Below are 55,896 nucleotides of genomic sequence, written 5' to 3'. Positions count from 1 at the left end.
CGGGTGGAAGTGGTCGGAGATCGCGAGATGCGTGAAACCGGCCTGCTCGGCCAGCTTCGCCTGTTCGATCAGTTCGGATGGGCCGAACTCCTCGCATGACAGGAAGTAGCCGAATGACGTCATGACGTGCCTCGCAATCAGCGCGATGCTCTTCTTCCAGGAAAAGCGGCTTACCGTGATTCGGCAGAAGAAACGCGCAGCAGGTCCTTCCCTGAGGTACTGCGGGAAGCCCGGCCAGGCGATCCCCTGGTACGGCATGCCGGACCGGCACGATCACATGAGCGGACGGAAGAGCGGTGCTGGCTGTGTCGCTGGGGCGATTGATGAGCGACTTTGCGCGGGCAGCGGTTGATCCGGCCGACATCCCCGGTATGACGCCCGTGGGCGCGCAGGCTACCGGTCCACGCCTCCCATCACCGGGTCGATCCCGGCCACCGCGACGATCACGTCGCCGACCTGGCCGCCCTCGCACATCGCCGCCATCGACTGCAGGTTGGTGAAGCTGGGGTCACGGAAGTGGACCCGGTAGGGGCGTGTCCCGCCGTCGCTGACCACGTGCACGCCGAGCTCGCCCCTGGGTGCCTCGACCGCCGCGTAGGCCTGCCCGGCCGGGACCCGGAAGCCCTCGGTGACCAGCTTGAAGTGGTGGATCAGGGCCTCCATCGACTCACCCATGATGGTGCGGATGTGGTCGAGCGAGTTGCCCAGCCCGTCCGGGCCGACGGCCAGTTGTGCGGGCCAGGCGATCTTCTTGTCGGCCACCATGACCGGGCCGGGGCGGAGCCGGTCCAGGCACTGCTCGACGATCCGCAGCGACTGGCGCATCTCGGCCAGCCGGATCAGGAAGCGGCCGTAGGAGTCGGCGGAGTCGGCCACCGCAACGTCGAAGTCGTACGTCTCGTAGCCGCAGTACGGGTCGGACTTGCGCAGGTCGTGCGGCAGGCCGGTGGCCCGCAGGATCGGGCCGGTGGCGCCGAGGGCCAGACAGCCCGGCAGGTCCAGATGGCCGACGGCCATCAACCTGGCCTTGAACACCGGATTGTCGGCGGCCAGCTTGTCGTATTCGTGCATCCGTCCGCGCAGCGTCGCCACGCCCGCGCGGATCTGCTCCAGCGCGCCGGGCGGGAGGTCCTGGGCGAGCCCGCCGGGGCGGACGTAGGCGTGGTTCATCCGCAGCCCGGTGACCAGCTCGAAGACGTCCAGGACGACCTCGCGGTCGCGGAAACCGTAGACCATCAGAGTCGTCGACCCGAGCTCCATGCCGCCGGCCGCCAGGGCGACCAGGTGCGAGGAGATCCGGTTGAGCTCCATCATCAGGACCCGGATGACGGTGGCCCGCTCCGGGATCTGATCGGTGATGTCGAGCAGCTTCTCCACTGCGAGGCAGTAGGCGGTCTCGTTGAACAGGGGGGTCAGGTAGTCCATCCGCGTCACGAAGGTGGTGCCCTGGACCCAGTTGCGGAACTCCATGTTCTTCTCGATACCGGTGTGCAGGTACCCGATGCCGCAGCGGGCCTGCTTCACCGTCTCGCCGTCGATCTCCAGGATCAGCCGCAGCACACCGTGGGTGGAGGGGTGCTGGGGCCCCATGTTGACGATGATCCGCTCGTCGTCGGCCCTGGAGACAGCCTCGACCACCTCGCCCCAGTCGCCGCCGGTGATGGTGGTGGCCCGGCCCTCGGTGGTGTCCCCGGCGCCTGCCTGCCCATGCTCGGTACTGCTCATCAGCTGTATGGCCTCGGCTTGTCGGAAGGTGCCGGGGAGTACCGGGGAGTACCGGGATTCGGGCGCCCTTGAAGGTCGACGGGATGCCGTGGTGCAGATTGCGCCGCCGCCTGTTCTCATTCTCGCTGCTCAGTGGGCGCGTGGCACTCGGGCGGCGAGCCGGGGCGGTGGATGCCGGCCGCGAGGCCGTCGTCGAGCGACCACGTCACCGGAGGAGATCACGGCCATGGTCCCGGACGTCGAGTTCGCCATCGGGATCGAGGCGGCGCTCGACGGCGCGGGCGCGGCGGTCGTGCTGCGACTGGCCCAGATCCGCGACACCGACTGGCAGGCCATGACGCGCCTGAGGGGAGACCGCCCCGCCTGGTCGTCGACACCCAGAGCTGCCTGGCCCGGATGCCGTGACCGCGTCCCGTACCTGCTACCGCTCGAACCACCACCGCGATGACTCAACACGGCAGACGGTGACCAGACTGGCAGAGGAAGGCGCGCTGACGGTGCCCCCGAGACGCGAGGATTCGAACGCTGATACCGGGCTTGCGGGCGCGCCTTGCCGACCTATCGTGGAAGGGCGGCTGCGCGCGTGGGAGGAGCATCAAGGTGGGTCCGGCACGGCGAACACCGGCAGACCGGGGTGCCTCCACCGGGGCCCGACCGCATGAGCTGTGACCAAGGATGCGACGTCATAGCTCAGCTGTGCCAGACACATTCGGGAGCAGATTGCCGAATGAGGCCGGCGATGGTGGGCTGTGCCGGATTTGCCGGGTCTTCGACGGCGCGGTGGCCGAGGCCATCGGGGACTCCGGTGCCGCCAGGCGGGCGAGTCGATGGCCTGGCCAGGAACGCGACCGCAACTGCGCGGCAGCAGATGACCATTGCGGAACCGAACTCGTGGCCCACACAGGGAATAGAGGGAACCATGGAACTCGCCTTCCTCGGGCAGCTTCTCGATCGTTCCGGTCCGTGGGCCTCCGTCTACCTGGACACCTCGCGGGCCACCGAGGATGCGGCGAAGCGACAGGAGCTGTTCCGTCGTGCGATCCAGGACCAGCTGCGCGGGCAGGGAGCGGACGGGCCCACCCGAGCCGCCGTGGAGGAGAAACTGGCTGCCGAGCCGGTCTCCGGTGCACCCCCGGGGAGGGCGCTGTTCGCCACCGCCGGTGAGGTCGTGCTCGACCTCCCGCTCGGCCACGCACCCGCGGCACCCGAGACCACCTGGTCCGGCCTGCCGCATCTCGCCCCACTGCTCACCCTGCGCGGCGATGACGCTGCCTGCCTGGTGGCCCGCATCGACCGCACCGGTGCGGACCTGGAACTGCGCGACGGCGGAGCGGCGGTACCGCTGGGCACGGCCGAGGGTCGGCAGTGGCAGGGGCGAGGGCACCGGTCGATTCCAGCCGACCGCTACGAGTGGCACTACCGGCATCGCGTCCAGAACACCTGGGAGCAGACGGCGCAGATCATCGCCGACGAACTCGCCCGTTGCTGGCCCGAGAGCGGCGCCCGCCTGCTGGTCCTCGCCGGCGACGCCCGGGATCGGCATGCCGTGTACCGCAGGCTGCCGGACGACCTGCGCTCCGCGGCCATCGAGGTCGAGGCAGGCCGCCGGGCGACCGGCGCCATCCCGGAGCCGCTCGACGATCGGATCACCGAAGCGCGGGAAGCTCGCGGACACCAGCACCTGGACCAGGTGCTCGATCTGTTTCGCACTGGTCGCGGAGGCCCCGGCGAGCATGGGCCCGGCGGCGCGGAGACCGGTCCCGGTCCCGCAGTCGAGGCACCCGGACACCGTCCAGCTTCCGTTCGAAGATCCACGTCGTCGAAGTCGCGCCGGTCGCTGAGGGTGGCGAGGATCGGTGTGCCGGGTGCATCCGCCGCGGGGCGCAGCAGAACGTGCTGCGCGCTCGGGAGACGGTCGAGCGCGCGGGTCATGCCCGTTCGCCGTCGGTGTCGTGGGCTTCGGCCGCGACCTGGCGGAGGGTATGGCCGGTACGGGCCGAGCGGGCGCGCCGGGGGTCGGGTGTGCCGGCGTCGTCGGCGCGTTCGTCGGCGTGCTTGACCAGCAGCCAGGCCTCCCGGTCGCTGCCGCTGTCGGTGCGGAAGCGGGTCAGCGAGTAGCCGCCGTGGAGTTTGCGGCCGTCAAGCCAGAACGAGGCGTGCCCGCGATCGAGGGCCCGGGTGAGCGGGATCTCGTGGCCGGCGCGGTCGGTGGACAGGTTGCGGTAGGTGCCCTCGTCCCAGACGATCACGGTGCCCGCGCCGTACTCGCCCTCGGGGATGACTCCTTCGAAGGTCCGGTAGTCGAGCGGGTGGTCCTCGGTCGGTGTGGCGAAGCGCTTGTCGTGCGGGTCGGTGGACGGTCCCTTCGGGACGGCCCAGGACTTCAGCACGCCGTCCGTCTCCAGGCGGAAGTCGAAGTGCATGCTGGTCGCGTCGTGGATCTGCACGACGAAGACCGGGGCGTCGGCGGATTCGTCGGCCCGACTGCCCGAGCTCGGTGGTCCTGGAGAAGTGGCGGCGGCGGTGGTAGTCCGCGAGCGCGTCCTTGGCGGGCATCTCGTTCTCCCTGCCTCGGCTGCTTTTCGGGGGCTGATCGTCCCACGTGAGTCCGGGTACCCGGCCCGCCTCACCTCACTCGGTCAGCGGGGACACCAGTGGCAGCGGATCGGCGGTGGAGTCGAGGAGGTCGTCGAGAGATTGCCTCGGCCTCCCGCAGCACGCGGTCCTGGGTGGTGGCGGCGAAGGCGTACTGGTCGCCGAGGAGGGCGTCGATGACGGCGCCCGCGCTCCACCACTGGAGCGGCAGGCCGGCGAACTCCACCTGGCTCTGGTCACGTTGCAGGTGGCGGCTGTGGGCGAACGCGAGGGTGGGGCCGCGACAGGTCTCGCGGCGGACGATGGCGTCGAGGTTGTCGGCCATCATCGAATCGCGCAGGCTCATGAGCGCGCCGAGCCGGGTGGGCGCGGTGTCGGCCAGGCCGGCGTGGTAGCGCAGGAGCCCGACGGCGGTTCGGGCGTACAGGCCGGCGCGCCAGAAGTCGTCGGGGGAGGTGGCGACCGTCAGGTGGGGGGCGTGCGAGGTGAGCAGCGCGCGCAGGTCGTCGGCGATCTGCCGGAGTTCCTTGGCCTCGGGGGTGCGGCCGACGGACCGGGTGGGCTCCATGAGAGCGGCCGGGTCGGTCCAGCGCACGTCGGGGCCGAGCAACTCGTCGAGGGTCTCGCGGCTGCAGGCCGGGTCGAGGTGGGCGGCGAGGTAGTCGTGCAGCGCGGTCAGGGCCACGCGGGGACCGCAGGCGCCGGTCATCTCCAGGGGGCCGTCGATGCCGTAGAACCGGAGCCGGTCGAGCGGGGGGTGCTGCTCGTTGCGGGCGCGCATCCAGCGCAGGAGCTCGCGGTTGGCGGGTGAGGCGCCCAAGCCGTGGCTGAGGCCGCGGGCGAGCGCGTCGTCGAGGGTCCCGGTGCCGCCGGCGACGTACGCGTCGGCCGCCAGGGCCGAGAGGCAGTCGCTCTCGAGGGCGATCGAGCGGTAGCCCCCGCACGGCTACCGCGTCTACGCCCCGCGCCATGCGGCGGCGTTGCGGACGTTCCTGGCGTTGATCCCCGCGCACGGCTACACGACGGCGGGGGCGATCATGCGGAGAGGGTCTGATGGACCGCTTCCGCCGGCACCAGCGCGCTGCCTTCGACCAGATCACCGCCGACTGGACCGAGCGCGACCGCCTGGAGTTCGCCCGCCTGATGCTGAAGTACGTCGACTCCCAGGACGCCCTCCGGCGGCGCTGGGCCGGTGCCCGTCGGCGGGTGCTGGGCCTCACCATGCCGGCGCATCCGCGCTGACTGCCCCCGTCGCGTTGGCCGGGCCACGTGGCGCGGAGAAGCGGATCGCGGAGAGCCGCAGCTGACGCCTCGGTCGCCCTCGGCGTGCGCGATGTGCCGAGCACACCGAGGGAAGACACGATGTGCCCAGCACGCCGAGGGGAAGAAAGCGGGCAGGACGGCGGTGAGCTGTCGGCGCGCCCCCAGTCGCGGGCATGCCTGGACTTGGTCCCCCGGCGACCGAATGCGTCCGGAACAGTGCCGGACGGTTCCTTCGGCCCGTCGTCAAACCGGCGGGGGAGTGGTCGCGGTGAGGCGGGCTGTCTGGGTTTGTTGGACCTGGCGGGCTGTCTGGAGGAAGTCCAGAATGACGGCCAACTGGTCCTCGTCGTAGCGGCTGAGGGCCTGTGCTCCGGCCTGGCCGACGGGTCGGAAGACCTCCGCTTCGACTGTCCGGGCCGCGTCTGTGGCGGTGACGAGCACTCGGCGCCGGTTGTCGTCGTCGCGGGTGCGGGAGACGTAACCGGCCTGCGAGAGACGGTCGATCGCCGTGGTGGTCGCCGCGGGGCTGAGTTTGACGGCGGTGCTGATCTCGCCGGCCGACAGGGGTCCGCTGCCCAGTACCACGCCCAGGCATCGCAGGTCGGTGCGGTTGAGTCCGAGGCGGGTGGCGACGGCTTCGTCGAAGGTGTCGAAGCTTTGCTGGAGCAGCCGTAGCTGCGCCGCGATGTCATACACGGCGGAATCTTTCGACATTCGAATCTTCCTGTTATCGTAAGGTTCGATGATCGAAGCAATGCTACCTGTGGAGGCATCCGTGCCCACCCAGCCGAGCACCGACGACGACCGTCAGATCCGGCAGCTCTTCGAGCAGTTCATGAAGGCCTGGACCGCAGGCGACGCCCAGGCCTTCGGCGCCTGCTTCACCGAGGACTCCGACTACGTGTCCTACGACGGCACCCGCGCCGTCGGCCGAGCCCAGCACCAGGACAACCACGACCGGCTGTTCCGCGGCGTGCTGGCCGGCTCGGCCCTGGTCGGCGAACTGGAGTCGATCCGCCACATCGCCCCGGGCGTCGCGATCATCCACGGCACCGCGTCGGTCCTCATGCCCTGGCGCTCCTGCCTGCCCGAGCGCCGTCTGTCACGGCAGAGCGTCGTCGTAGTCCACACCGACCAGGGATGGAGGATCACCGCAATCCACAACGGCCGAGTACGGCCGATCACCGTGCCCGACCCCGACGCCCTGCCCTCCCGAATATCCCGGCTCATGACCCGTACCGCCCGCCGCCTCGGCATCGGCCACCACGGTGCGACCGCCGACGCCTGACTCGAGCACACGCCGGCACCCCCGCCCGCCGCAACCCCCGCGGTCCGGCGGGCACTGACGGGCCGGCAAGGGGCCGGCCATCGCAGCCCCGGACAGCGGCTGACCGACCGCCTCCGCTCACCCGGTCAGCCGGGACACCAGTTCCGGCAGACCGGCGACGGAGTCGAGGAGGTGGTCGGGAGATCCCTCGGCCTCCCGCAGCGTGCGCTCCTGGTACTTGCCGGTCTTCACCAGGACGCCGGTGATCCCGCAGTGCTGTGCTGCGAGCACGTCGGACTCGAGGTCGTCGCCCACCATCAGCGTCCGGCCCGCCTCGGCGCCCACCCGGGCCAGGGCCCCGGCGAAGAACGCCTCGGCGGGCTTGCCGATGACGTCGGCCCGCCGGCCCGAGGCCTGTTCCAGGCTGACCAGGAACGCCCCGCCGTCGAGCTGCAGGCCGCGGTCGGTGCGCCAGTACAGGTTGCGGTGCATGGCCACCAGGTGGGCGCCTCGCTGCAGGTGGCCGAAGGCGCTGTTGAGAGCCCGGTAGTCGAACTCCGGGCCTGCGCCGCCGACCAGGACCACGTCCACCTCTCCGTCCTCGACCAGCGTCGCCCCCGCCAGGTCCTCCCGGACGTCGCCGCTGTTGAGCAGCAGACAGCGAGCGCCCGGGTGGTGTTCCGCCAGGTAAGCCGCGGTGACGGCAGGTGCGGTGAGGATGTCGTCGAGTGCGACCGGGAAGCCGGCCTCGGCGAGGGTCGTCGCCACCGCGGCCCTGGTGCGGGAGGTCGTGTTGGTGAGCAGCAGGAAGGGCAGGCCCTGTTCGCGCAGCTTTTCCACCGTTTCCACGGCACCGGGAAGCGGCTTCCAGGACACCGTGAGCACCCCGTCGATGTCGATCAGGACCGCGTCGACCGCTGTTCCTCGCATGGACCCGACCCTAGTTCCGCCCCGGTGAACCGGCCAGGGGCAAGGGCCGGCCGAGGTGGATCAGCTCTGGCCCTGCGACGCGATGGTGAACTCGTCGGCGTCGGCGTCGGCGTCGGCGACGGTGCCGGGCGTACGACGGGCCGCCGTCCATGCAGCCCGGCCTCACGCGGGTTCGAGGACGATCCAGACCTGCCCGGGGTGGAACGGCATCGGCCGCCCCGCGTAGCTGAATCCCGTGTCGCCGGCGGCGTCGGGCCGTGACCAGGTGCCCCGGTACGCCGTGCCGTCACGCAGGAACACCGCCTCGCCGCTGCCGACCGTGGGGGCGAAGGGCAGCAGCTCGCCGAAGGAGTCGACCAGGCCCCGGGGCGAGGTGGTCTCGGCGACCTTCTGCACCACGATCGTCGGCGCGCCCAGCTGCCCGCCGTCCGTCGACATGGCCGGCCTGCCGTCCAGTGCCACGAGGTACCTGCCCTCCGCGGCGGACCAGGTGAAGGTGAACGACGCCGCGGGCATCCGCGCGGCGAACGAGCCGGTCGGGGTGCCGCCCGCCGGCGCGTCGCCGAAGCGGAACCCGACATCGCGGGCCACCGCCGCGTCCGGGAAGTGGCGCAGGATCCCGGACGGCACCACGTACTGGTTGAACGGCGCCACGTTCCACTGCCCACGGAAGAACGAACTGTCCTGCTGGGATTCCGGCACCTGGGGACTCCGGCACCTGGGAAGACGAATCCCGGACCGGCCCGGTTCCCTACGGCCGTGACAGGACGAGGGCCAACGCGGTGAGCACCCCGGAGAGGGCTCCGGCGGCGATCCGCCACACCAGGCGGGCCAGTCCGTACCAGGCCCGCGCAGCGCCACCCGTCACCCGGTACCAGGCGATGCCGAAGGGCAGGGCGATGAAGAACCACGACGGCGGTGCCAGCTCGCCGGGCCGTTGCGAGCCCTCGCGCGCCCACCGGCGGCACCGCTCGGCACCCCGGCCGGTCCAGCCGTCGCAGCGGTCGGCGCGCTCGGCCCACCGGGCCGAGGTGTCCAGGAGCCCGGCCCGCCAGTCGTCGCGTCGCCGGACGATCGCGGCCCCGGCCCGGCCTCGGCGGGGCATCGCGCCGCTCACCGCCCCTCCAGCCGCGCCGCCAGCCGCTCCGGGAGGACGTCCCGGTTTGCCCGGGTCAGCTGGATCAGTTCGACGTCGATGCGGCGCTTGAGGACGTCGGTGAAAGGGCCGTGCTGGGCATGCACGGTGGCGACCACGTCTACATCGGCCCCGAAGACGGCCCGGACGGCATCCCGGAACGGGGGGTACGCCAGTTCCATCCGCCCGAGCTCGTCGATGAGCACGAGCGTGCCAGGCCCCGCGGGCGTGGTGAATGAGGGCAGCGCCAGCCGTTCCATCACTCCGAGATCGACACCGTACCGCCCGACCTGCGGAGGTCCCGGCAGGCCGACATGGGCGAGCACGCCTCGCCGGCCCGTCAGCGTCTCCAGCGCGAACCCGACCCGGGTGCCGCCGTCGCGGATCTCTTCCGTGGTGAAGCCGACGGCCTCCCGGGTGCGCAGCAGCGCCGCCAGCCGGCGGATCGCGGTCGTCTTCCCGCTGCCGGGGCGCCCCTCCAGCAGAATTCTCGTGGGCATCACGTGCTCGGATCGGTCATCGGCGCTCGGGCCCTGCTACCAGCCTCTCACCGGGGTGAGCGGCCGCGCCACCCGCTCCTGGCGCCGGGTGAGGTGGCGGACCGGCCCGGCCCGGGAGGCCGACGCCCTGCGCCTCACCACCGACCCGGCCGCGCCCAACCCGCGGCCCGGACCGCAGCCCCTGGGGTGGTGCCTCCGCAGCGGTGAGCCACTGGCTGCCGCGAGGTGGCTCCGGTTTGCGGGTGCCGCGGACCGGGAGCACCTCAAAGGATCTTCTCAACCATGCGTTTTCACACGTCAGTTACGCCCGTGGTCCCGGAGGGTGCGGCGTGCGGCGCCCAGGACGAGCAGGACCCAGAGGGCGCCGACGCCGGCCACGACGTAGACACCGCCGACGAAGGGGAGGTCCTCGTCCGTCGCGGCCGGCGGCGCCCAGCCCTCCGGGTCGACGAGGACGGTGACGGTGGTGCCGACGTCGGCCGACGCCGAGCAGCCCGAGCCGTCGTACGAGGCGTGCGGAAGCGGCCTGCCGTCGGCCCGGCGGATACCGCACGCCCAGCTCACCCGGCCGCTCCTGTCCTTCTGGTGGTGGGCCGAGGTGATCACCGCCTCGGTCTCCACCCCACGGTGGGTGATCAGCTCCGCACGGAGGCTGGCCATCGGTGTGACGAGCAGGAGGACGCCCAGCAGGACGCCGGGCCAGAGCACCCAGCCGCTGGTTCGTACCACCATCAGCCCGCCGAGCGCCACGATGAGCACCAGGACGGCGAGGATCACGCGTAGTCGGGGTTGGTGGCGATCGCCAGCAGCCCCACCATCAGCACCGGGGCGAGCACCCCGGCCAGGAGCGCTGCCCTGCGGACGGTACGTGGCGACGGCCGGCGGTCGTTCCCGGTGCACTTCCTCCCGGAGCCCTTCCCTCCGGCGGGCCTCGGGGGCCGAACCACCCCCTCGGCCAGCGGTCTCTTCTGCTTCTTCGTCCGGCTCCGCGCTATGCCGCCCCCGTCCGGTTGTTGACTGCTCGCGCGCCTGACGGCTCGCGCTGCCACAGTGTGACGCAGCCCCCGGAAGCCGGGAAGCCGGGAAGCCGGGCTGCCGGTTCGGCTGCCCGGGGCTGCTGACGCCGGGGCGACATGACGGTCCGATACCTCGTGGACCGGGCGAGCGGGACGAACGGCCGATACCGGGAGATACGCGGTGGGACGGTCCGCCCGGGTTTGGTGCGGCGGCAGCAAGCTGGGCCGCGGGTACCGCCGCGACCGCGGTGCCCCGGCTCTGCCGGAAGCCTTGTGCCGTCCGATGGTGGTCCTCATACTTCCCGTCAGCGCCTGTCAGGGCAGATCACCCACCGTCGTTCCCATGGGCGCCGGCGGGTGTCCGCGCACGGCCTGACCGCGCCTCACGGCCCCAACCCTCAGGGGCCTCTCACTCCCAGGAGGAGATCAGTGAGGATCAAGCGCACCAACTCCCGCAGCGGCAACGTCAGACGCACCCGTCTGCTCGCCGTGGCCGTCGGCCTGCTGTCCGCCACCGCGGTCGCCGCGCCGAGCGCCGTCGCCGCACCCACCCCGTCCTTCGGCCCGGCCCGGCTGGCCGCGGTGAGTGACGCCGTGCTGAACACCGACGTCGACGGCATCGCCTGGTACACCGACGCGGCCGCCGGACGCGTCGTCGTGACGGCGGACAGCACCGTCTCCCCGGCCGCCCTCGCCCGGCTCCGGCACGCCGCGGGCGCCGACGCGGCCGCCCTGCGGATCCAGCACATCGCCGGCGTGCTCACCCCGCTGCTCGCCGCGGGCGACGCCATCTACGGCGGCGGGTACCGCTGCTCGCTCGGCTTCAACGTCGTGAGCGGCAACACCTACTACTTCCTCACCGCCGGCCACTGCGGCAACGTCGCCAAGACCTGGTACACGAACTCGGCCCAGAGCACGCTCGTCGGTGTAGCCGTCAACTCCAGCTTTCCGGGCAACGACTACGCCCTGGTCCGGTACGACAACGGCGCGCTGAGCCACACCGGCGGGTTCTCCTCCGCACCCGACGCCTACGTCGGCGAGCCGGTCAAGCGCACCGGGTCGACCAGCGGCACCCACGGCGGTACGGTCACCGGGCTCAACGCCACCGTGCGCTACTCCGGCGGCGGCACCGTCCGCGGCATGATCCAGACCAACGTCTGTGCCGAGCCCGGAGATTCGGGCGGCCCGCTGTACGACGGCAGCAAGGCGCTCGGCATCACCTCCGGCGGCAGCGGCGACTGCCGTACCGGTGGGACGACCTTCTTCCAGCCGGTGAACGAGGCGCTCGCCGCGTACCACGTGAGCGTCTACTGATCCGGACCTGCTTCGGGGACCGGCCGGTGGTCCGGCCGGTCCCTGCGGAGTGCCAGGCCAACACCCGGACGGTGTCACGGAGTTCACCTGGCAGGAAGCAGGAAGCAGGAAGCAGGAAGCAGGAAGCAGGAAGCAGGAAGCGGGCCTCCCGGCGCCATGTCAGCGCTGGATGCGGAACATGCCTCGGCCGTGGGTGACGCAGATGAGGGTTTCCTTGCCGCTCTCCTTCATCCAGAACAGGTCGTCGACCGAGCAGTTGGTGGGGCCCTCGTTGGTGGGCGACCAGGTGGCGCCGGCGTCCTCGCTGGCGAACAGGCCGACCTCGGTGCCGCTGTGAGGAAGGTTTCGTGCACGGGGTGGACGGCGAGGGCCGGATCGGGGCGGCGGGTAGGGCGGTGGCGAGGTTGCGCCAGGTGGTGCCGGCGTCTTCGGTGACCCAGAGGTTGCCGCGTTCGAAGCCGCCGCACTGGGTGGCACCGTAGTTGTTGACCAGCTCCGTCCAGCCGCGGACGAACGGCGGTCCCGGCTCGCTGCCGGTCAGGGCCAGGTTGCCCTTGAACACGCCGCCGTCGTTGCCGACGAAGATCGTACGGTTCCCGTCGCCGTCGTAGTCGGGGTGCGAGACGATGGCGTGGTGGTCGGCGTGCGGCACGTTGAGCTCCCAGGTGCTGATCTCGGCGAGCTCGTCGCCGCCGTCCCTGCTGCGCCACAGCTTGACGCCGCCGGTGACCAGCAGGTTCTCGTCGGTCGGGTCGCCGGCCCAGATGGCGTTGCTGTACCAGTCCTGATTGCGGGGTACCGATGCGCAGGGCCACCACGAAGCGGTCCAGCACGGCGACAGGCCGAAGCTCCCGTCCCCCGCGCCAGAGCACGGCGCCGTCCGCCGGCCGGAGGGCGATCATCCCGCCCTGGCCGTCGTGCACCACCACCAGGCGGCCGTGCTCGTCGGCCGCCCCGCGGGGGAGTTCCACCATCCGACCCCCAATCACCTGCGCGGGCCCGGCGGCCGGGTCGGGCGGTCAGCCGGCGGCCGGGCGGAGGGATGTCCACCCCGGCCTATTCGGTGCGCAGCGTCCGGGGTCTGCGCCACTCGCTGCGGGCCAGCAACGAGAAGGCGGCGGTGGCACAGAACGCGATGGCGACGATGATCCATTCGAGCGCGCCGCTGTGCTGGTCGGGGTCGATGCCGAAGACGGACTCGATCCAGGCGGGCCAGACCAGCGTGATCACGAGGACACTCACCACGGCCAGGAGCGCCTCGATGCGGCCCCGTAGCCGGATTCTGCTGTTCATGTCCGCACCCTTTACGCGGTGTACGGCTTTGTGTCGTTTTGTCGTCGTGTTTTCAGTAGGCGCCGTGCCGGGCCACCTGTCAAGGTTCACCCTGGGTGACGGTTACTCAAGGTAATGGAGTCTGAGGTCCGCTCGGGCGGAGCAACGGCGTCCACGGACCACGACCGAGTCGGCGTTCACTCTCCGTCAGCGCAGGGCCGGGACGCCGGTACCGGACCAGGCCCCGGCCGGCGCGGAGCGGCGGGCCGGCGGGCCACCGGTGGCAGGCCGAGCCGGTGGGCGCCCGCGATGGCCAGGCCGGCGGTGAAGGCGAGCACATGGCCGACGGCGGACACCTCGCCGTCCCCGAGCCCGGACAGCAGGTCGGGGGCGGCCACCGCCAGCATCACCAGCCACGCCGCCCGCGACCACACCGGACGGGCCCGCCCGATCGCCACCGCCAGTGCGGCCACCACGACGTAGGACGGGCCGGTGTCCAGTACGTGCGCCTCGGCGGCCGGCAGCGAGCCGTGCTCGATGCGCCACCACACCAGCGCCTCCGTCAGCCCGGTCGCGGTCACGCGGGCGAGCGCCAGCGCCGCCACCGCGCAACGGGCGCCGAGCACCGACACCACCGCGAACACGGACAGCGCGAAGGCCGGCCACACCCACACTGTGTTCTGCGGCACGAACGCGGACACCGCCAGCGACTCGACCGGGTGGCCCGACGGCCGGGGGCGCAGATTGTCGAGGTTGGTCGACGGCCACTCCCGCAGCGCCAGCACCCGCTCGGGCGGCAGCAGCCGCAGGGCCGGCCACATCGCGGCGAGCACGGCCACGTACCAGAACGCCGGGTTGCGCACCAGGCCCCGCAGCGGGGGGCACGTCGGACGCGTGCCGGCCACTACCTGGCGCGCCGCAGCCGCGGGCCGCCGGCGAGTGCCGCGCCCGCGGCGACCGCCACGACACCGGCGGCCATCAGCCCGTGCCGGGAGCGCCAGGACAGCACCGACCACCGCGAGTTCGCGGACAGCAGCGACCCGAGACTCAGCCACGACCCGGCGGACAGCACGGACAGCGCCGAACCGGCCGAGCCGATCGACAGCACGCTGCCGACCGATCCCACCGAGAGCACCGAACCGACCGAGCCGATCGACAGCACCGAGGCCACCGAACCCAGCGAGAGGACGGAGTCCTTGGACCACCGGGCCCACGCGGGCGAGGCCGACGACGAGGAGGACAACGAGGGCGCTGTGGACACCGAGGCCGACAGGGCCGATGACGAGGAATCAGTACGCTCCGACACCCGCTGATCGTATGCCGCCGCTTCCGCCCCCGTCAGCCGCGCCCCGTCCCTGGCGGAGTCCTGCCAGTTCAGGTCAGGGCGAGGAGGCTGACGGCGGCGGCGGTGCCCAGGCCGACGAGCCGGCCGCGGTGGATGCGTTCGGCGAGGACGCTGCGGGCGAGCAGGACGGTGCCGGCCGGGTAGAGGGCGGTGATGACGGCGACGACGGGACCGAAACCTGCCACCTGATCACGACGGTCCACCTGCCGCCCGTCCTGACGGTCCGATAGCGCCGGCGGACGGACCCACCGGCAGGGACCCGTGCAATCCCGCCGGTCAGCCAGGTGATCGGCAAACAGGAGCGCCGGATCGGTGCCGCGCTCTTCGAACGGGCCAGCCGCAGCGTCACCCCCTGACCCCGGTCGGGAAGCAGCTCCACGCGACCTGCAGCCGGTCCACCGCGGAATCGGCAGAGCCTGGCCACCACCAGCAGGCCGATCAGCCCGACTCGACCGCCAAGCGAAGTTTGGAAAGAGCGCGGAAACGCACCCTTCAACCGCCGCATCTTCGGTCGCCTCTGGCCGGATCAGGCCGGACCGACGCGGGTTCCCGTCTGACGCCGGTGGGACATGCCCAACCGTCGCTGCCGGCCCACAGCGTCGCGATGCGCTCCACCCACCAGCACCGCATCCGCTTTGCCGTAGGCCCTTGGACGAGGACTCGCGCGAACAGGATGATTTCGAACGAACCGGCACCGGCCAGGACGGCGTGGAGGTGCAGGTCCGACCCGCACAGCCCGGTGGTGGTGACATCGATGACGACGCGGGTCGGGCGGCGCCGTCGGTCGCAACGGGCGAGCGAACCCGGTGTCGGATGGTTGGGAGCCGCCGGGAGGGACAGACGCCTGCGCATGGCACATCCCTTCAGACGCAGGAACGGAGACGGAGACGGAAGGCGTGGCGATGCCGCCGGACCCGGTCGGCGGGCCACCCGACCGGGCCGCGGTGCTGACCTGTCTTCCCCGCCCTATTCGTTCTGGCGTCGCTTCCTCGCGTCGTCGGCAGGTCGGCGACCGACACCGTGCAGCAGCATCGAAGGCGGCCTGCCGACGGCGCGGAGGAACCGTACGGCCGGCCCCGTTCCACTCGCACCCGGTTCGATGGCGGGAAGCCCTGATCCGACGCAGTGACGTGCCGCCCGGCGGCACGGTGTGGAGGAGAACGTGATGATCAAAATCCTGTACAAGCCGTTCGGCCTGCTCGTCGGCGCTCTCGGCGGAGTTCTGGCGGGGGCCCTCTTCAAGCAGGCCTGGAAGCTGGTCGGGGGCGAGGACGACGCGCCCAGTCCCACGGACGAGGACCGGAGTTGGCGCGGGGTGCTGACCGCGGCCGCGCTGCAGGGCATGGTCTTCGCGCTCGTGAAGGCGGCGGTCGACCGCGGAGGAGCCATGGGCATCCGACGGCTGACCGGAACCTGGCCCGACTGAGAGGAGGCCCCCGACGCACCGGCCGGCCGGACCGGCGCCGGTCGCGCCACCGTACGAGACACGCGCACCCCGAACCGACAGGAGCTTCCCATGGCAGACGAGGATCCGCAGCACAAGGAACGGCACGACGGCGACCACAACGACCGGGCCGCTGCCGCCGAAACCGGGCCGCCCGCCGACCGCTCGTACGGCGACAACGCCTCCGACCACGCCGACCCGGCGGACGGGCCCGACCCGCGCCGCCCCGACAGCGGTCCGGTGCGGCAGGGCTACGACGCCACCGCGGAGAGCGCGGCCGCCACAGCCGACCCGCGCACCTCCTAGGTTTCCAGCCCCCTGTGACGTCGGGCGGCGAGCATGCGCGGTGCCCGCCGCCGCACCGCCGGCTCTCACCGTCGGCTGCCGGTGCGGAACCGCCAGATGACGCCCTCGCGCGCCAGGTCGTCCGGCAGACAGCTGCGCACCACAACGGTGTGAACGGGCGAGCGAGCGCCCACCAGGTGAATCGCATCTGTCGAAGCCCGATGGCATGCTCGGATGATTGCACCTCGTGTACGGAGGGAGTCCGTTGATGCTTGTGCCGTACGCGCGCGAGCGGCGTCCGAGCGGGTCGCGGTGAGGGGCTGGGTGATCGGGGCCGTCGGCGAACCGGGCGAGTGGCAGCGGTTGCTGGTGGTGCTCGTCGATGGTCGGCGGCTGGTGACCGGAGCACTTTCCGAGCAGGAACGGGCAGAGCTACAGGCGCCGGTGGACGGCCGGTGTCGGGAGCCGCATCCGGGCGCGCGGTCGGTGGTGCGCTGGTTGCATCCGGTGCTGGCCGTCGTGGTCGACCTGGAGGCCGGGCAGGTGCGCCGGATCGCGTTGCCCGCGGACGGTGAATGAGCGATCCGCCGAGGGACAGCCTGTGATTGCGTTCCGCCGTGCCGCCGCGGCGCGAGAGCGCCGGTCAGAGCGGGGCGGCGGAGCTGCCGAAGCGGCGGGAGGACGTGCCCGTGGCGGGAGCGACTCCGGAGAAGGGGCGCTCCTGCCACCGGCACCAGCGGGCGCCGTCGGAACAAGCGGGCGCCGTCGGAACAAGCGGGGCCGCTCGGTGTGAGGGGTGCGGTAATCGGGGCAGGCGCGGAGTCATGGTGAGAATCGGATACACGATGATGACCGAGCAGCGCGGGCCGCGTGACCTGGTCGCGGACGTCGTCCGTGCCGAGCAGGCGGGCTTCGACTTCTCGGTGATCTCGGACCACTCCTTCCTTCCCCTGGCTGGACGAGCAGGGTCATGCGCCCTACGCGTGGGCGGTGTTTGGCGCCGCCGCGCAGGCCACCTCCCGGATCCCCCTCATGACCTACGTGACCTGCCCGACGTTCCGCTACCACCCCGTGGTGGTAGCGCAGAAGGCCGCCACGCTGCAGTTGCTGTCCGAGGGCCGTTTCCGGCTCGGTCTGGGCAGCGGCGAGAACCTCAACGAGCATGTGATCGGCCAGGGCTGGCCCGCGGTGCCGGTGCGGCAGGCGATGCTCGACGAGGCGGTCCAGATCATCCGGGCACTGTTCGACGGCGGATACGTCACGCGGCGGGGCCGGTACTTCGACGTCGACGGCGCGCGGCTCTGGGACCTGCCCGACCGGCCGCCGCCGATCGGGGTGGCGGTGTCCGGGCCCGGCTCCTGCGAGCTTGCCGGCCGGCTGGCCGACCTGGTGATCGCCGTCGAACCGGACCCGGCGCTGATCACCAGGCTCGCCGAGCACGGCGGGGCAGGGAAACCGGCGGTGGGCCAACTGCCGGTGTGCTGGGACACCGACCGGACCGCCGCCGTACGACGGGCCCACGAGCAGTTCCGCTGGTTCGGTGGCGGCTGGAAGGTCAACGCCGAACTGCCCGGGACGGCGGGTTTCGCCGCCGCGAGCCGCTTCGTCCGCCCCGATGACGTCGCCGGGGCAATCCCGTGTGGCGACCGGGTCGAGGACTTCGTCGAGGCGGTACGGCCGTTCGTCGACTCCGGGTTCGGGGAGGTCGCCCTCGTCCAGGTCGGCGGCGACAGCCAGCCCGCCTACCTCGACTGGGCCGCGGACGCCCTGCTGCCGGCGCTGCGCGCGGCGTTCTGAACCTGGTCGGGCCCGGTCGCGCCGGGCTCCGGTCCTCAGGCCCGCGCCCGGCAGGGTGGTTCACCCGATTGCCCGGCGTCCAGCGGCTGGGGCCTGTCGCTTCGCCGTCCGGATGTCCCGGCCCGGCGGCGGGTGGCGGCGGGCCGTCGTAGGTTGCGGGCATGACCAGTGACGAGACGACGATCCCAACCGTGGGGGTTCGCCCGCTGGACGAGGTGTTCGACGCGATCGAGTCCGCCAGCCGGCGCCCGCAGCCCTGGACCGGGTTCGATCACGGGGTCCTGGGGACCTACCGGTGGGCCGCCGGAGCCCAGGTCGCGGCTCCGGTCACGGCCGCCGCCGCGCTCGGGGCCACCGGGCCGTGTCGGGCGCAGCTGCTGGCCGAGTGCCAAGCCGCCGCGGTCCGCCTGCGCGGCGCCCTGGACCAGCGAGCGGACGCCGGGTACGCCCTCGGTGCCTACCAGGCGTTGGCCTGGCTGTGCGGCCACCACGAGGACCGCCCCTGACCGGCGCCTGCGACGACCAGCGCCTGCGACGACCGGCGCCTCCGACGACCAGCGCCTGCGACGACCAGCGCCCGTCCTGACCGACACCCCGCAGGAGGCCGACCCGTGTCCAGGCCGAACACCTGGCTCCGGCGAAGGAGCCGGCGCTCTCGCCCCGGCCTGCCGGCAGACCTGGCATCCGACGATGCGGAGAGCACCGGCCGGCGCTTCCCCCTCTACGGGTCCTGCCTCGGATTCGCCGCCGTCTTCACCGATTTCATTGCCCCGCCCCATGACGAGGAAGTGTTGCCCTGCCACGCGTCCGGGCGGGCCGCTACGAGCACCGCCCGTGGGCGGGGGAGGTTTCGTTGACGAAGAACGACGGCGCACCGGGCCGGGACGAGACGCCCCAGGAACGGGCCGACCGGCTCTGGAACGAGATGCTCCAGGAAGTGCGCGTGTGCCAGACCGGCGCGCAGATCCTCTTCGGCTTCCTCATCGGCGTGGCCTTCACCCCGCGCTTCGCCGCCCTGCCCGACTTCGACAAGAACCTCTACGTCGCCACCGTCGTCCTCGGCGCCGTCGCCACCGGCGCCCTGATCGCACCCGTGGCCTTCCACCGCTTCCTCGCCGGCCACGGGATGAAACCCGAACTCATCCACGTCGCCGGCCGCCTCATCGCCACCGGACTCACCACACTGGCCCTGACCATCGCCGCCGCCCTGCTGCTCCTGCTGCGCACCGCGACCGGCAGCCCGGCCGCCGCGTGGGCGCTGAGCGGCGCCGTTCTGCTGTGGTTCACCACCACGTGGCTTGTCCTGCCCCAGGTCGTTCTGCGGCGCACAGCCGCCCGCCAGGCGGCCATGAGCGAGCACGGCGACGCTGGCGGCGGCGACCGGTCCCCGCGATGATGATCGCCTGCACTGCACATTCCGCCCCCGGATCCGAGCCCGGCCACGCCTGTCGAGTCTTCCCGTCCAGGCACGCCGCCGCCGCGTGTATCGCGGGTCCGGGTGGTCGGCTCACCCGGCTGGCGGACAGCGCGGGCTCGCCCGCGAGCGGGTCTGCCCGGGCCGCGGGTCCCCGTCTCGGGGTCCCGCCCGGCCGGCGGTATCAGGCCAGCCCGGCGCCCTCCACGTTCAGCCGCTCTGCGAGCCGGCCCCGGTGCAGGGCGGCGACGGGTTCGAGGAGGTCGGGGTGGCGCAGCAGGGCGGCGGCCTCGGTGTCGCGGGTGCCGGGGTCGGTGAGGCGTCGCAGGGCTCCGGCCCCGGTGTGCTGCTCGGTCTCGGCGAGCGCCTGGTGGGCGTGCGCGGCGAGGGCGGGATCGGCGAGCAGGCAGGCGGCCCAGCTGACGACGGTTTCGTCCACCCAGGTCCGCCAGGCGGTGTCGTCAGGGTGGGGGTCGTTGCCGGTGAGCCAGTCGAGTCGGTCGGCGCCGCCGGGGCCGAGCAGGTCGAGGAGCTGGACGTCCATGGCGGTGGGGTAGCGGAGAGCGGCTGCGAGGGCAGCTGCCTGCCGGGCCTGCGTCTCGGCGAGCGCCCGGCTGAAGGCACCAGCGGGCGCGGGGTAGGCGTTCAGGAGCCAGCGGGTGGAGGCGGCTATGACGGGTGTCAGGTCGGGCACGGCGATCGGTCCCTCGGGAAGGTGCTCGCCTGTGTCCGGTGTTCGGTGGTGCGAGCCGTCAGGTGCGGAGCCGCGCTGCCCCGCTCGTGGCCGACCAGTGTAGGCGGCTTCCCGCTGGCGGGGGCATGACCCGCATCACGTCTGCCCGATCGGGCGCTGGGGTCCGACCGACCGTGCGCGGCCCGGCCCCCAGCGCCCGAAGTCGCCGACTGACGGCGGGGGTGGTTCAGGACTTGCCGCGGCCGGTGACGAAGTCGCGGGCCCGGTCGACCAGGCCGACACCGGGGGCGAGCAGTTTGCTGGCCATCGGGCTGTCGGGTGCGGCGGGGTGCGGACGGGTCGGTGCCATGGACTTGGCCCGGCGGATCTTGTCGCCGAGGTCGTCCAGCTGCCCCGGGGTACAGTCCCGGCGCAGCATCGGGAACAGGTTGTTCTCCTCGTCCTGGACATGGGCGGCGACCTCGTCCATGAGCTGCTGCAGCAGCGGGCTCATCTGCGGGTCGTCCGTCCTCGTGTTCTCCAGCTTTTTGAGGATCTCCTCGACCCGGCCGTGGTCGGCGATCTCCTTGTCCGCGAGCCGGTCGCCGCCCTGGATGTGCTCGCGCACCGCCGGGTAGAGGTACTGCTCCTCGGCGACGGAGTGCCGCACCAGCTCGATCGTGACCTCGTCGACCGCATCCCGCAGCTGCTGGCCGCCGCCGGTCATCGCCTGGATCCGGGCGAACATCTCCTCCACCTCCCGGTGGTCGGCCATCAGTTCCTCGATCACGCTTCCGCCGTGCCCCATGACACGCCTGCCTCTCGCTGCTTCCGTTCGGGCCGGGGCTCTCCCGGCCACCTGGCAGTCCTTCCCCGGCCAGGCGCGCGGGGTGAGCGCCGGCGAAGGTACCTCACCCGATCGGAGGCCGATCGCCGTCGCGGTCACGGCCTCGGGGACCCGCGGCCGGAAAGAGGCCCGCTGCACGTGGATCTGAACGGGCGTGCCCACGAGTCGGCCCTTGCGTTCGGGGTAGACGATGCGTCGAACCAGGAGAAGGAGGAGCCATGCCTGCCGGTTCGAGCAAGAAGCGTGAACGCCAGTACGAGCACATCAAGGACAGCGCCCGGGAGCGCGGCGAGAGCGAGAAGCGGGCCAAGGAGATCGCGCCCGCACGGTGAACAAGGAACGGGCCCGGCACGGCGAGTCGACGACCGCCAGCCGCTCCTCCACCCACGACACCTCCTCCTCCCGGCGCGGCGGCCGGCGCTCGCACTCCGGCTCCGAGGGGCCGACGAAGGAACAGCTGTACAACGAGGCCAAGAAGCGCAACATCCACGGCCGCTCGAAGATGAACAAGAAGGAACTCGCCGACGCCCTCGGCCACTGACCACCAGGCCCTGGCCCACGGCGGCCGGCATCACGTGGCGCCACCGAGTGGACAGGTCTGTCGTACCCCGGCAGGGAGACGGGAGGAACCACCACCATGGACCGGACCACCGACCCCTGGGGTGCCAGGACCCCCTACGCGCCCGGCACCGTTTGGCCGTCCCGCGTCGACCTACAGCTGGCCGCCGGCCTGAGCGAGGCCGACGTGCAGCGGTGGGTGCCCTCCGCGTCGCTGCTGCACTCCAACGGCGACGCGATGGACGTCGCGGTCCGCGACGGCCGGATCGTCGGCGTCCGCGGGCGGGCCGGCGACCGCGTCAACCACGGCCGCCTCGACATCAAGGACCTGTTCGGCTGGCAGGCCAACGCCTCGCCCGACCGGCTCACCGTGCCGCTGGTCCGCCAGGGCGGCCAACTGGTGGAAACGGACTGGGACACGGCCCTGGATGCCGTCGCCGAGCGGTGCCGGTCCGTCCTGGAGGAGTACGGACCGGGCGCGGTCGGCTTCTACACCTCGGGGCAGCTGTTCCTGGAGGAGTACTACACGCTGACCGTCCTGGCCCGGGCGGGGATCGGTACCAACCACCTGGACGGCAACACCCGCCTGTGCACCGCCACCGCGGGCGAGGCCCTCAAGGAGTCCTTCGGCTGCGACGGCCAGCCCGGCTCCTACCAGGACATCGACCATGCCCAGGTGATCGCCCTGTGGGGCCACAACGTCGCCGAGTGCCAGCCGGTGCTGTGGATGCGCATCCTCGACCGGCTCCACGGCGCCGACCCGCCGGCCCTGTTCGTCCTCGACCCCCGCCCGACGCCCACCGCCCGGGAGGCCACGATCCACCTGGCGCCGCGCCCGGGCACCAACCTCGCCCTGCTCAACGCCCTCCTGAACGAGATCATCACCACCGGCCGCGTCGACCACGCCTTCGTCGCCGCGAACACCGTCGGCTTCGACAGGCTGGCCGAGCGCGTCTCCTCCCGCACCCCGGAGTGGGCCGCCCAGATCTGTGACATCCCGGCGGCCGAGATCCGCCGCACCGCCGAGCTGATCGCCGACACCGACCGGCTCGTGTCCACCGTGCTCCAGGGCGTCTACCAATCGCACCAGGCCACTGCCGGCGCGGTGCAGATCAACAACCTGCACCTGCTGCGCGGGCAGCTCGGGCGCCCCGGCGCCGGCGTCCTTCAGATGAACGGCCAGCCCACCGCCCAGAACACTCGCGAGTGCGGCGCCAACGGCGACCTGCCGGGCTTTCGCAACTGGGCGAATCCGCGCCACGTCGCCGAACTCGCCGACCTGTGGAACATCGACCCCGCCGCGCTGGACCACGGCGGCCCACCCACCCACGCGCTGGAGATCTTCCGCCTCGCCGAAACCGGCGCCCTGAAGTTCCTGTGGATCAGCGCCACCAACCCGGCCGTCTCCCTGCCCGACCTCGCCCGCATCCGCGAAACCCTCGCCCGACCCGGCCTGTTCACCGTCGTGCAGGACATCTTCCCCACCGAGACCACCGCGTTCGCCGACGTCGTCCTGCCGGCCGCGACCTGGGGCGAGAAGACGGGCACCTTCACCAACGCCGACCGCACCGTCCACCTCTCCGAACAGGCCGTCGACCCGCCCGGCCAGGCCAGGGCCGACCTCGACATCTTCCTCGACTTCGCCCGCCGCATGGACCTGCGCGACCGCACCGGCCGCCCGCTGATCACCTGGCACGACGCCCCGTCCGCGTTCGCCGCCTGGCAGCGGTGCAGCAAGGGCCGCCCGTGCGACTACACCGGCCTCAGCTACCAGCTGCTGCGCGAGCACGGCGGCACCCAGTGGCCGGCCACGCCCGCCCTCCCGTTCGGCACCCAGCGGCTGTATGCAGACGGCCGCTTCTGGGCCCACCCGGACACCTGCGAGACCTACGGCCGGGACCTCAACACCGGCGAGCCCGCGACCGAAGCCGAGTACCGCGCCCTCAACCCGCACGGCAAAGCCGTCCTGCGGCCTGCCGACTACCAGCCGCCACCCGATTCCCCCGACGGCGAGTACCCGCTGTGGCTGACCTCCGGCCGCACCATCTACCACTTCCACACCCGCACCAAGACCGGCCGTGTCCCCGAACTCCAGCACGCCGCCCCAGAGGTGTGGGTCGAATGCTCCCCGGCCGACGCCCACCGCCACGGCCTCACCGACGGGGACATGGCCGCCGTCACGACGGCCCGCGGCACCGTCACCGCCCGCGTCCGGATCACCGGCATCCGCGAGGGCCTGCTCTTCCTGCCGTTCCACTACGGCTACTGGGACCACGGCCCCGACCACGCCGGCAGCCCGCCACGGCACGACCGTGCCGCGAACGAACTCATCCCCACCCGACTCGACCCCGCCTCCAACCAGCCCGTCTTCAAGACCGCCACCGCCCGCCTGGCACCCCTCGGACAGCTCGGACAGCTCGACTGACCCCGCCCCGCCTCACCTGCTCGGCTCCCCGCTGGGCCAGGGTGACCTACCTGCACCCGCATGACGCCGCGTGCGCGGTCCGGGGACCCCGCTGCCGAGGCTGCCGCAGGGCGGCGTGAGGCCCGCGCCCTCGACGCCGGGATATCGCCCTCAATGCCGAGCGTCCGTCGGTGGCACGTGGCGGCGGGGGCGGCATGGCTTCCCGCCGGCACCCCTGCGTGAAGGTGATACTTCCCGGAGCAGCGGGCGGCATCGCCCCGAAGCGGTTTCACCGCGGCGTCAGCGGTTAGCCGAGTGGATCGACGGGCGCATGGCGCAGCTGATGCGCGAGGAGCACGCCTACCTGGACTCGCTGGAGAGCCTGCCCGAGGGCGACAGCTGGCTGCTGGTCCAGTTCACCGGCGACACCAAGGAGGAGGCGGACGCGCAGGCGTACGAGCTGCTGCGGGCGCTGGGTCGCGACGAGGACGACCCGAGGGTGGCGCTCTCCGACGATCCGGCGCGCGAGCGGGAGATGCTCAAGGCCCGCGAGGCGGGCCTCGGCGTGACCGCTCGGCCGCCGGACGGCTCCGAGACGTGGGAGGGCTGGGAGGACTCCGCGGTCGCCCCCGGGAAGCTGGGGGCCTACCTGCGCGACCTGGAGCGGCTCTTCGCCCGGTACGGCTACCAACAGGCCTCCCTGTACGGGCACTTCGGACAGGGCTGCGTGCACACCCGGATCCCGTTCGAGCTGCGCGAGGGCCAGGGCATCGAGGCGTTCCGGGCCTTCCTGTTCGACGCGGCCGACCTCGTGACCTCCTACGGCGGGTCACTGTCGGGTGAGCACCGTGACGGGCAGGCCCGCGGCGAACCGCTGCCCCGCATGTTCACCCCCGCCCTCATGGAGGCGATGGGCGAGGTCAAGGCCCTGTTCGACCCCGGCAACCGGATGAACCCCGGAAAGGTCATCCACCCCCACCGAGTGGATGCCGACCTGCGCCTGGGCGCCGACTGGCGGCCCGCAGTGCGCGAGACCCACTTCGCGTATGCCGAGGACAGCAACGACTTCGGCCGGGCGGTGCTGCGCTGCGTCGGGATCGGCAACTGCCGCACGCAGCAGGGCGGTGTGATGTGCCCCTCCTACCGCGCCACCGGTGAGGAGGAGCACTCCACCCGCGGCCGGGCGCGGCTGCTGTTCGAGATGCTCGGCGGTCACGACGACTCCCCGGTCACCGGCGGCTGGCGCTCGACCGAGGTCCTCGACGCACTCGACCTGTGCCTGGCCTGCACCGGACAGCTCGCCACCGCCCGCCGCGTCCCGGACGACCATGGTCCTCGTCGACGCCCACGGCGGCGGCCGGACGGGCCTCGGCTACACCTACGGTGACCCGGCCACGGCCCAGGTGGTCACCGGCCTGCTCCGCGACACAGTCATTGGCCGGCCGGTCTTCGACGTGCCCGCCGCGAACGAAGCGATGAGCCGCGCGGTGCGCAACGCCGGCCGGCCCGGCCTGATCGCCGGCGCCATCTCCGCGATCGACATCGCCCTGTGGGACCTCAAGGCCCGCGTACTCGGCCTGCCGCTGGCCGACCTGCTCGGCCGAGCCGGCACCCAGGTGCCCGTCTACGGCAGCGGCGGCTTCACCACCTACGAACACCACCGGCTCGCAGGGCAGCTCGAAGGCTGGGCCGACGAGGGCATCACCCGATTCAAGATCAAGATTGGCGAGCGGTGGGGTACCCGCGAGCGACGCGACCTGGAACGCACCGAACAGGCACGTGCCCTGGTGGGCGACGACGCCGAACTGTACGTCGATGCGAACGGCGCCTACGCCCGCAAGCAGGCAGTACGGATCGGGCGCACGCTGGCCGGCCTGGGGGTGAGCTGGTTCGAAGAGCCCGTCTCCTCCGACGACCTCACCGGCCTCGCCCACATCCGCGACGCCGTCACCGCCGACGTCGCCGCCGGCGAGTACGGCTACGACCTGCCCTACTTCGCCCGCATGATCCCGGCCGTCGACTGCTTGCAGGCCGACGCCACCCGATGCGGCGGCATCACCATCTGGCTACGCGCCGCCGCCCTCGCCCAGGCCCACGGCCTGCAGCTGTCCGGGCACTGCGCCCCGCACGCCCACGCCCACGCCGCCGCGGCCGTGCCGAACCTGCGCCACCTGGAGTGGTTCCACGACCACACCCGCATCGAGAACCTCCTCTTCGACGGCGCCCTCGACCCGGCCGGTGGTCGCCTGCACCCGGGACGGGACGGCGAGCCCGGCCTCGGCCTCGCCATCCGGGACGACGTGGCGGAGCAGTTCTGTGTCCGCGACTGAGGCCACCCGGCTGCGGCCTCGCGGTCTCCGGCCCCCGGCCCCCGGGCGGGGCGTTTTCCGGACGGCCGGGCACCCGGATGTCTATGCTCGGTGCGTTCGGGGTGGCTCGGTGGCCGCTCCTGGAAGCCGGGGCGGGGTTCGCGATGGATCGTCTGCTGGTCGAGTTCGGTGCCGCGGGGCGGGTGACGGTTCGGGAATGGCCGTCAGGAGAGCTCTACCCCACGGAGGTTGCACCGGCGGCTCCCTTGGCGTGGCCACTGGACGACCACGACCTGGAGGAGCTGCGCTGGTATCTGGAGCAGTACCTGAGCACGCCCTTCGGGGTCTACAGCGACCGCGGGGGCGAGGTCGAGGCCCGGCTGCCGCAGTGGGGGGCCCGCATCTTCGAGGCGGTGTTCGGGGCCGGTCCGGCCCGTGACGCCTACATCCGGGCCCGGGCCCGGGGCGGGCCCCTCGAAATCGTGATCCTCTCCGCCACGGCCGAACCCCTGGGTCTGCCTTGGGAACTGATGACCGACCCCGCGAGGCCCACGCCGATCGCCCTGGACCAGGTGGCGGTCTCCCGGGGCCTCCCCACGGCTCAGTTGAGGGAGGTGTCCAGGGTCACCGGTTCCCGCCTGAGGGTCCTGATGGTGATCTCCCGGCCGGACGGGCCGGAGGACGTGGGCTACCGGATGATCGCCCGGCCGCTGCTCCACCGTCTGGGGGCCATCAGTGGCGAGGTCGACCTGGTCGTGCTGCGGCCGCCCACCCTTGATCGTCTTGAGGAGGTCCTGGCCGCGGCCAGGGCGGCTGGCGAGCCGTTTCAGATCGTGCACTTCGACGGCCACGGCGTCTTCGGCCATGCCCCGCAGCCGGGTGGCCGCTTCGACCCGCAGACCTACGGCGGCCCGGGCCCGCAGGGGATGCTCGCCTTCGAACGGCCCACGGGCGGCCTGGATCTGGTGCCCGCCGAGCAGGTGGCCCGTGTGCTCGCGCAGGCGCAGGTGCCGATCGTGGTGCTGAACGCGTGCCAGTCCGCGGTGGTCGGCTCCCGAGTGGAGGCTGCGGTCGCCACGCGGCTCCTCCAGGAGGGCACTGCGGCTGTCGTCGCGATGGCCTACAGCGTCTATGCGGTCGCAGCCGCCGAGTTCATGGCGGCCTTCTACGAGCGTCTGCTGTCGGGTGACCGCATCACGGAGGCCGTGGCGGCGGGACGCAGGCGGCTGGCGAACGCTGACGAAAGGCCCTCGCCGAAGGGGCCGTTGCCACTGGCCGACTGGATGGTTCCCGTCCTCTACGCCCGCGGTGAGGCCCGCTTCCCCTGGCTGCACGCCCGGTCGGGGTCCGCCGCGTCCTCCGACCGGAGCCCCGTGCGGGACGGGCCCGGCGGGCGCGAGGACGCGAACGACACCCCGGACGAGGACCTGACCGCCAATGGCGAGTTCGTCGGACGTGACGCCCTGTTCCACACCCTGGAGTCCGCCGCCAGGCTGCAACGCGTCGTGGTCCTGCACGGGCCGGCCGGCACCGGGAAGACCGAACTCGCGAAGGCGTTCGGACGCTGGTACCGCGATACCGGTGCCGTCGACGATCCGTCGTGGGTGATCTGGCACTCCTTCGAACCCGGCGTCGCCACCTTCGGCCTGGACGGGGTGATCAATGCCATCGGGCAGCGCTTGCCCGACGAGGACTTCCTGCAACTGGACCGCGCCGCACGGCGGGCACGGGTCGAAGCCGCCCTGCGGACCCGGCGGATGCTCCTGGTCTGGGACAACTTCGAGGCCGCGCACTCGATGCCCGACCCCGCCCGGGAGACCCCGCCGTTGTCCGGGGCCGAGCGTGAGGAGCTGCGAGCGTTCCTCTCCCGCGTCGCCGCCGGCGGCCGCAGCGCCGTCCTCCTCACCAGTCGCACCGAGGAGGACTGGCTGGGGAACGTGCGGCGGGTCGCCGTACCGGGCCTGGACCCTGAGGAAGCACACGAGTACGCCGACCAGCTCCTCGCGCCCTACCCCCACGCGCGGCGGCGCCGGGAGGGACGGTCCTTCGGGGAGCTCATGCGCCGGCTGGACGGACACCCGCTCAGCCTCCGCCTGATCCTCCCTCACCTGGACACCAGGACACCGCAGGACCTGCTCGGTGCCCTTCAGGGCGCCACGCCCCTGCCGGGGTCGTACGACGGCGATCGGACCGCTTCCCTGACCGCGAGCATCGCCTACTCTCTCGGTCACCTTCTCCTCGCCGACCAGCGTGCGCTCAACGTGATCACGCTCTTCCGAGGGGTTGCGGACAGCAACCTGCTGGCGACGTTCTCGCGGACACCCCGGTGTCCGGAACCCTTCCGCGGGCGCACTGCCGAGGACTGGAACGACCTGCTGGCGCGTGCCGCTCGAGTGGGGCTCCTCACCGCGCTCGGCACGGGCCTGTACCGCATCCACCCCGCCTTGCCGGCCCACCTTTCCGCCTTGTCGCACCCAGGGGATCCGGGCATCCCGGTCGAGTCCGGGGCCGCCGATCCCGCGTTCCTCGAGGCGTGCGGGATCTTCGGCGACTGGGTCATGCAGCAGCTGGAGGGCGGAGATGTCGACCTCGCCCTGGACCTGCTCCGTCACAACCGGCTGACGCTGAGCGCCGCCCTCGGCCGCTCCCTCGACCAAGGCTTCTGGGAGGAGGCCCAGTTCGTGGCCCAGCCGTTGAACGAGTACTGGAAGCTCCAAGGGCTGTCCGTGGAACGGCAGGCGTGGGCGGATCGCGTCCGCCTGGCCGTTGAAAGCACCGACGGCGACCCGCCCGCCGCGGGCACGCCCGCCCGGGCGCTGTGGCTGTTCATGGCCGGTTCCCAAGCCCAGCACCACACCGAGGCCCGCCGGCTCGACGAGGCCGAACACGCCTTCCGTGACATCCTGGACGCCGTGGGCCCACAGGACACCGGCCTTCAGGACTCCCGGTACGCGGACGCTCAGCACCAGTTGGGTACAGTCGCCCTGCTCAAGGGGCGGCTGGACGAGGCTGAGGAGCGCTACGCCGAGGCCCTTACGGTCCAGTTGCGCGTCGGCGACCAGCACGGGGCGGCCAACACCCATCACCAGCTCGGCATGGTCGCCGAGCATCGGGCCCGGCTGGACGAGGCCGAGCAGCACTACACCGCGGCCCTCACCCTCAACACGAGCCTCGGCAATCTGCGGGGCACCGCGACCAACCACGGGCAGCTCGGCACGGTCGCCAGGCAGCGGGGCCGCTTGGACGACGCCGAGCGGCACTACCGGCAGACGTTCGACCTCAGCCTCCGGCTCGGCGATCAGCCCGCGGTCGCCGGCGCCGTCCACCAACTTGGCATGGTCGCCTTCGAGCGCGGGCTGCTGGGCGAAGCGGAGGACTGGTACCGGAAGGCTCTGACCATCGCGGAGCGACTTGAGGACCAGGGCGGCACGGCGACCGCGTACCACCAGCTCGGTTTGGTCGCGGAGCAGCGCGGCCGGCTGGACGACGCCGAGAAGTGGTACAGGGGGGCGGCCAGGGCCAACGAGGCACTCGGCGACCGGGCACGCGTCGCGAGCACGTATCACCAGCTCGGGAAGGTCACTGGGCTGCTGGGGCGACTCGATGATGCCGAGGCGTGGTGCCGGAAGTCCCTCGACATCACCCAGGACCTGGGCGACCTGCCCCGGATGGCGGTCACGTACCACCTGCTGGGGCTCCTCGCCTGGAATCGGCGGAGCCTCGGTGAGTCCCTGACGTGGACGGTCCGGTGCGTGGCGATGTCCGATAAGTGCACCCACCCGGCCGTCGGGCGGGGTCTGGAACACCTGGCGCGGCTGACCCGGGCCCTGAGCCTCGCAGAGCTCGAAGAGACCTGGCGATCCGTCACCGGGGAGGCGCTGCCGCCGGCAGTGCGCCAACACGTCCTGGCCGTCGAGCCACCACCGACAGATACGGAGTGACCATGGATGACACCGCGAGCAGGGGGGCACGAGCCGCCGCGTCGCGCCTGGCGGACCACCGCCCCGGTCTACCGGACCACGTGGAGGCGGCGCTGCATCACACCGTCGCCGGCCGCACCGGCCAGTACGGGGACCCCGTCGCTCTCGCCTCCCTCGTCGTGAGCGTCGCCGCCCTCGCGTGGGGCGTGTACAACGACCTGAAGACCCGTACGCCCGCGCCCCGGGCCGAGGTGGTGCAACGACACGTCCGAGTCCGCCTGAGCCAGACCGACCAACCCGCCCCGGGCCTCAGCGGCACCGAACTGGAGCAGGTCATACACATCACGGTCACCGAGGTCCTGAACGCCGCGTCCGTCTCTTCGGCGGAGGACGACCAACCGTCGCACCAGGAGGGTGAGCAGGGCTGACGATCCCGCCAGGGGCGCGGAGCAGGGCCGGGTGGGACGGCGGCGTTGGAACTCTGCGTGGAAGCGTCATACCGGCTCAGCAGGTCGGCCGTGTGGCGGGGTGCATCCTCCATGGGACGCACCGCAACGGTCGTCGTACCTGGAGTCACACGCCGCGTGTCAACCGCGTCCATCGGCCGGATCGGACTGTGCACAGACGATGCCGAGTTCCCTTCGATCGGCCACTGTTCGGCTTGGTCGGCCGGCTGGTCGGGGCAGCGATGGGGGCCGTTCGGCCCTGCTTCCGGGCGGCGGCGAGAGGGTCGTGGGAGTTGGCCTGCAGGGCGAGCGAGGGAGTTCGACCGGATGGCCCCGGGCGATGGGCGGAGGCTCCGTGCCGGGCGTTTGTCGACGGTCGGGCCGAGAGGCTGGAAGGTCTGTGAGACCGGAAGGCGACCTCCATCACCTGATCCGGACAATGCCGGCGAAGGGAGCCCACCTTGCAGGTTTCCGTCTGCCCGCGCGGCACTGCTGCGAGGCGCGATCAGTGACGAGGGGCGGCGGAGCGGCCGACGGGCCCGGCAGACGGCCGTGCGGTGCGCAGCTTCGTCATGCCTGCCGCCACGTGTGCCGTCTTGACGCTTCCGCTGAAGAGCAGGATGAACCTGCCCGTAGCGGCGGTGCCGCGCGTGGGCGCGTTGGAGCGGCGGAGAGCCGTAGCCCTGGGACACGTGGCAGGGGCCTGGCACTTCTCCAGGCCCCTGCCACTTCGGTCATGGCTGACCTGTGGCGTGCGGGGGGCTCCCCGGCCACACTTCGAACGCCTGCGAAATCCCTGCCGTCGGTCCAGCGCGGAAAGGGCGCGGATCAGCGCCTCGACCTTGACCACGGCATCGGCTCGACCGCTGAGCTCCACTTTCACCGGGTCGGCGCCGGCATCCGCGAGGGCGACCGGCTGTGCGGCGGCCTCTTCGATCGGCGCGGACGTGTCCACCTGCCAGCGGGTGCGGACCACCTGGTCGGCGGGCGAGACATAGTCCCCTGCCGTGCTGGGACCGGGGACAGCGATCAGCCTGTACGACTGTCCCACTGTGTCGGCGACCACGTTCCCCAGCGGTGGCGCACCGGAGATCGACATGTGCACCATGGCGCTCGGTTCCCGTGAGCCACTGGTACTGGTCATCGCTCTCCGCCGAGGTCGGCTCCTCTCCCAGGGTCTGCCAGTGCGAGGACTCCCGCATCTGGTCGGCAGGGGAGTCCCGCTCGTGTTCGCGGACGCCGGCGGCTCGGCCCGACTCGGAGGCGGCACCGCGCGTCCTGTCGGAACCCATAAGAAACCGCTGAGCGTCCATGGCGAACAGAGACGGAGTAGTTATGAACCCGGCCGCACGGTCTCATGGCGCCCACGGCGCGGAGGACATCGCGAGCGCGAAAGAACGAGGCTGGCGCGACCTGGCACCCATCGACGACGCCTACCAAGCGGGGAAGATCACGACTGCGGAGTGGCATGCCGCCGTCCTGAACGTCATCGAACCGGCCTACCTGAACGGCGACAACCCTCGGGCCCAGTCGGGCCACAGCGGCGACGAGACACGCTGGCGAGAGGCCCGCTGCCTGCTTGTCGACCTCCTCCCGCCCAACGGCGGCACGTTCCTCGATATCGGATGCGCCAACGGACACCTCATGGAGAGCCTGACCGTCTGGGCGGCCGAAGCGGGGATCACCATCGAACCCTACGGGGTGGAGATCTCGGCCGCTCTCGCCGACCTTGCCCGTACCCGCTGTCCGCAGTGGGCAGATCGGATCTGGAACGCCAACGCGATGGGCTGGCAGCCCCCGCACCGCTTCGACGTCGTCCGTACTGGCCTGGACTACGTACCGGGGGACCTGCGCGGCACGTACGTGGCCCATCTGCTGAACCACGTCGTCGCCCCGGGGGGCCGCCTGATCATCGGCGTCTACAACGAGGAACGACACCAGACCACCACGCAGGACCTGCTGCGATCCTGCGGCTACATCCCGGTCGGCACCACCAGGGCAGACCACCGGCACCCCGAGATGCAGTACAAGGGGTTGTGGCTGGCCAACACCCGAAGCTCCCAGGCGGTCGCCGCCGCGGACGGCTCCGGAGGATCCGACGCGGATTGAGTCGCCTGAGGCCGCTGCCTCGACGTCCAACGTCAGCCGACCTTCGCCGAGCACCTCGACACCGAACACGCCCGGGCCGGCCAGGCCATCGGCCGGGACCCTTGGCCGGGCCGTTCGGCCGGTACCGGGATCGTCACGGTACGACTGGCAGAGCCTCCAGCCCTCGCATCAACCGCGTGCGTCGCCATCGCAGCTTGCCGTAGGCAACGCCGAGGCGGAGACCGGGAAACCGTGTGATGAGCCTATGGATCGCGATCTCGCCTTCGGCCCGTGCCAGTGGAGCCCCGAGACATCGATGGATGCCGTGTCCGAACGCGAGATGACCCCTCGCATCCCGGTTGAGGTCCAGCCGATCCGGCTCAGCGAAGCGCCCGGGGTCGCGGTTGGCAGCACCAGCCGAAATGAGGACGGGTGAGCCGGCAGGGATCTGGGCTCCGCCGATACTGATGGTCTCGGTCGCGAAGCGGAACGTGGCGATGCTCACCGGGGAGTCGAGCCGGAGCAGCTCATCGACGGTCGCCCCGACCAGGTGGGGCTGTTCGCACAGTTGGTGGAACAACTCCGGTGTGCGGAGCAACGCGAGGAGGCCGTTGCCGATCAGATTGGTCGTGGTCTCGTGGCCGGCCACCAGGAGGAGCACGGCGAGGGAGACGAGTTCGTCTTCGCTGAGCCGGTCCTGGCCATCGCGCGCACGGATCAAGTCGGTGAGAAGGCCATCATCGGGAGTACGGCGTCTGGCGTCGATGAGGTCGGCCAGGTAGCCGGCCACGGCATGCGAGGCAGAGTCGATGCGCTCGGGCTGCCCTGCCGCGAACAAGTCGTTCGACCAAGCGCGTACCTGGGCGCGGTCGGCCTCGGGCACCCCCAGCATCTGGCAGATCACGGTGACCGGCAGTGGAACGGCGAGGCTCTCCATGGCGTCGACTCGCTCGCCGGCTGTCCAGTTGTCCAGGTACTCGTCGACCACGCTCTCGATGTACGGACGCAGCTTCGCGATGGCGCCGGGCGTGAACGCCTTGGTGACGAGACCCCTGAGCCGGGTGTGCTGAGGCGGATCGGTGGCCAGCATGCTGTGGGAGACGGCGGGGTGCAGGTTCCGTCCGGTGTCCTTGCCGGCGAAGAAGCGCGCGGTGTCCTTGGACAGCCGCTGGTCCGTGAACGCCGCGCGGGCTTCCGCGTAGCCGGTCACGAGATACCGGGCAGGACCGTTTCCGGCGGGCACCGGCTGAACCGGGCCGAGGCTGCGCAGCGCCGCATAGGTCGGATACGGGTTCTGAAAGAACTCCGGGTCCTGCAGCGGGTTGGCCATGGTAGTCCTTACACCGTCTCGGGAGTCGGTGTCGTCAGCGGCACCGTCCGGACGACATCGTTCGTGAGGTACGCCCGAGCCACTGATCGTAGTCAGTCGGTCCGGCTCGCAGGTCTCCCGCACGATTGGTGGTGCCAGGAGCCGCAGTGGCCGGACCGGTCTGCGGCTCGGCCGTGGCATGCACTGCCCGTATGGCTTCTGGCAGGACGGCCGCCTCGATGACAGCCGCCCCTTCCGCCGCGCCGGCCAGGTTGTGCCGTTCCGGTGGCGCCGGTCACCACGCGTTGATGACCGGCGCGTCGGGTTCGTGGTGCTGCCAAGCCTCGTTGAGGCGCGCGATCCGGTCCGCGGCGGCGATGCCGCGCAGGGACGCGACCTTGCCGTCGCTGACTTCGAACGCCACGGCGCCCACGACCCGGTCGTCGACCACGGCGAGGACGGCCGGGGAGCCGTTGACCAGCGCGATGTGCATCGCGGGCGAGCCGCCGGCCAGCCGCCGCTTCGCCGGCGTGGGCTTGAAGCCGGCCCGCACGTAGGAAGCGACCCGCTCACGCGTCTGGTACCGCAGCAGCCGCCTGGCCAGTCCGGCGCCGTCCGAGACCGCCGTCACGTCGTCGGTGAGCAGCGCCACCAGCCGTTCGGTGCGCCCCGACGTGGCGGCGGCGAGGAACTCCTCGACGACCCGGCGCGCGGACGCGAGGTCCACCTCGTCGACGCCACGGCGCTCGGCGGCGACCCGGCGTCGGGCCCGGTGGACATGCTGCTGGCTCGCGGACTCGGTGATGTCGAGGATCCCGGCGATCTCGGCGTGGGGGTACGAGAAGGCCTCGCGCAGGACGTAAGCGGCCCGCTCGACCGGCGAGAGGCGCTCCATGAGGGTCAGTACGGCCAAGGTCACCGACTCGCGCTGCTCGAGGGTATCGGCGGGGCCGAGCATGGGGTCGCCCTCGAGGAGCGGCTCGGGCAGCCAGTCTCCGGCCGCTCGCTCGTGGCGCGCCTGGGCCGAGCGGAGCCGGTCGAGGCAGAGATTGGTGACGACCTTGGTCAGCCACGCTTCCGGCACCTCGATGCGATCCCGGTTCGCGGCCTGCCAGCGCAGGAACGTGTCCTGCACGGCGTCCTCGGCGTCGGCGGCCGAACCGAGCAGACGGTACGCGAGCGAGGCCAGCCGGCCCCGGCTGGCCTCGAACCGATCGATGGCTGCGCTGTCCATGCGGAGCAGCCTATGCGGCGACCCTCGCACCGGTCCGGTCAGGCTCGGTGGCCAGGCGGCGCTTGCGCTTCGGCATGCCGAAGGTCGGGTGGGCGATGCTCCACCCGGCCCCCTTGAGCACGCCCGACTTGAGCCGCGCGGCGGTCCGGCCGCCCAGGTACCAGGACGTCGACCGGACGTCCCCGTTCACCATCTGGAAGATCGCGTCCCGCCGCCCGAGGCTGATGTGGTTGCCGTAGTACTTCAGCCGAGTGGTCGGGACCTCACTGCCCGTCAGGCGCGCGATGATCGCCGCGGTCGCCTGCATGGTGGTGAAGCCGGCGGAGGCGCAGGACATCGGCAGAGGCCGGCCGTTCTCGCCGATCGCGTAGGCGCAGTCACCGGCGGCGTAGACGTCCGGGTGCGAGACCGAGCGCATGGTGCGGTCGACGACGTTCGGATCTACAGCGGTGCGAGCTCGCCGCTTGTCCTGCGGGCGCGGGCCGAGGTGGAGGAGTTCCTCGGCGACTTCGAGCTGGCCGATCCCGCACTGGTGCAGCTGCCGCTGTGGTGGCCGCAGGGGCAGTTGCACCAAGGCTCGCAGGAGGCGGCTCCGGCATACGCGGGAGCCGGGGTCAAGCGGTGACGTGAACCCCCGGTCCCGTCTCGCGTCGAGCAGCGAGGCATGAGGTGGGTGCCAGGCGGTCTTCCTCCGGGGTGCAACCGGGCAGGTTGGGGAAACTCCGTCGGGCTGGCTAGAATCGCTGTTCGGCCTGTGGAATCACGAGGCTCGGTACAGCAGGTACGGAGGCGTCACCGGCCTGACACCTCCCGCACCCGAGGAACACGTGAGCAGCGAACAGTCCATCCCCGTCCTCCAGGTCCTCAACGAGGCCGGTCGTCGCCGGACCTTCGCCGTGATCAGCCACCCGGACGCCGGCAAGTCCACCCTCACGGAAGCCCTGGCCCTGCACGCGCGGGCGATCACCTCGGCCGGCGCGGTCCACGCCAAGGGCGGGCGGCGTGGCGTGACCAGCGACTGGATGGAGCTGGAACGCGAGCGCGGTATCTCGGTGACCTCGGCGGCCCTCCAGTTCGACCACCGCGGCCATGTGATGAACCTGGTCGACACCCCAGGTCACGCCGACTTCTCCGAGGACACCTACCGGGTGCTGGCGGCCGTCGACTGCGCGATCATGCTCGTCGACGCGGCCAAGGGCCTGGAGGAGCAGACCCGCAAGCTCTTCGCGGTCTGCCGCCACCGCGGCGTCCCGGTGATCACCTTCATCAACAAGTGGGACCGCCGGGGCCGCGATGCGCTCACCCTGCTCGAGGACATTGAGACCCACCTGGGGATCACTCCGGTGCCGGTGGTCTGGCCGGTCGGAGTCGCCGGCAACCTGCGCGGTCTGGTCGAGGCCGAGGACACCGAGCAGATGCTCCGCTACACCAAGGTGCCCGCCGGCACGCACGCCGCCCTCGAGGAGAAGCTCACCGCCGAGCAGGCCGCCGAGCAGGAGGGCGAGGCGTGGGAGACCGCGCTGGAGGAACTGGAGCTGGTGCTCTCCTCCGGTCCCGGCTACGACCAGCAGGCGTTCGAGGAGGGCAAGATCAGCCCGGTCTTCTTCGGTGCGGCGCTGACGAACATCGGTGTGAAGCTCCTGCTGGACGCCGTGGTCGACCTGGCCCCGTCGCCCGGGCCGCGTCCGCTGGCCAACGGTGGAGTCCGTGAGGTCGGCGAGGAGTTCTCGGGTCTCGTGTTCAAGATCCAGGCGAACATGGACCCGGCGCACCGCGACCGGATCGCGTTCATCCGGGTCTGCTCCGGCGTCTTCGAGCGCGGCATGAACGTGACCCGGGCGGCCAGCGGCCGCTCCCTGACTACGAAGTACGCGCACACCGTGTTCGGCGCCGAGCGCACGGTCGTCGACAAGGCGTACCCCGGCGACGTGGTCGGCCTGATCAACGCGAGCGCGCTGCGCGTCGGCGACACCCTGTACGCGGGCAGGAAGGCGGAGTTCCCCGGACTGCCGGCCTTCGCCCCCGAGTACTTCGCGGTGGCCCGTCCGAAGGACATCAGCCGCTCCAAGCAGTTCCGTAGGGGCGTCTCGCAGCTGGACGAGGAAGGCGTCGTCCAGGTGCTGGTCTCCGACCGACGTGGTGACCAGGCGCCGGTGATGGCGGCGGTCGGCCCGATGCAGTTCGATGTCGTCCTGCACCGGATGGAGCATGAGTTCTCCTCCCCGGTCACCCTCGACCACCTCCCGTACCGTCTTGCCCGCCTCACCGACGCCGCCGGCGCCGACGCGCTGGCCAAGGACCGTCTCACCAACGCCGAGGTCTTCACTCGCCGCTCGGACGACGTCCTGTTGGCCGTCTTCGCCGACAAGTGGCACCTGAACTCCTTCCAGCGCGCCAAGCCGGACATCCTGCTCCAGCCGCTGATCGCCACTGCGGACTGACCGGCAGTCAGCCAGCCGCAAACCGTTCCCACCCGCTCGCGTGTCGACGAGCTGACTCGGCGCCATCACGGAGCCCTCGTCGCCACGGCTTCCTACCGGGCGATCCCGTGCGTGCTGTCGGGCCCGTGTTGTCCTACGTTCGGTGGCTGGTACTCGAACCCGCCGCTGGTGTCCTCCTCGGGGCCACCCGGAGCCTGCATGACGCCGTCGAGGGTACGCTCAGACCCCAGACGACCTGGCACTCGGTCATCAGTGCCGCCCCAGGGCGGTGAGTGCCACGTCGTCTGAGAGTCCTGCAGGTCGGGTAGGGTGCCAGAGTGTTCCGCCGATCTGGAGTGGCGCGACGGCGAGCTGGTCGTTCACCTCCGCACCGGTGGCATCCATCAGCTGACGCTGGACGCGGAAGCGGTGATCATGACGCCGAGCGTCTTCGTCGACCGGGCCCTGTTCTGTGCCGGGGAGCCGCCCGGTGTGCCGGCCCCACGCACTGCGCTGATCGTCTATCCCGCGGCGCAGGTCGACTGTCTCCCGTCGGTGCAGGATCATCCGCTGATCGGTGCGATGCGGCTGAAGCTCCTGGCCGAGCTGAGCCAACCGCGTTCCACGGCGGAGCTCGCCCAGCGCCTCTATCTGAGGGGGAGCAGCGCCCGGTACTCATTAATCGGCCCGGGGTGTGACAGGGGGAGGATCGGGAGAGCCCCGGCGGGCCAGGCAACGGGTGGCCGGGCGCGGCCCACCAGGCATCGGCGCCACCGCTGACCCCAATGGCTACGCCCGTCACAGGGGGTGGGATGCCCCGGTCCCGGTGTTCGGATGGTCCGTCAGCGCCGTCGCCTTCACCAGGGGTCAGTTCACTGTCTGGTACGCGGGCGCGCCGAGACCCGAACGCGCAGCGGCCTGTGGCGCCCCGCCAGGTAAGTGACAATCGGTCACCCTGCTCGGCGTTCTCCGCGGATTCTCCGGCCTTCCGACAGCGGACCGTAGCGAACGGGTCGTCCCGTTCAGCCCGGCGATCGGCGCCGACGCCGCAGTCATCGATGCTCCTCGTGGTCGCTCCCGACGTGGGGAACGAGCTGTCGGACTGCGCGGCCGGTGGGCCCGACCTCACGTCGGGCCCACCGGCCGTTTCTGTCGCGCAGGAGGTGCCCGGTGTGCTTCAGCCGCACAGGGCCCGGTCGACGACGTCCTTGACGTGCTGCGTGGCCGCCTCGTCCGTCGGGATGCTGGTCAGCGCGACGTTGGCGGCGCGGCCGTCGTCGGTGACTCCGCCGCGGGTCTCGAATCCCGCGATGTCGCCGCCGTGCCCCCAGTAGACACCGCCGCACGAGAGCGGCCTGCTGGTGAGTCCCAGCCCGTAGCGGAGGCCGGAGGTCCCGGCAGGGACGGTGGTACGCATCTCGGCGAGCTGGGCCGCCGGGAGGAGGCGGCCGGCGAGGAGCGCGGCGAAGAACCGGTTGAGGTCGGAGTTGGTGGCTATCAGCTGACCTGCGGCCCAGCCCGCGGAGGGGTCGATCTCCGTGAAGTCGCGCAGCGGTCCGTCTTCCGGGTTCCGGTGGTAACCGTGGGGGTGGGGCTCTCGGATGGTCATGTCGCCGGGGGCGGGGAAGTAGGTGTGGCGCAGCCCGATGCGTTGGATGATGCGCCGGTCGATCTCCTCGGCCAGGGGCCGGCCGGTGACCTTCTGGATGATCAGGCCGGCCAGGAGGTAGTTCGTGTTGCTGTACGCCCACGTCGTCCCGGGCGCGGCGCCGGCCTTGTCCTGGAGGGCGAGGTCGAGGAGTTCGCGAGGCTCGTAGTAGCGGTGCTTGAGGTCGTCGTCATCGATGTGGAGGCCGTAGTCGGGGAGTCCGCTGGTGTGCTGGAGGAGCTGGCGGACGGTGATGCCGCGGCCGTCGATCTCGTACCCGCGGACGAGGCCCGGAAGGTAGGTGTCGACCATGGCGTCGAGGCCGATCTTTCCCTCGCCGACCAGTTGCAGCACGACCACCGCGGTGAACGCCTTGGTGTTGCTGCCGATCCGGACCTGTCCGTCCTTGGGCACCGCCGAGCCGGTGGTCAGGTCGCCCACGCCCGCGGTGTAGGTACGGGTGCGGCCGTCGCGGCCCACGACGCTCGCCAGCGCAGCCGGGATGCCGTCGTCACGCACCAATGCGGTCAGGCCCTGCTGGACGGTGTCCAGCCTGGCTGCGGCGGACGCGGCGGGCGGCGCCAGGGTGCCCGTCGCCATGATGCCGACGGCAACGGCGGCTGTGGCGGCCAAGGTTCCTCGCCGGCCGCCCGGCTGCCGCCGGAGGGAACGAGGCCTTCGGCATTCCTGCTCGTGCATGAGTCAACTCCTGGGGAATCCAGCGGTATCGGCCGAGCACCGACGGGGGCCGGCCGTTCGGCCGACGCGGCCGGGGACCGTGCCGGACGTGCCACCGGCCGCCGGTCGACTGCTCAGGGCACGATCCTGGCTCGCGGGATCGCGAACGCGCATCGCGGGATCGCGGGAGAAGGCACTCCCTCGATCGGGGGAGGCCGCTGGTGGGGTTCCCCGGCCATCCCGATTCGTGGCCGGCCGGTCGGCCGCACCCTGCCGACGACCCGCCGGTCAGGTCTGATGATCAGTCGTATTCCTAATTTTGGGGTTTCCTTGAGCATTACCTCCATGCAGCGACGCGGTGCGTTCCTGATGGCGACCGCCGCTCTTCTCACCGTCGGCGCGCTGGGCGGTACCGCCCAGGCCGTCCCCAACTCCGGCTCCCTGTAGGTCGGTTACGGCAAGAGCAACAAGTACGCCAGCGTCAAGTGTGTTCAGCAGATATCCAACTCGCTGCACTACCAGACCGGTTATCACGAGGTGGCAGTGGACGGCTCGTTCGGCTCCGACACCTACGGGGCGATCGTGGCCATTCAGAGGTGGGCGAGCCTGCAGCAGGACGGCATCGTCGGCCCGCAGACCGGCGACGTCATGGTGGAGGCCACCAAGGACTACTTCGGCTGCTACCCCTACCTGCCCACCCTCAAGTGACGCCCGGCGCCCGGCACCGGTAGCCGCGGGATGTCGGTGGGCCCAGCCAGCATGCGGGGCCCACCGTGGACCGGCCCCTGGAACGCGTTCCCGACCGGCGTCGACCGCGTCGGGACCGTCCATGACCCGGCCGGTCGGCCGGCTGGGCGGGCGGCTCCGGACCGTCCCGGCACGGACCCGCCCGGTGGGGGCGCCGTCCCACCGGTCCCCACGCCCTTGCCGAGCCGGGCGGAGAACCGCACGGGCGGTCCTCCGGCCCGACGACCCACCCCGGCCAAGGCCCTGCCCCGCCTCCCGGACCTGCCGGTGTCACGCCCCGTCGGTGCGACGCAGCGGCCCCCAGGCGCCGGGCTGGTGGGTGATCTCGTACTCGGCTTCGGCGATGACGCCCTCACCGACCCGGGCCAATGGGCGGACGTCGGTGAGGAGCGGCTCGTTGTCGAGCCCGCGGCCCGCCTCGCTGCCGGTGAGGATCCAGGGGCGGACGCCGGGTGCCTTGTCGCGCCGCAGGTGGCAGTAGTCGTACAGGCGGCGGGCGACCCACAGGCGCAGCGGACGGTCCTGCCACCAGTCTTCGACGGTGAGCGGGGTGACGGACAGGCCGGGCAGCGGAACGCCGGTGAGGTCGTCCAGGCTGCCGCTCTCGTCGGCGAGGTCGGTGCCGGGCCCACGGGACCAGCGCACGTACAGCTGCTCGCCGGGGTGGGCGCGCAGAAGGTTGGCGAGGGCGTCGAGGGTCGTGATGTCGGGGCCGGGGAAGGGCGTCGTCATGGTGTGGAACCACTACGTCGGGCGCCGCGCTGCGCCGGCCCGGTGCCCGCCCGCGCGACGGGGCGGGCGGGCCGACGGGCGCGGCGTGGGTCAGTCGGTGGAGATGGCCTCGAGGAGGTCTCCGACCTTGGCGTCGGGAAGGGCTCGGGCGACGTCGGCGAGGGCGACGATCCCGACCAGGCGGTGGCCGTCGATAACGGGCAGACGACGAACCCGGTGGGAGCCCATGGTGCGCAGAATCTCCGCCGCTTCGTCGTCGGCGCCGATGGTGACGGCCTCGCTCTGGGCGAGGTCACCGGCCTTCACCTCGGCGGGATCCTTCCCCGCGCCGAGGACCTTGACGACGACTGTCGCGGTCGGTGAGGACGCCCTTGAGCCTGTCGTCGGTGCCGCAGATGGGCAGCGCCCCGACGCCGAGCTCGGTCATCTTCTTCGTGGCCTCCAGGACGGATTCCTGCTCGCCGATGCATTCGGCGCCCTCGGTCATGATCTCGCGTGCGGTGGTCATCGTGATCTTCTCCTTCCGCTGGTACGGCTACGCGGGACGCCGTTCGTCGGTGGGTCCTGCGTGGCGCGCGGCTCGTGAGGACCGGGCCGAGCCGAGGCGGCACCGGTCCGTCCGGGTTCCTTCTCCCAGCTCGGCTGCCCAGAGCGACGCGGGCCACGCGTGTCCCCTCCGCCGCAACCCGGCCAATGACCTCCTGCCCGGGCAGCGTGCCGGCGGGCGCTGTACGGCAGCGGGTGACCGGCGCGCAGCGCGCCACCGCCCGCACAGACGCGGCGGGCACCACCTCCTTCGGCTATAACGCGGCCGTTCAGGTCACCAGCGCGACCGACCCGCTGACCGGTGCCACGGTCGGCTACGACTCCGACACGGCCGGCCGCCTCACCACCGAGCGCTACGGCACCGGCGGCGGCACCCGCAGCTACGGCTACGACAACCTCGGCCGACTGCGCGACGACACCATCAAGAACCCGAGCGGGACGACTGTCGCCTCGATCGGCTACGGCTACGACCTCAACAGCCGCATGACCAGCAAGGCCACCACCGGCACCGCGGGGGCCGCCACCAACCAGTACGGCTACGGCCGGGCGGCTCACCTCCTGGAACAACGGCACCACCGCCACCGCGTACACCTGGGACGCGGCCGGCAACCGGACCTCCGCCGGCGGTGTGACCTCGAGCTTCGACGAGCGCAACGCCCAGTCGCGGCCTCGGTCACCGGGACGGCGCCGCTGCCCACCCCGGCGAGCAGCTCCAGCAGGTGGTCGCGCGCGGACGCGGTGCGGACCGGATCCGGCCGCTGTTGGACGACGGCGACGTCGCTGTCGTCGCTCACGGTCATCCGGCTTGCGTGCTCACTGTGCGCCGGCTCGGCCTCGACGCCTTCGCCGGCCGGCTGCTCGGCCATCCACATCCGGGCACTCTCGGCTTCCTGGGCGCCGAACACGGGCAGCCGGTCATCTCGGCATGGAACCTCCCGTAGCAGCACGAGCACGACGAGGACGGTTCAGATCCTCGCGAGGAACTCCCGGACCGCGGTGGCGAAGCCCTCGGGGTCGGCCTGCTGGACGAAGTGGTCGGTATCCAGGGAGCGGTAGTACGTGGTGGGGCGCCTGGCGCACATGGCCCGGGCCTGCTCGGCGGGCAGGACCTGGCTGCGCAGCCCGTGAATCAGGAGCGCCGGGCAGTCAGTGGCGAGCCACTGCTTCCAATGGTCGCCGTGGACGAGGTTCTCGGAGTCGACGGTGTCCTGCGGGTGGAAGGGCAGCCTCCAGCCGGCGCCGCCGGGCAGCGGGCGCAGCATGGGGCCGAGGACGGAGGCCAGGGGTCCGCAGGAGGCGGCCAACTCCTCGCGGGTGGCTGCGGTGTAAGGGAAGTCGAGGACGAAGGCGAGCGAGCTGGTCCCACGGTCGGGGAGGTCGACGGCGGTGTCGACGCAAATCAGAGCCTCGACCCGGGCCGGGCGTTCGGCGGCCAGGTGGAAGGCGTTGACCGCGCCGAGGGAGTGGCCCAGGAGGACCGCGCGGTCGATGCCGAGGTGGTCGAGCAGGGTGAGGAGGTCGGCGACGTAGCCGGCGCGGGTGTATTCGGGGGCGCGGCCTGAGTCTCCGTGGCCGCGCTGGTCGGGGGCGATCATTCGCCACTCGGGCCCGAGGGCGGCAGCGAGGTCGGTGAAGGACGCCCCTTCGGAGAGGTGGCCGTGCAAAGCCACCAGCGGGCGGCCGGTGCCGCCGAAGTCGAGGTACGACAGCGTGCGGCCGTCGATGGTCAGGGTCGCACGGGCGGGCTGGACTGTCATGGCGGTGGAACTCCTTCGGTTCGGGGTGTCTGGGCGGCGGTCCTGGGGTCCGGGCCGTCAGGCACGGCCGCGGACGAAGGCGCGCAGGTCGTCGTTGAGGCGATCCGCGTGGGTCGCGAACAGTCCGTGGCCCGCGTACTCGTACACCTGGAGTTCCGCCCCCGGGATCAGGTCCGCCGCGCGGCGGCCCGTGAGGGCCAGGGGCGCGGAGGCATCGCCCGATCCGTGGATGACGAGGACCGGGCAGTCGATCTTCACCAGCTCCGGGACGAGGTTGAGGGAGGGCAGGATCTCCCCCAGGGCGGTGGCGGCGCGCGCCGTCGCCCCGTGGCAGCGGTCCACCATGGAGGCCACGTACGCGTCCGACACCTGCGGGCCGGGCAGCTGGCGGGCGAAGAAGGCGTTGGCGCCGTCGGCGAAGAACTTCGCGCGGTCCTGCCGGAAGGTCTCGTTGAAACCGCGGATCAGCTCCGGGTCCAGCCCCTGCGGGTGGTCCGTGGAGCGGGCTGGCCCCGGGGCGACTGCGCCGACGAGGGCCGCGCGCGCCACCCGGTCGGTGCCGCGCAGGGTCAGGTACCGGACTACCTCGACCGCGCCGATCGAGTGCCCGACCAAGGTGACGTCGCGCAGGTCCAAGTGATCGAGCAGTGAGCCGAGATCCCGGGCGAGGGTGTCGAGGTCGAAGCCGCCCCAGACGTCCTCGGACCTGCCGTGTCCCCTGCGGTCGAATCCCACGCACCGGAAGCCTTCGGCGGCCAGCGGCAGCATCTGGTACTCCCACATCTCGGTACCGAAGTACGAGCCGCTGACGAAGACGATGACGGGGCCGTCGCAGGGGCCGTAGTCCACGAAGTGGAGGCGGGCGCGGTCGGTGGCGGACTCGAAGTAGGGCATGGCGGTGTTCCTTGAGTGAGTGACTGTCACGGGCTTTTCGGTAGGGCAGTTGTCACTGATGCAGTTCCAGAGCGATCTGCGGCGACAGCGCGCGCAGGAAGTCGTCGGCGAAGAACATTCGGCCCGCGGAGGCGACGCCGACCGCGTGGATGTGGCCGCCGAGGACGCGGTCGAGGGCTTCCACGACGAGGGGCGCGGTGATGGCGTAAATGTCCTGCCCGCGCGCGACGGCGCGTCGTTCGGTGTCGCCCGAGCGCACGACGGCGTCGATGACGAAGGTCTGGTCGGACCGGCCGCTCTCGTCGGCGGCGGTGGGCGCGGGTGTGTGGGGCGACACGACGTCGCGGGCGGCCTCGATGACGGGGGCCGTCGTGGACGCGAACGGCCCGGCGCAGTTGATCACGGCCGACGTACCGGCCAGGGCGCGGTCGAGTGAGGCCGGGTCGTCGGCCGACGCCACCCGGGCGTCCAGGCCGGCCTCGTGCCCCATCGCCTTCAGCTTGTCGGCGTCACGGCCGGACAGCACGGGGACGTATCCGCGCTCGAGCAGCTCCGCCACGACGAACCGTCCGGTGTGCCCGTACGCACCGAAAACCGCCACCTGCCGGCCAGACCCCATGAGTTGCTCCCTGTACTCGGCTGATCCGCGGTTGCTCCGCCGTGATCCGGTACGGACATCCTGACGAGGAGACAGCACCCGCCGTGAGCGTCCGGAACGACACGCGTCGTACACTTTCGGACATGCATACCGTCGCTCTGGCCGTCACCGACGGCATGCTGCATTACGAACTGTCCATGGCGATCGAGGTGTTCGGCTCGGACCTGACCCACCTCGTGAACCCCTGGTACGGCTTCGCCCTCTGCGGACCGGGCGCCGTGCGGATCGGCCGCTTCCGCCTGGAGATGGACCACGGACTCGACCACCTTCCGCACGCCGACACCGTGATCGTCCCCGGCTGGGCCGACACGGACGTGGACCCGCCCGCAGAACTTCTCGACGCGGTCCGCGCGGCCCACGCGGCGGGCGCCCGCGTGGTCTCCCTTTGCACCGGGGCATTCGTCCTGGCTGCCGCCGGCCTGCTGGACGGCAGACGCGCCACCACGCACTGGGCGCATACCGGCGAGCTCGCCCGACGCCACCCCGACGTCACGGTGGACCCGGACGTCCTCTACGTCGACAACGGCGACGTGCTCACCTCCGCCGGCAAGGCCGCCGCCATGGACCTGTGCCTGCACCTCGTCCGCACCGACCACGGCTCGGCGAACGCCAACAAGATCGCCCGCCGGCTGGTCGTGCCACCACACCGCGACGGCGGGCAGGCCCAGTTCATCTCCACCCCGGTTCCCGCCCCCGGCAACCACCCCCTCGCCGAACTCTTCCCCTGGGTCCTCCAACGCCTGGACGAGCCGCTCACCGTGGAAGTCCTGGCCCGGCAGGCACGGATGAGCTCGCGCCACCTGGGCCGCCACTTCAAATCACTCACCGGAACGACGCCTCTGCAGTGGCTCCACACCCAGCGCATCCGCCACGCCCAGGAACTCCTGGAGACCACCGACGACACCATCGACACCATCGCCATCGCCACCGGCATGGGCACCTCCACCACCCTGCGCCGCCATTTCCACCGCACCGTGGGGGTCCCCCCGGACACCTACCGCCGCACCTTCCGCTCCCACAACCACCCCACACCCGGCCCCTGACCTGACAACGGCAGGTGACGCCACACCTCTGACGGACTGGCTCGACCAGCCAATACTCCAGTGTGACTTCGCGATCTAGGCGCTGGAGGGGGCGGAGAGCCGCTGCCGGTAGTGGCAGCGACATGCCGATGGTTCTTGGACGCTGAACCCGCAGGTCAGCCGCTCCCAGATCCGCCCGGCAGAGTCAGGTTGACATCCGGAAAGGCCCAGCTGGGCATGCACCCCGGCCGGGTGGTCGTGGAGGTCGACGGTCCCCAGCACTACGCGGGTATCAAGGCAGTCGACAACACCGTGCGCGGCGACCGCGAGTTGAAGCTCCGCGGGTACGACCTCTGGCGGGTCATCACGAGCGAACTACGTCGACAGCCGATCCCCACCTTCGTGGAGCCGTTCTTCACGAACATCTTCAAGTACTACGGCCTGGACGTGCCCCCGGCAGTCACCGGCTGAGGCACACGTAGGGCCGTCCAAGTGCACTGCGCGAAGAACGCGGTCGGTCCCCAGAGGATTCGGGGACCGACCGCGTTCTGCACGATCAACGCCCATCCGCAGCCCTTCCTGCCCGGCGGCCGACGCAAGGTGCGTCCGGACGGCGTGTGGCAAGCCCCGGAGATCAGGGTGCCGGTGCTGATGGTCGAGGTCGACCGCTTCACCATGGCCCCGCCCCGGGTTCTGGGGGTCTGTCCAGCGAACGGCTCTGTCGCACATCCGGTGGTAGCAGAGCGTTGCCACTTTCACTTTCGGTGATACCACCAGGTCGGCGGGGCGTTCTGGGAGGAGTACTCACCGGGCGGCATGCGGATGCCCGGGGTGGACGGCCCCGTTTCGACAGGCGCCGAACCCCGCTCCGGCACCGCCACACAAGCCCCTGTTCTGCGGAGTTCCGGCAGCCGGCCTCGTCGAGGCCGAGGTGACACCCCGATACCACCGGATGTGGGCCAGAGCCGTTCGCTGGACAGACCCCCTGGAACTGAGCATCGTCCCGACGTCATATACAACCGGCACACGGATGCCTGGGTGAACATCGGCCTGACCTCGTGCTCATCGTGCTCGGACCCATTGCCGACGCCGGGAGTCCGCTAACGTGGCCGGACCGGACTCGACTGAAAAGGAGGAATGCATCCAGCAGTGCGATCTCTCATCGGACTGATGCCACCGCACGACGGCTCCGGTGACATCGTCGACTGGGATTCGGTGGAGGAGACACTCGGCGTCCCGCTGCCGAGCGACTTCCGGGACTTCGTCGCCGTCTACGGTGCGGGTTCGATCGACGACCAGGTGGAGATCGCCTCACTTGAGGCCGGGGAGTCCGACCGTGTGGACTCCCGACCATGACACTGCGTGCGTCCGGCGAGCGGTGGATCGAGGAGACCAGATCCGGGTACCCGCTCTGGCCGGAGCCGGGATCCCTCATCGGCTGGGGCAGGCTGAAGAGCTACGGGCAGACGTACGGATTCCTCTACTGGCGGTCGGCAGGGCCCGATCCGGACCGATGGCCGGTGGTGGTCTGGAAGCGCGGCGGTGGGGGATTCGTCGAACATCCCCACGGCATGGCGGAGTTCCTAGTTCGCACCCTCCAGGAAGCGGGTTCACTGCCCCTGGACCGACGCGACGTGTTCGGCGCCCCCCACTCCAGGTCCTTCCATCAGCGGGAAGAGGAGCGGCTGAACACCGAGGGCATCGATCCTTGGGAGTACCTGGACGACCTGCACGAGGAACTGGACGACCCGGCCAACGACATCGCCGTCGAGATCACGAGCCCGAGCGGGGAAAGCACCGCCTACCGGCGCGATGAGGTCCCACCCGAGTTGGCGGCACACCTGGCGCGACGGAGCGAACGCTGGACGGCGGCCGTCGATAGCGACTCCACAGCGTCCCAGCCGGCGATGCCGGCAGCCGAGGTCCCGCAACTGGCGTTCCTCGGCATCGGCCTCCGTGACGGAACCCTTTCCATCACAGCCTCGATCGCCCTGGGTTCGCCGGATTGCGGGCCGCTGCTGCTCTCCACACCGCTTCGTCTGTCCGTGCTGGCCTCCGGCCCACAGGGGGAGGAGATCTCGGCCGCGGAGGTACCCATCGTGCCCGTCGGCACCCTGGCCACATCGGGCCACATCGAGATCACGAAGGACCACCCGTACACCTTCTCGGTGAGCGTGCCGGCTTCCGGGCCGTTCTGGGATCGTAACCGGCAGCCGCTGGAACGGGAGACTTCCTTCGACGGTGCCTCGGTGGTCGTCAGCCTCACCGACAAGGGCGTCGGCGCCGTCCGTGCGGTGGCTGGAGTTGCCGCGCCTCCAGGTTCAGAGAACACCCTCGCCTCCTGGCCTCCTGGAGCGTGATCATTCTCAGCGGGTAGAGGCGAATGCGCTGTTGCGTCAGGGCCTCGGCGAGATTGGATTTGACCGGCTTGTCCGGCTCGGCGGTGCAGGTCGTCCAGGCGTGAAGCAGGCGCGGTTCCCAAGATCATGGAGTTTTCTACGCTCTGCGAGCCCGCTGGAATGCCGTGCCGCCGGACGTCCCGGGCCATGGGCGTCCGCGCGTGCGGACTATGGGCTGAGGTGCCGGGCCTGTGCGGCGGTAATCTCCCGAACCGTCAGGACCAGGAGGACGGCGGACAGCACATTGAAGGGAAGGAGGCAGGGGGCGGTCATGAGTCCCGAGGTGATTCCCGAGAGGCCCATGGCCAAGGCGACGGGGATCTTGGCCAGGCGTGTCCACCACCAGCCCTCGACCAACCACGCTCGTCCGCCGAGCCCGCTTGCCCGGCGGACGTCGAGGCTGACCCGGCGCGGGATCCACCACATGGCCACCGGTATGAACCACCCGCCTACCGCGAAGCCCGGGGAGTAGCGGTGGGCGTCCGGTGCGAGGACTTGCGCGTTGAGTCGACAGCGGCGCAGCCAGCAGACCATGACGACGCCGGAGATCAACATGAAGAGCACCAGTAGCGGTGTGGCCCGCGCGAGATACCCCTCCGTTCCGCCAGTGGCCGTGACCGCCAGCAGTAGTGCCACCTCCCCGCCGACGGCGACTTGCAGACCGGCTGCCAGCTCACGTGGATCCCTCAGAACCAGAACAGCTGACGCGTCCGCAATGCCGACAGTCTCAGGCTGCACAGCGACTCCCAATTCTTAGTTCCGAGAGGTGGCGCGGCGTCCACCACACGGACGCGAGGAGCAACCTAGTGGCGGCGTGATCATCACGTCCACCGGCGGCGGCCAGCTCCCTACGCGCTCGGCGACCTGGAGCGCGAGCTCACCGTGCTCGCGGCGAAAGCAGCCCCTACCGCACCTGGTGCGAGCTCCCGGCGAAGGGCGCCACCAAGGCCGCGTCCGAGAAGGCGCTCGCCCGTGGGGGAGAGCGCACCCACGACCTGCGGATCGCGGACCGGAACGCCGATGCCGGCGACGAGAGCGCCGTCGTCCGGGCTACGGTCATCTTCCAGGAGTGGCAGCGCATCCGCGGCGAGACTGCCACCACCGGGCACGAAACCTACGACCCGGACCGCGACCTCGTCCTCCGGCGGGCCCAGTGCGCAGAGGGGATCCCGCCAGGACGTCGCTGACCGCGCCGCCGGGGCCGCCCGCCAGGCCCGGCAGACCGCCGACGTCGCGCACCGTCGCCTCGCTGGCCCCGCCGAGGGGCTCTGGGCGATCGCCTCGGCAGAGCCCGCCGACCGCGAGGCTCTGGTGCCGGCCGTCTACCGGGCCTTCGCCGGTCAGCTGGACGGCACCAACGTGGCTCGCTGGCACGAGGAACTGGAGAGCCGGTTCGAGGAGCGCGAGCAACGGCGGCAGGGTGAGGCGGGGTGAGGGATCGGGTTCGTTCTCGTGAGCATCCGGTTCAGGTGTTGCCTCCCGAACCGCTGTCGAAACGCCGCTCTGCGACATGAACAGAGCCACCCGTGCGGGCCGTCGCTGCCGTCCTGGTGGCTGAGGCCGCGTTCGCTCGCTAACCCGGACACCCGGCCCCGACCGGGGACCGCGACGACGCCCTGCTCCAACGCTGTGACTGTTCGCGATAGATGACACCAGCTGTCCCGTCGCAAAGGATCTGGTCTCCGAGACCGGCTCTGACCTGGATCGACCAGATCAAGTGAGACGCGGAGGCATTGAAAATCTCACTAGCCGTTGCTCTATCGATCTTGGTGATCGTGAGTTCGAGTCTGCCGACTCGGTCGGGTGATCTTCTGGTCGGCGGGGCATGAAAGTGGGGCCTCCCGCACAGCTCGTGGGTGTCGAATCCAGCCGAGCAACAGGAGGCCCCTGGTGCCGCAGTCTTCCGTCTCCGTGACGTTGCCGTCCAACTCCGCACCCCTGTCGTGTGATTGCCTCGCTCACCGGTTCGGGAATGCCGGGGACCGGCCGCACAGGCGTCCGAGGTACCCCTCGGACATGACCGACGCGGAGTGGGCAGTCGTGCGCGACGCGATGCCCGTGCCCGCCTGGCTGGAGGGAAGGGGCGGGCAGCCGGAGGGCTACTGCCACCGGCAGCTGGTCGACGCGGTGCGCTACCTGGTTGCGGGCGGCATCGCCTGGAGGGCGGTGCCCGCGGACTTCCCCGCATGGGACCGCGTCTACGCCTTCTTCCGGCGCTGGCGGGACAAGGGCCTGGTCGCGGAGTTCCACGACCGGCTGCGCGACCGGGTCCGCGAGGCGGCTGGCCGTGATCCGGAGCCGACCGCCGGGATCATCGACGCGCAGTCGGTGAAAGGGGCCGCGTCGGTGCCGGCTGCCAGCCGGGGGTTCGACGGCGGGAAGAAGGTGAACGGCCGCAAGAGGCACATCGTGGTGGACACCGTCGGGCTGCTGCTGGCCGTGATGGTCACCGCCGCATCCGTCACCGACCGCGAGGCCGGCCGGACGCTGCTGGAGCGGCTGCGTGAGCGGCACTGGCGCATCTCGCTGGTGTGGGCCGACGGCGGCTACACCGGACGCCTGGTCGACCTCGCCCGCGATGTCCTGCGGATCGCGCTGACAGTGGTCAGACGCACCGACGACGCCGCGGGCTTCGTGGTGCTGCCGAAAAGGTGGCTGGTGGAACGAACGTTCGCATGGCTGATGCACTCACGCCGCCTGGTCCGCGACTACGAGACCCGCACCGACACCTCCGAGGCGATGATCCGGTGGTCGATGAGCATGGTCATGAGCCGCCGGCTCGCCCGGCGAGCACGCTGAACATCCCCGGGTGTTCCTCGGCCAGCCAGCCCCGCGCGGCCAGTCGCTTCGCCTTCGACCGCACTCCCTCCACCTTCGCCGTGACCACCTCCAGACCCAAGGCCGCCGCGAGCTGCCGACAGTCCATCTCCTCCCCCTCCCCGCCAGGACCTCCACGAGCCGCTGGTAGTCCGGCGCCAGCGCACCCGGATCGAGACCTTCCCTCCAGGCGGGACCACCGATCCAGGCGCCGCCCCGGCGACCCGCGCAGGCCGTTCACCGGCCACCCCGGCCGGCGGCGCCTCCTCGCCCACAGGAGGCTCTGCCAGGACTTCCGCCACCGTCTGACGGGCAATCACGAACCGCTCCCACGCGGCTTCCGCCTCCTGAAGCTCGGCCTGCAGGACCTCCACCCGTTGCCGGGCGGCACGCTCGCGCTCCTCCAGCAGCCCCATCACCGACGGCATCCGGCACCTCCACCGAAGAGACGACACGACACCGCGTCTCTGCCACCGAGGCACCCGCACTATGCCTGACCAGCGGAAACGCACCCGTCACTATCGGTTCGACAACGGCTTCTAATTCCTTATTAGCGGGCTGTGGGAAGCAGAGCAGTTGCCGCCACCCTGGCCCGCAGGGGTGGTGTGGTGAGCGGGCCAGGGAGACACCTGCATACGACCCGGCCACAGAGGCCTTCTGTGAGATCGGTGCCACCCTGGCCCATCGCCACACGGCCGCCCGCCGTCGGCCGGGGCACCGAGCGGACGCATGTCTCTGACCTGGCGTTCGACGACGCCCTACCGCAGATCTGCGGCGCTTGGTACCCCGGCCCCGACGGCGGGCGGCCGTGATCATTCGTTGGTGATGTTGGCGGTGCGAGCCCGTTCTACGGTGACCTCTCGAAAGGCCCGAGCCTTGAGCTCCGGCACAGATCGAGGCCCGTGGAGCGAGCTGGTGCCACGCAACAACTAGTGCGATGTCGGCCCGAGACGAGGCCTGGAATTAGGGAGCTGAGTGGCCCCACACGTGCTCGCGGATCAGTGCCCGAGCATGCCCTGACCAGGGAGAACAGCATGATCTACTGCGGGATCGACTGGGCCGAACGGACCCACGACGTCGCCCTCGTTGACGACAGCGGCCAGCTGCTGGCCAAGCGCCGCATCACCGACGACGCGACCGGCTATCAGCTCCTGCTCGACCTCCTCGCCGAACACGGCGACACAGCCGAGGAGCCGATCCCGGTCGCCATCGAGACCGGCCGCGGCCTGCTGGTCGCCATCCTGCGCACCGGCCACCGGAAGGTGTTCGCGATCAATCCGATGGCCGCCGCCCGCTACCGCGACCGCCACGGCGTCTCCCGCAAGAAGTCCGACCCCGGCGACGCCCTGGTCCTGGCGAACATCCTGCGCACCGACATGCCCATGCACCGCCCGCTCCCCGCCGACACCGACCTCGCCCGCGCCATTGCGGTGCTGGCCCGAGCCCAGCAGGACGCCACCTGGAACCGCCAGCAGATCTCCAACCAGCTCCGCTCCCTGCTCCGCGAGTACTACCCCGCCGCCCTCGACGCCTTCGGCCCCTGGCAGAACGGCCTCTGCCGCCCCGAGGCCCGCGAACTCCTCAAACTCGCCCCCACCCCGGCCCGCGCGGCACGGCTGACCCGCAGCCAGATCACTGCCGCCCTCAGACGCGCCGGCCGCAGCCGCAAGCTCGACACCGAGACCGACCGCCTGCGCGAGGTCTTCCGGGCCGAGTACGCCCACCAGCCCCAGCTCGTCGAGGACGCCCTCGGCAAGCAGATGCTCGCCCTCCTGCACCAACTCGACGCCACCTGCCAGGCCACCGAGGAACTCGCCCAGGCCGTCGAGGAACTCTTCCCCCAGCACCCCGACGCGGAGGTCCTGCTGTCCTTTCCGGGCCTGGGCACCCAGCTGGCCGCCCGCGTCCTGGCCGAGGTCGGCGACGACCGCACCCGCTTCGCCGACGCCCGCGGCCTCAAGGCCTACGCCGGAGCCGCGCCGGTCACCCGTGCCTCCGGCAAGAAGAGCCACATCGGCCGGCGCATCGTCAAGAACGACCGCCTCAACCACGCCGGCTACCTCTGGGCGTTCTCCGCCCTCACCGCCTCACCCGGAGCCGGCGCCCACTACCGCGCCCGCCGCGAACACGGACACTGGCACGCCGCCGCCCAACGCCATCTCTTCAACCGCCTGCTCGGACAGCTCCACCACTGCCTCCAACACCACGAACGGTTCGACGAGAACACCGCCTTTCCCGCACCAGCGCTCACCGCAGTCGCGGCTTGACCAGTTGCTTCGCTGAGAGTGCTGCACAGCTTCGGCCGTTGACACCCGGGTGAGGCAGACTGCCCGCCATGACAACGGCTGATCACGACGTCCTGACCTCCTGGAGCCGCGTCGGCACCTGGCTCACTGCGCACACCCGGCGAGGCCCGGCGAGACCAGCGCCGGATGCCGCCCGCCTGGACGCGTTCGAGGCAGACCTCGGCCTGCCCCTTCCCCTGCCCGCCGACCTGCGGGCCTGGTGGCTGCTGCCCGACGTCACCGCGAGCTACTGGATTCCGGAAGCGTTCGCCCCGGTCTCGCTGGACGAGGCCCTGGAGACTCACGAGATCTGGCTCCTGGTCGCAGAGCAGGAAGGCGACTCGTTCGACGAGAACGGTCAGCCCGAGAGCCGCTACCAGCGGGATTTCATGCCGATCGCGTTGAGCCCCGGCGGCGACGGACTGATCGTCGACCTGCGCCCCGGTGACACCCACGGCGCGGTACTCCTCTGGGACCACGAGACCTGGAGCCTGGACGTTCCCCAGTGGGCCTCGGTGACCTCGATGCTCCAGGACATCACCCACGCGCTGGAGACCGGGACACCGGTGCTGCTGAGCCACGCAGCCCTCGGCAGCTCCCAAGAGCCCAGCACCGCCACAATCGACGACGCACTCGATCTCACCTGGCAACCCACCACTCTAGGCCGCTGATAAGACCCGTCCCGCTTGACGCTTAACCACGTGCGATGTCTGCGGTTCTACCAGCCGTCCGTCGCCCGGACGTCCCCGGAGATCGCGTAGCGGCGGCAAGCGAGGATCTCGGCGGTGCCGATCCGCCACCCGCGCGAGGATGTCCTCAGCCTGGCGGTCGGAGATGCAGGCCGGGACGACCTCCAGGGCCAGGACGCCGATCCGGTGCTGGGTCGCGTGGTTCTGGGACACCGGGTCGCGGCCGGCGCTGACGTGGCGGCGCCAGGCTTCGGCGGTGAAGCCGCCCGGCGCGGGGCCGGTATCCAGCTCGGCGGCCGGGATGTCGGGGCGGGCGCGGACCTCGGCGACCGCGGCGGCGACGATCCCGCCGACCGTCCCGGCCGGGAGCACGGCGCCGCCGGCGTCCTGGTGTGCGTCGGTGAGGCGGTCGGCGATCAGGTCGGTGAGCTCCGCGGTGCGGCCTTTGAGGTCGACGACCGCGCGAACCGGCAGGACCAGGTCGGTGCTGTCCCACGCGTGGGACACCCCGAGCTCGGCCCGGACGGTGCCCTCGATCGACACCCGGGGTCAAGCCCCAGCTTCCGGCCGGACCACCCGCCCGGCCTTCGCCTACTGCTTGGCCGCCGCAGCCTTCCTCACCTCCTCTGCGCGATCAAGCTGCTCAGCGGCCGAGAGGTTCCCGGCCCGGGCCGTGATCCGGCCGGAGGGGGTGTAGGTGTAGGTGGTCTGGTCGAGGGAGGTGGTGCCGAGCTGGCGGTCGACGAAGGAGTTGATGACCCGCCCGGTGGCCCAGTCGTACTGCTGGGTGGAGACGACCTGCTTGCCGTACTCGCCGACCGTCGTGCGGACGGGGCGAGCGAGTGCGTCGTAGGCGACCTGGGCTACCACGGCCTTGCTGAGGCTGGCGGAGGAGGTCAGCAGGCCGGTAATGGTGCGGCCCATGCTCACGGTCTCGGCCGGCAGGCCGCCTGCGGCGGGGATGCCGACCTTCGTCAGGGAGCCGATGACGGGGCTGTAGGTGTTGGTGGTGGTGTAAGTCCCGGCGAATGCGTCCTCGTTCGCGGGGATGGCACCGGCCGGTCCGTCCGTGGACTTCGGGATGGTGACCGAGATGCCGAGCGGGCGGTAGGCGGTGTCGTAGCCCGTCACCGCGGTGGTGTAGGCCGCTCCGGTGGCGCCTCCGACGTAGCGGGTGGAGGAAGTGGCAAGGCCCTTGACAAGGCTGTCGTAGGTCCAGGACGCCAGCTGGTTCGCGGGGGCGACGCTGCTGTTGTAGAGGCCGGTCCTTCGGCCGAGCAGGTCGTAGGTGTAGGCGAGGACGTTGCCCTTGGCGTCGACGGTGTGGTCGATCTGGGACTTGGCGTCGTAGAACGTCTGGGTGGTTCCGGTGTCAGGGTCGGTTGCCGAGACCTGGCGTCCCAGCAGGTCGTAGGTGGAGGTCCAGGTGTTGCCGCTGCTGTCGGTGTGGGAGGCCGGCAGGCCCGCCGGCGTGTAGTTGTAGGTGGTGACGTCGGCGTCGGCGGGGTTGCCGG

At 71.3% G+C, this 55,896-nt stretch carries 55 protein-coding genes and 7 pseudogenes (2 of these 62 only partly in view); 31 read left to right on the top strand and 31 right to left on the bottom strand.

Translation table 11 applies throughout. The features are described from left to right. Together OG286_RS01280 and OG286_RS01275 are read right to left on the bottom strand one after the other, a co-directional pair. Positions 1 to 123: the start of an LLM class F420-dependent oxidoreductase gene (locus OG286_RS01280; RefSeq protein WP_396325153.1), read on the bottom strand. It extends 834 nt beyond the left edge of the window; 123 of the gene's 957 nt are visible here — the first part of the coding sequence; it begins with the start codon at positions 121 to 123; the stop codon falls past the left edge of the window. A gap of 270 nt (positions 124 to 393) precedes the next feature. Continuing rightward, a complete protein-coding gene (locus OG286_RS01275) occupies positions 394 to 1,725 on the bottom strand; it encodes an NADH-quinone oxidoreductase subunit D (RefSeq protein ID WP_396325083.1) in 1,332 nt (443 codons plus the stop codon). Positions 1,726 to 1,951: 226 nt separating this feature from the next. On the opposite strand from OG286_RS01275, the gene OG286_RS01270 reads away from it, so the two are divergent. Together OG286_RS01270 and OG286_RS01265 are read left to right on the top strand one after the other, a co-directional pair. Next, positions 1,952 to 2,173, top strand: a complete 222-nt coding sequence (locus OG286_RS01270; protein ID WP_396325084.1) for a hypothetical protein — start codon at positions 1,952 to 1,954, stop codon at positions 2,171 to 2,173. Between the two features lie 210 nt (positions 2,174 to 2,383). Continuing rightward, positions 2,384 to 3,433: pseudogene (locus OG286_RS01265) on the top strand (hypothetical protein); the annotation flags it as partial. Between the two features lie 220 nt (positions 3,434 to 3,653). Here OG286_RS01265 and OG286_RS01260 read toward each other — a convergent pair. Both OG286_RS01260 and OG286_RS01255 read right to left on the bottom strand, forming a co-directional pair. After that, positions 3,654 to 4,172: a DNA polymerase ligase N-terminal domain-containing protein gene (locus OG286_RS01260; RefSeq protein ID WP_405364609.1), complete on the bottom strand. Its 519-nt coding sequence runs from the start codon at positions 4,170 to 4,172 to the stop codon at positions 3,654 to 3,656. A 179-nt stretch (positions 4,173 to 4,351) separates the two neighbouring features. Further along, positions 4,352 to 5,245 (bottom strand): erythromycin esterase family protein, encoded by an 894-nt coding sequence (locus OG286_RS01255; protein ID WP_396325154.1) that lies wholly within the window; start codon positions 5,243 to 5,245, stop codon positions 4,352 to 4,354. 128 nt (positions 5,246 to 5,373) lie between these two features. On the opposite strand from OG286_RS01255, the gene OG286_RS01250 reads away from it, so the two are divergent. After that, entirely contained in the window at positions 5,374 to 5,562 is a 189-nt protein-coding gene (locus tag OG286_RS01250; protein WP_396325086.1) for a hypothetical protein, read from the top strand. A 264-nt stretch (positions 5,563 to 5,826) separates the two neighbouring features. Here the strand turns inward: OG286_RS01250 and OG286_RS01245 are convergent, their stop codons facing one another. Beyond that, positions 5,827 to 6,378 (bottom strand): MarR family winged helix-turn-helix transcriptional regulator, encoded by a 552-nt coding sequence (locus OG286_RS01245; RefSeq protein ID WP_405364607.1) that lies wholly within the window; start codon positions 6,376 to 6,378, stop codon positions 5,827 to 5,829. Here OG286_RS01245 and OG286_RS01240 point away from each other — a divergent pair. After that, entirely contained in the window at positions 6,359 to 6,871 is a 513-nt protein-coding gene (locus OG286_RS01240) for an SgcJ/EcaC family oxidoreductase (RefSeq protein WP_396325088.1), read from the top strand. The two genes, OG286_RS01245 and OG286_RS01240, sit on opposite strands and share 20 nt — an antisense overlap. Before the next feature lie 117 nt (positions 6,872 to 6,988). Here OG286_RS01240 and OG286_RS01235 read toward each other — a convergent pair whose 3' ends face one another. The 5 genes from OG286_RS01235 to OG286_RS01215 form a co-directional block, all read right to left on the bottom strand. Next, complete coding sequence (locus tag OG286_RS01235) at positions 6,989 to 7,780, bottom strand: HAD-IIA family hydrolase (protein ID WP_396325089.1); 792 nt, start codon at positions 7,778 to 7,780, stop codon at positions 6,989 to 6,991. Between the two features lie 162 nt (positions 7,781 to 7,942). Further along, positions 7,943 to 8,482 (bottom strand): DUF3048 C-terminal domain-containing protein, encoded by a 540-nt coding sequence (locus tag OG286_RS01230; RefSeq protein ID WP_396325090.1) that lies wholly within the window; start codon positions 8,480 to 8,482, stop codon positions 7,943 to 7,945. Positions 8,483 to 8,531: 49 nt separating this feature from the next. Next, positions 8,532 to 8,897: a hypothetical protein gene (locus tag OG286_RS01225; RefSeq protein ID WP_396325091.1), complete on the bottom strand. Its 366-nt coding sequence runs from the start codon at positions 8,895 to 8,897 to the stop codon at positions 8,532 to 8,534. Beyond that, positions 8,894 to 9,415: a nucleoside-triphosphatase gene (locus tag OG286_RS01220; RefSeq protein WP_396325092.1), complete on the bottom strand. Its 522-nt coding sequence runs from the start codon at positions 9,413 to 9,415 to the stop codon at positions 8,894 to 8,896. The genes OG286_RS01225 and OG286_RS01220 overlap by 4 nt, the downstream gene beginning before the upstream one ends. Before the next feature lie 297 nt (positions 9,416 to 9,712). Continuing rightward, positions 9,713 to 10,192: a hypothetical protein gene (locus OG286_RS01215; protein ID WP_396325093.1), complete on the bottom strand. Its 480-nt coding sequence runs from the start codon at positions 10,190 to 10,192 to the stop codon at positions 9,713 to 9,715. A gap of 668 nt (positions 10,193 to 10,860) precedes the next feature. Here OG286_RS01215 and OG286_RS01210 point away from each other — a divergent pair. Together OG286_RS01210 and OG286_RS01205 are read left to right on the top strand one after the other, a co-directional pair. Further along, complete coding sequence (locus OG286_RS01210; protein WP_396325094.1) at positions 10,861 to 11,745, top strand: S1 family peptidase; 885 nt, start codon at positions 10,861 to 10,863, stop codon at positions 11,743 to 11,745. Positions 11,746 to 11,947: 202 nt separating this feature from the next. Then, positions 11,948 to 12,082, top strand: coding sequence for a hypothetical protein (locus OG286_RS01205; protein ID WP_396325095.1), 135 nt, complete (start codon positions 11,948 to 11,950; stop codon positions 12,080 to 12,082). A 719-nt stretch (positions 12,083 to 12,801) separates the two neighbouring features. Here OG286_RS01205 and OG286_RS01200 read toward each other — a convergent pair. From OG286_RS01200 to OG286_RS01185, 4 genes and pseudogenes are all read right to left on the bottom strand, one after another. Next, positions 12,802 to 13,038 carry an ABC transporter permease gene (locus OG286_RS01200; protein WP_405363475.1) on the bottom strand — a complete coding sequence of 79 codons (237 nt, stop codon included), beginning with the start codon at positions 13,036 to 13,038 and terminating at the stop codon, positions 12,802 to 12,804. Positions 13,039 to 13,214: 176 nt separating this feature from the next. Beyond that, positions 13,215 to 13,880, bottom strand: coding sequence for a rhomboid-like protein (locus OG286_RS01195; protein WP_396325097.1), 666 nt, complete (start codon positions 13,878 to 13,880; stop codon positions 13,215 to 13,217). 41 nt (positions 13,881 to 13,921) lie between these two features. Further along, positions 13,922 to 14,260 (bottom strand): hypothetical protein, encoded by a 339-nt coding sequence (locus OG286_RS01190; protein ID WP_396325155.1) that lies wholly within the window; start codon positions 14,258 to 14,260, stop codon positions 13,922 to 13,924. A 131-nt stretch (positions 14,261 to 14,391) separates the two neighbouring features. Continuing rightward, positions 14,392 to 14,529: pseudogene (locus OG286_RS01185) on the bottom strand (EamA family transporter); the annotation flags it as partial. Positions 14,530 to 15,527: 998 nt separating this feature from the next. Here OG286_RS01185 and OG286_RS01180 point away from each other — a divergent pair. The 6 genes and pseudogenes from OG286_RS01180 (at position 15,528) to OG286_RS01155 (ending at position 19,284) form a co-directional block, all read left to right on the top strand. After that, positions 15,528 to 15,788, top strand: coding sequence for a DUF4235 domain-containing protein (locus tag OG286_RS01180; protein ID WP_396325098.1), 261 nt, complete (start codon positions 15,528 to 15,530; stop codon positions 15,786 to 15,788). Positions 15,789 to 15,878: 90 nt separating this feature from the next. Continuing rightward, positions 15,879 to 16,112, top strand: a complete 234-nt coding sequence (locus OG286_RS01175; RefSeq protein WP_396325099.1) for a hypothetical protein — start codon at positions 15,879 to 15,881, stop codon at positions 16,110 to 16,112. 303 nt (positions 16,113 to 16,415) lie between these two features. After that, a complete protein-coding gene (locus OG286_RS01170) occupies positions 16,416 to 16,670 on the top strand; it encodes a hypothetical protein (protein ID WP_396325100.1) in 255 nt (84 codons plus the stop codon). Positions 16,671 to 16,915: 245 nt separating this feature from the next. Further along, positions 16,916 to 17,888 (top strand): annotated as a pseudogene (locus OG286_RS01165) (LLM class F420-dependent oxidoreductase). Between the two features lie 161 nt (positions 17,889 to 18,049). After that, positions 18,050 to 18,394, top strand: coding sequence for a hypothetical protein (locus tag OG286_RS01160; RefSeq protein ID WP_396325101.1), 345 nt, complete (start codon positions 18,050 to 18,052; stop codon positions 18,392 to 18,394). Between the two features lie 347 nt (positions 18,395 to 18,741). After that, the gene (locus OG286_RS01155; protein ID WP_396325103.1) at positions 18,742 to 19,284 is read left to right on the top strand and encodes a DUF6328 family protein; all 543 of its coding nucleotides are present in this window, start codon (positions 18,742 to 18,744) and stop codon (positions 19,282 to 19,284) included. A gap of 202 nt (positions 19,285 to 19,486) precedes the next feature. Here the strand turns inward: OG286_RS01155 and OG286_RS01150 are convergent, their stop codons facing one another. Together OG286_RS01150 and OG286_RS01145 are read right to left on the bottom strand one after the other, a co-directional pair. Continuing rightward, positions 19,487 to 19,996 (bottom strand): hypothetical protein, encoded by a 510-nt coding sequence (locus OG286_RS01150; protein ID WP_405364604.1) that lies wholly within the window; start codon positions 19,994 to 19,996, stop codon positions 19,487 to 19,489. A gap of 226 nt (positions 19,997 to 20,222) precedes the next feature. After that, positions 20,223 to 20,783, bottom strand: a complete 561-nt coding sequence (locus OG286_RS01145; protein ID WP_396325105.1) for a hemerythrin domain-containing protein — start codon at positions 20,781 to 20,783, stop codon at positions 20,223 to 20,225. Between the two features lie 257 nt (positions 20,784 to 21,040). Here OG286_RS01145 and OG286_RS01140 point away from each other — a divergent pair. The 6 genes and pseudogenes from OG286_RS01140 to OG286_RS01115 all read left to right on the top strand — a co-directional run bounded on the left by OG286_RS01140 (position 21,041) and on the right by OG286_RS01115 (position 30,441). Next, positions 21,041 to 21,363, top strand: a pseudogene (locus tag OG286_RS01140) (plasmid stabilization protein). A 96-nt stretch (positions 21,364 to 21,459) separates the two neighbouring features. Next, a complete protein-coding gene (locus OG286_RS01135) occupies positions 21,460 to 23,805 on the top strand; it encodes a molybdopterin oxidoreductase family protein (RefSeq protein ID WP_405364602.1) in 2,346 nt (781 codons plus the stop codon). Between the two features lie 292 nt (positions 23,806 to 24,097). Further along, positions 24,098 to 25,078: pseudogene (locus OG286_RS01130) on the top strand (FAD-linked oxidase C-terminal domain-containing protein); the annotation flags it as partial. Between the two features lie 34 nt (positions 25,079 to 25,112). Further along, positions 25,113 to 26,114, top strand: a complete 1,002-nt coding sequence (locus tag OG286_RS01125; RefSeq protein ID WP_396325107.1) for an enolase C-terminal domain-like protein — start codon at positions 25,113 to 25,115, stop codon at positions 26,112 to 26,114. 245 nt (positions 26,115 to 26,359) lie between these two features. Beyond that, positions 26,360 to 30,034, top strand: a complete 3,675-nt coding sequence (locus OG286_RS01120; RefSeq protein ID WP_396325108.1) for a tetratricopeptide repeat protein — start codon at positions 26,360 to 26,362, stop codon at positions 30,032 to 30,034. A 2-nt stretch (positions 30,035 to 30,036) separates the two neighbouring features. Continuing rightward, the gene (locus OG286_RS01115) at positions 30,037 to 30,441 is read left to right on the top strand and encodes a hypothetical protein (RefSeq protein WP_396325109.1); all 405 of its coding nucleotides are present in this window, start codon (positions 30,037 to 30,039) and stop codon (positions 30,439 to 30,441) included. 523 nt (positions 30,442 to 30,964) lie between these two features. Here the strand turns inward: OG286_RS01115 and OG286_RS01110 are convergent. Further along, positions 30,965 to 31,603: a hypothetical protein gene (locus tag OG286_RS01110; RefSeq protein WP_405364600.1), complete on the bottom strand. Its 639-nt coding sequence runs from the start codon at positions 31,601 to 31,603 to the stop codon at positions 30,965 to 30,967. Between the two features lie 167 nt (positions 31,604 to 31,770). Between OG286_RS01110 and OG286_RS01105 the strand changes: the two genes are divergently transcribed. Next, positions 31,771 to 32,568: a class I SAM-dependent methyltransferase gene (locus OG286_RS01105; RefSeq protein ID WP_405364598.1), complete on the top strand. Its 798-nt coding sequence runs from the start codon at positions 31,771 to 31,773 to the stop codon at positions 32,566 to 32,568. Positions 32,569 to 32,701: 133 nt separating this feature from the next. Here the strand turns inward: OG286_RS01105 and OG286_RS01100 are convergent, their stop codons facing one another. The 3 genes and pseudogenes from OG286_RS01100 to OG286_RS01090 all read right to left on the bottom strand — a co-directional run. Next, a complete protein-coding gene (locus OG286_RS01100) occupies positions 32,702 to 33,877 on the bottom strand; it encodes a cytochrome P450 (RefSeq protein ID WP_405363490.1) in 1,176 nt (391 codons plus the stop codon). Between the two features lie 274 nt (positions 33,878 to 34,151). Next, positions 34,152 to 35,090 (bottom strand): sigma-70 family RNA polymerase sigma factor, encoded by a 939-nt coding sequence (locus OG286_RS01095; RefSeq protein WP_405363492.1) that lies wholly within the window; start codon positions 35,088 to 35,090, stop codon positions 34,152 to 34,154. A gap of 10 nt (positions 35,091 to 35,100) precedes the next feature. Further along, positions 35,101 to 35,523: pseudogene (locus OG286_RS01090) on the bottom strand (oxidoreductase); the annotation flags it as partial. Here OG286_RS01090 and OG286_RS01085 point away from each other — a divergent pair. Both OG286_RS01085 and OG286_RS01080 read left to right on the top strand, forming a co-directional pair. After that, positions 35,491 to 35,715 carry an SAM-dependent methyltransferase gene (locus OG286_RS01085; RefSeq protein ID WP_405366029.1) on the top strand — a complete coding sequence of 75 codons (225 nt, stop codon included), beginning with the start codon at positions 35,491 to 35,493 and terminating at the stop codon, positions 35,713 to 35,715. The pseudogene OG286_RS01090 and the gene OG286_RS01085 overlap by 33 nt on opposite strands. Positions 35,716 to 35,917: 202 nt before the next feature. Then, a complete protein-coding gene (locus OG286_RS01080; RefSeq protein WP_396325114.1) occupies positions 35,918 to 37,531 on the top strand; it encodes a peptide chain release factor 3 in 1,614 nt (537 codons plus the stop codon). Positions 37,532 to 37,780: 249 nt separating this feature from the next. On the opposite strand, the gene OG286_RS01075 is transcribed toward OG286_RS01080, so the two are convergent. After that, positions 37,781 to 38,125, bottom strand: a complete 345-nt coding sequence (locus tag OG286_RS01075; RefSeq protein ID WP_396325115.1) for a hypothetical protein — start codon at positions 38,123 to 38,125, stop codon at positions 37,781 to 37,783. A gap of 562 nt (positions 38,126 to 38,687) precedes the next feature. Continuing rightward, the gene (locus tag OG286_RS01070) at positions 38,688 to 39,791 is read right to left on the bottom strand and encodes a serine hydrolase domain-containing protein (RefSeq protein ID WP_405364596.1); all 1,104 of its coding nucleotides are present in this window, start codon (positions 39,789 to 39,791) and stop codon (positions 38,688 to 38,690) included. A gap of 543 nt (positions 39,792 to 40,334) precedes the next feature. Here OG286_RS01070 and OG286_RS01065 point away from each other — a divergent pair. Further along, positions 40,335 to 40,544, top strand: coding sequence for a peptidoglycan-binding protein (locus OG286_RS01065; RefSeq protein ID WP_405366028.1), 210 nt, complete (start codon positions 40,335 to 40,337; stop codon positions 40,542 to 40,544). A 309-nt stretch (positions 40,545 to 40,853) separates the two neighbouring features. Here the strand turns inward: OG286_RS01065 and OG286_RS01060 are convergent, their stop codons facing one another. Together OG286_RS01060 and OG286_RS01055 are read right to left on the bottom strand one after the other, a co-directional pair. Beyond that, the gene (locus OG286_RS01060; RefSeq protein WP_396325118.1) at positions 40,854 to 41,315 is read right to left on the bottom strand and encodes a DUF6098 family protein; all 462 of its coding nucleotides are present in this window, start codon (positions 41,313 to 41,315) and stop codon (positions 40,854 to 40,856) included. Between the two features lie 90 nt (positions 41,316 to 41,405). After that, positions 41,406 to 41,823: pseudogene (locus OG286_RS01055) on the bottom strand (CBS domain-containing protein). A gap of 757 nt (positions 41,824 to 42,580) precedes the next feature. Here OG286_RS01055 and OG286_RS01050 point away from each other — a divergent pair. Beyond that, positions 42,581 to 42,802, top strand: coding sequence for a hypothetical protein (locus tag OG286_RS01050; RefSeq protein ID WP_405363499.1), 222 nt, complete (start codon positions 42,581 to 42,583; stop codon positions 42,800 to 42,802). A 24-nt stretch (positions 42,803 to 42,826) separates the two neighbouring features. Here OG286_RS01050 and OG286_RS01045 read toward each other — a convergent pair whose 3' ends face one another. The 3 genes from OG286_RS01045 to OG286_RS01035 are packed head-to-tail and all read right to left on the bottom strand — an operon-like array spanning position 42,827 to position 45,131. After that, positions 42,827 to 43,618 carry an alpha/beta fold hydrolase gene (locus tag OG286_RS01045; RefSeq protein WP_396325119.1) on the bottom strand — a complete coding sequence of 264 codons (792 nt, stop codon included), beginning with the start codon at positions 43,616 to 43,618 and terminating at the stop codon, positions 42,827 to 42,829. Positions 43,619 to 43,675: 57 nt separating this feature from the next. Then, positions 43,676 to 44,512 carry an alpha/beta fold hydrolase gene (locus OG286_RS01040; RefSeq protein ID WP_405363501.1) on the bottom strand — a complete coding sequence of 279 codons (837 nt, stop codon included), beginning with the start codon at positions 44,510 to 44,512 and terminating at the stop codon, positions 43,676 to 43,678. 52 nt (positions 44,513 to 44,564) lie between these two features. Then, positions 44,565 to 45,131 carry an NAD(P)H-binding protein gene (locus OG286_RS01035; RefSeq protein WP_396325121.1) on the bottom strand — a complete coding sequence of 189 codons (567 nt, stop codon included), beginning with the start codon at positions 45,129 to 45,131 and terminating at the stop codon, positions 44,565 to 44,567. Between the two features lie 122 nt (positions 45,132 to 45,253). Between OG286_RS01035 and OG286_RS01030 the strand changes: the two genes are divergently transcribed. From OG286_RS01030 to OG286_RS01015, 4 genes are all read left to right on the top strand, one after another. Further along, the gene (locus OG286_RS01030; protein WP_396325122.1) at positions 45,254 to 46,213 is read left to right on the top strand and encodes a helix-turn-helix domain-containing protein; all 960 of its coding nucleotides are present in this window, start codon (positions 45,254 to 45,256) and stop codon (positions 46,211 to 46,213) included. Between the two features lie 189 nt (positions 46,214 to 46,402). Next, positions 46,403 to 46,663 (top strand): hypothetical protein, encoded by a 261-nt coding sequence (locus tag OG286_RS01025; protein ID WP_396325123.1) that lies wholly within the window; start codon positions 46,403 to 46,405, stop codon positions 46,661 to 46,663. A gap of 699 nt (positions 46,664 to 47,362) precedes the next feature. Beyond that, the gene (locus OG286_RS01020; RefSeq protein WP_405363504.1) at positions 47,363 to 47,548 is read left to right on the top strand and encodes a hypothetical protein; all 186 of its coding nucleotides are present in this window, start codon (positions 47,363 to 47,365) and stop codon (positions 47,546 to 47,548) included. 164 nt (positions 47,549 to 47,712) lie between these two features. Continuing rightward, a complete protein-coding gene (locus OG286_RS01015; RefSeq protein ID WP_405363506.1) occupies positions 47,713 to 48,552 on the top strand; it encodes a hypothetical protein in 840 nt (279 codons plus the stop codon). 207 nt (positions 48,553 to 48,759) lie between these two features. Here the strand turns inward: OG286_RS01015 and OG286_RS01010 are convergent, their stop codons facing one another. Continuing rightward, a complete protein-coding gene (locus tag OG286_RS01010; protein WP_405363508.1) occupies positions 48,760 to 49,329 on the bottom strand; it encodes a DUF4328 domain-containing protein in 570 nt (189 codons plus the stop codon). A gap of 573 nt (positions 49,330 to 49,902) precedes the next feature. Here OG286_RS01010 and OG286_RS01005 point away from each other — a divergent pair. Continuing rightward, complete coding sequence (locus OG286_RS01005; RefSeq protein WP_405363510.1) at positions 49,903 to 50,025, top strand: hypothetical protein; 123 nt, start codon at positions 49,903 to 49,905, stop codon at positions 50,023 to 50,025. 582 nt (positions 50,026 to 50,607) lie between these two features. Beyond that, the gene (locus OG286_RS01000; protein WP_396326183.1) at positions 50,608 to 51,390 is read left to right on the top strand and encodes an IS5 family transposase; all 783 of its coding nucleotides are present in this window, start codon (positions 50,608 to 50,610) and stop codon (positions 51,388 to 51,390) included. Here OG286_RS01000 and OG286_RS00995 read toward each other — a convergent pair. Then, a complete protein-coding gene (locus OG286_RS00995) occupies positions 51,356 to 51,517 on the bottom strand; it encodes a hypothetical protein (RefSeq protein ID WP_405363512.1) in 162 nt (53 codons plus the stop codon). The genes OG286_RS01000 and OG286_RS00995 overlap by 35 nt on opposite strands. A gap of 925 nt (positions 51,518 to 52,442) precedes the next feature. Between OG286_RS00995 and OG286_RS00990 the strand changes: the two genes are divergently transcribed. Both OG286_RS00990 and OG286_RS00985 read left to right on the top strand, forming a co-directional pair. After that, positions 52,443 to 53,675, top strand: a complete 1,233-nt coding sequence (locus OG286_RS00990; RefSeq protein WP_405363906.1) for an IS110 family transposase — start codon at positions 52,443 to 52,445, stop codon at positions 53,673 to 53,675. A gap of 68 nt (positions 53,676 to 53,743) precedes the next feature. Further along, complete coding sequence (locus OG286_RS00985) at positions 53,744 to 54,364, top strand: SMI1/KNR4 family protein (RefSeq protein ID WP_405363514.1); 621 nt, start codon at positions 53,744 to 53,746, stop codon at positions 54,362 to 54,364. Here the strand turns inward: OG286_RS00985 and OG286_RS00980 are convergent. Next, positions 54,353 to 54,925 (bottom strand): hypothetical protein, encoded by a 573-nt coding sequence (locus OG286_RS00980; protein WP_405363516.1) that lies wholly within the window; start codon positions 54,923 to 54,925, stop codon positions 54,353 to 54,355. The two genes, OG286_RS00985 and OG286_RS00980, sit on opposite strands and share 12 nt — an antisense overlap. Before the next feature lie 48 nt (positions 54,926 to 54,973). Further along, positions 54,974 to 55,896: the 3' portion of a hypothetical protein gene (locus OG286_RS00975; protein ID WP_405363518.1), read on the bottom strand. 718 nt of this gene lie beyond the right edge of the window; 923 of the gene's 1,641 nt are visible here — the last part of the coding sequence; its start codon lies off the right edge, out of view; it ends in the stop codon at positions 54,974 to 54,976.

Source organism: Kitasatospora sp. NBC_00039, from assembly GCF_045160625.1.
GTDB lineage: Bacteria > Actinomycetota > Actinomycetes > Streptomycetales > Streptomycetaceae > Kitasatospora.
Note: the sequence above shows the minus strand (reverse complement) of the source record. Positions and strands in the feature narration are given on the sequence as shown.

Coding starts and splice junctions, on each gene's coding strand:
- OG286_RS01275 (WP_396325083.1), bottom strand. CDS start 1,725: ATGAGCAGTACCGAGCATGGGCAGGCAGGCGCCGGGGACACCACCGAG.
- OG286_RS01270 (WP_396325084.1), top strand. CDS start 1,952: ATGGTCCCGGACGTCGAGTTCGCCATCGGGATCGAGGCGGCGCTCGAC.
- OG286_RS01250 (WP_396325086.1), top strand. CDS start 5,374: ATGGACCGCTTCCGCCGGCACCAGCGCGCTGCCTTCGACCAGATCACC.
- OG286_RS01235 (WP_396325089.1), bottom strand. CDS start 7,780: ATGCGAGGAACAGCGGTCGACGCGGTCCTGATCGACATCGACGGGGTG.
- OG286_RS01220 (WP_396325092.1), bottom strand. CDS start 9,415: ATGCCCACGAGAATTCTGCTGGAGGGGCGCCCCGGCAGCGGGAAGACG.
- OG286_RS01205 (WP_396325095.1), top strand. CDS start 11,948: ATGAGGGTTTCCTTGCCGCTCTCCTTCATCCAGAACAGGTCGTCGACC.
- OG286_RS01200 (WP_405363475.1), bottom strand. CDS start 13,038: ATGAACAGCAGAATCCGGCTACGGGGCCGCATCGAGGCGCTCCTGGCC.
- OG286_RS01180 (WP_396325098.1), top strand. CDS start 15,528: ATGATCAAAATCCTGTACAAGCCGTTCGGCCTGCTCGTCGGCGCTCTC.
- OG286_RS01175 (WP_396325099.1), top strand. CDS start 15,879: ATGGCAGACGAGGATCCGCAGCACAAGGAACGGCACGACGGCGACCAC.
- OG286_RS01160 (WP_396325101.1), top strand. CDS start 18,050: ATGACCAGTGACGAGACGACGATCCCAACCGTGGGGGTTCGCCCGCTG.
- OG286_RS01145 (WP_396325105.1), bottom strand. CDS start 20,783: ATGGGGCACGGCGGAAGCGTGATCGAGGAACTGATGGCCGACCACCGG.
- OG286_RS01135 (WP_405364602.1), top strand. CDS start 21,460: ATGGACCGGACCACCGACCCCTGGGGTGCCAGGACCCCCTACGCGCCC.
- OG286_RS01125 (WP_396325107.1), top strand. CDS start 25,113: ATGGTCCTCGTCGACGCCCACGGCGGCGGCCGGACGGGCCTCGGCTAC.
- OG286_RS01115 (WP_396325109.1), top strand. CDS start 30,037: ATGGATGACACCGCGAGCAGGGGGGCACGAGCCGCCGCGTCGCGCCTG.
- OG286_RS01110 (WP_405364600.1), bottom strand. CDS start 31,603: ATGACCAGTACCAGTGGCTCACGGGAACCGAGCGCCATGGTGCACATG.
- OG286_RS01105 (WP_405364598.1), top strand. CDS start 31,771: ATGGCGAACAGAGACGGAGTAGTTATGAACCCGGCCGCACGGTCTCAT.
- OG286_RS01100 (WP_405363490.1), bottom strand. CDS start 33,877: ATGGCCAACCCGCTGCAGGACCCGGAGTTCTTTCAGAACCCGTATCCG.
- OG286_RS01095 (WP_405363492.1), bottom strand. CDS start 35,090: ATGGACAGCGCAGCCATCGATCGGTTCGAGGCCAGCCGGGGCCGGCTG.
- OG286_RS01060 (WP_396325118.1), bottom strand. CDS start 41,315: ATGACGACGCCCTTCCCCGGCCCCGACATCACGACCCTCGACGCCCTC.
- OG286_RS01045 (WP_396325119.1), bottom strand. CDS start 43,618: ATGACAGTCCAGCCCGCCCGTGCGACCCTGACCATCGACGGCCGCACG.
- OG286_RS01040 (WP_405363501.1), bottom strand. CDS start 44,512: ATGCCCTACTTCGAGTCCGCCACCGACCGCGCCCGCCTCCACTTCGTG.
- OG286_RS01035 (WP_396325121.1), bottom strand. CDS start 45,131: ATGGGGTCTGGCCGGCAGGTGGCGGTTTTCGGTGCGTACGGGCACACC.
- OG286_RS01030 (WP_396325122.1), top strand. CDS start 45,254: ATGCATACCGTCGCTCTGGCCGTCACCGACGGCATGCTGCATTACGAA.
- OG286_RS01020 (WP_405363504.1), top strand. CDS start 47,363: ATGCCACCGCACGACGGCTCCGGTGACATCGTCGACTGGGATTCGGTG.
- OG286_RS01000 (WP_396326183.1), top strand. CDS start 50,608: ATGACCGACGCGGAGTGGGCAGTCGTGCGCGACGCGATGCCCGTGCCC.
- OG286_RS00995 (WP_405363512.1), bottom strand. CDS start 51,517: ATGGACTGTCGGCAGCTCGCGGCGGCCTTGGGTCTGGAGGTGGTCACG.
- OG286_RS00990 (WP_405363906.1), top strand. CDS start 52,443: ATGATCTACTGCGGGATCGACTGGGCCGAACGGACCCACGACGTCGCC.
- OG286_RS00985 (WP_405363514.1), top strand. CDS start 53,744: ATGACAACGGCTGATCACGACGTCCTGACCTCCTGGAGCCGCGTCGGC.